Source organism: Gottfriedia acidiceleris (assembly GCF_050457485.1).
GTDB lineage: Bacteria > Bacillota > Bacilli > Bacillales > Bacillaceae_G > Gottfriedia > Gottfriedia acidiceleris_D.
The window spans coordinates 115,343-158,099 of sequence record NZ_JBCMJM010000006.1 but is presented as its reverse complement, the minus strand read 5'-3'; the positions used below and the strand labels follow the sequence as shown (position 1 = coordinate 158,099).

Annotated in this window: 39 protein-coding genes (1 of these 39 only partly in view); 33 read left to right on the top strand and 6 right to left on the bottom strand. The window is 32.7% G+C overall.

Features of this window, described 5'->3' with window-relative positions; translation table 11 throughout:
* Positions 1 to 294: 294 nt before the first annotated feature.
* Positions 295 to 1,545 (bottom strand): MFS transporter, encoded by a 1,251-nt coding sequence (locus ABEY15_RS06150; RefSeq protein ID WP_429889125.1) that lies wholly within the window; start codon positions 1,543 to 1,545, stop codon positions 295 to 297.
* Positions 1,546 to 2,075: 530 nt separating this feature from the next.
* Between ABEY15_RS06150 and ABEY15_RS06145 the strand changes: the two genes are divergently transcribed.
* The 17 genes from ABEY15_RS06145 to ABEY15_RS06065 all read left to right on the top strand — a co-directional run bounded on the left by ABEY15_RS06145 (position 2,076) and on the right by ABEY15_RS06065 (position 18,748).
* Entirely contained in the window at positions 2,076 to 2,450 is a 375-nt protein-coding gene (locus ABEY15_RS06145) for a hypothetical protein (RefSeq protein ID WP_331221297.1), read from the top strand.
* Between the two features lie 502 nt (positions 2,451 to 2,952).
* Positions 2,953 to 3,831 (top strand): LysR family transcriptional regulator, encoded by an 879-nt coding sequence (locus ABEY15_RS06140; protein ID WP_429889262.1) that lies wholly within the window; start codon positions 2,953 to 2,955, stop codon positions 3,829 to 3,831.
* Positions 3,832 to 4,088: 257 nt separating this feature from the next.
* The gene (gene ssuE / locus ABEY15_RS06135) at positions 4,089 to 4,634 is read left to right on the top strand and encodes an NADPH-dependent FMN reductase (protein ID WP_429889124.1); all 546 of its coding nucleotides are present in this window, start codon (positions 4,089 to 4,091) and stop codon (positions 4,632 to 4,634) included.
* Positions 4,635 to 4,663: 29 nt separating this feature from the next.
* Entirely contained in the window at positions 4,664 to 5,479 is an 816-nt protein-coding gene (locus ABEY15_RS06130; protein WP_429889122.1) for a transporter substrate-binding domain-containing protein, read from the top strand.
* Between the two features lie 25 nt (positions 5,480 to 5,504).
* Positions 5,505 to 6,287, top strand: a complete 783-nt coding sequence (locus ABEY15_RS06125) for an amino acid ABC transporter permease (RefSeq protein ID WP_429889121.1) — start codon at positions 5,505 to 5,507, stop codon at positions 6,285 to 6,287.
* Positions 6,284 to 6,994, top strand: coding sequence for an amino acid ABC transporter permease (locus tag ABEY15_RS06120; RefSeq protein WP_429889120.1), 711 nt, complete (start codon positions 6,284 to 6,286; stop codon positions 6,992 to 6,994). Before ABEY15_RS06125 ends, ABEY15_RS06120 begins: the two co-directional genes overlap by 4 nt.
* Complete coding sequence (locus ABEY15_RS06115; RefSeq protein WP_429889118.1) at positions 6,991 to 7,743, top strand: amino acid ABC transporter ATP-binding protein; 753 nt, start codon at positions 6,991 to 6,993, stop codon at positions 7,741 to 7,743. The genes ABEY15_RS06120 and ABEY15_RS06115 overlap by 4 nt, the downstream gene beginning before the upstream one ends.
* A gap of 18 nt (positions 7,744 to 7,761) precedes the next feature.
* A complete protein-coding gene (locus tag ABEY15_RS06110) occupies positions 7,762 to 8,772 on the top strand; it encodes an LLM class flavin-dependent oxidoreductase (protein ID WP_429889116.1) in 1,011 nt (336 codons plus the stop codon).
* Between the two features lie 25 nt (positions 8,773 to 8,797).
* Complete coding sequence (locus ABEY15_RS06105; protein WP_429889114.1) at positions 8,798 to 9,964, top strand: amidohydrolase; 1,167 nt, start codon at positions 8,798 to 8,800, stop codon at positions 9,962 to 9,964.
* 10 nt (positions 9,965 to 9,974) lie between these two features.
* Positions 9,975 to 10,448: a DinB family protein gene (locus ABEY15_RS06100; RefSeq protein ID WP_429889113.1), complete on the top strand. Its 474-nt coding sequence runs from the start codon at positions 9,975 to 9,977 to the stop codon at positions 10,446 to 10,448.
* Positions 10,449 to 10,463: 15 nt separating this feature from the next.
* Positions 10,464 to 10,997: a GNAT family N-acetyltransferase gene (locus tag ABEY15_RS06095; RefSeq protein ID WP_429889111.1), complete on the top strand. Its 534-nt coding sequence runs from the start codon at positions 10,464 to 10,466 to the stop codon at positions 10,995 to 10,997.
* Between the two features lie 14 nt (positions 10,998 to 11,011).
* Complete coding sequence (locus ABEY15_RS06090) at positions 11,012 to 12,340, top strand: LLM class flavin-dependent oxidoreductase (RefSeq protein WP_429889109.1); 1,329 nt, start codon at positions 11,012 to 11,014, stop codon at positions 12,338 to 12,340.
* A 170-nt stretch (positions 12,341 to 12,510) separates the two neighbouring features.
* The gene (locus ABEY15_RS06085; protein WP_429889107.1) at positions 12,511 to 12,792 is read left to right on the top strand and encodes a hypothetical protein; all 282 of its coding nucleotides are present in this window, start codon (positions 12,511 to 12,513) and stop codon (positions 12,790 to 12,792) included.
* A 326-nt stretch (positions 12,793 to 13,118) separates the two neighbouring features.
* Complete coding sequence (locus tag ABEY15_RS06080) at positions 13,119 to 13,790, top strand: response regulator transcription factor (protein WP_429889105.1); 672 nt, start codon at positions 13,119 to 13,121, stop codon at positions 13,788 to 13,790.
* Between the two features lie 8 nt (positions 13,791 to 13,798).
* Complete coding sequence (locus ABEY15_RS06075; RefSeq protein ID WP_429889104.1) at positions 13,799 to 15,034, top strand: sensor histidine kinase; 1,236 nt, start codon at positions 13,799 to 13,801, stop codon at positions 15,032 to 15,034.
* A 427-nt stretch (positions 15,035 to 15,461) separates the two neighbouring features.
* Positions 15,462 to 16,952, top strand: coding sequence for a glycerol kinase GlpK (gene glpK / locus ABEY15_RS06070; protein WP_429889102.1), 1,491 nt, complete (start codon positions 15,462 to 15,464; stop codon positions 16,950 to 16,952).
* 149 nt (positions 16,953 to 17,101) lie between these two features.
* Complete coding sequence (locus ABEY15_RS06065) at positions 17,102 to 18,748, top strand: glycerol-3-phosphate dehydrogenase/oxidase (protein ID WP_429889101.1); 1,647 nt, start codon at positions 17,102 to 17,104, stop codon at positions 18,746 to 18,748.
* 78 nt (positions 18,749 to 18,826) lie between these two features.
* Here ABEY15_RS06065 and ABEY15_RS06060 read toward each other — a convergent pair whose 3' ends face one another.
* Complete coding sequence (locus ABEY15_RS06060) at positions 18,827 to 19,408, bottom strand: DNA-3-methyladenine glycosylase (RefSeq protein WP_429889099.1); 582 nt, start codon at positions 19,406 to 19,408, stop codon at positions 18,827 to 18,829.
* A gap of 220 nt (positions 19,409 to 19,628) precedes the next feature.
* On the opposite strand from ABEY15_RS06060, the gene ABEY15_RS06055 reads away from it, so the two are divergent.
* The 7 genes from ABEY15_RS06055 to ABEY15_RS06025 all read left to right on the top strand — a co-directional run bounded on the left by ABEY15_RS06055 (position 19,629) and on the right by ABEY15_RS06025 (position 29,100).
* Positions 19,629 to 22,016 (top strand): immune inhibitor A domain-containing protein, encoded by a 2,388-nt coding sequence (locus ABEY15_RS06055; protein WP_429889098.1) that lies wholly within the window; start codon positions 19,629 to 19,631, stop codon positions 22,014 to 22,016.
* Between the two features lie 852 nt (positions 22,017 to 22,868).
* Entirely contained in the window at positions 22,869 to 23,888 is a 1,020-nt protein-coding gene (locus ABEY15_RS06050) for a Bug family tripartite tricarboxylate transporter substrate binding protein (protein WP_429889097.1), read from the top strand.
* Positions 23,889 to 23,952: 64 nt separating this feature from the next.
* A complete protein-coding gene (locus tag ABEY15_RS06045) occupies positions 23,953 to 24,405 on the top strand; it encodes a tripartite tricarboxylate transporter TctB family protein (RefSeq protein WP_429889096.1) in 453 nt (150 codons plus the stop codon).
* Between the two features lie 45 nt (positions 24,406 to 24,450).
* Complete coding sequence (locus ABEY15_RS06040) at positions 24,451 to 25,956, top strand: tripartite tricarboxylate transporter permease (protein ID WP_429889260.1); 1,506 nt, start codon at positions 24,451 to 24,453, stop codon at positions 25,954 to 25,956.
* A gap of 67 nt (positions 25,957 to 26,023) precedes the next feature.
* Positions 26,024 to 27,658: an ATP-binding protein gene (locus tag ABEY15_RS06035; protein ID WP_429889095.1), complete on the top strand. Its 1,635-nt coding sequence runs from the start codon at positions 26,024 to 26,026 to the stop codon at positions 27,656 to 27,658.
* Positions 27,624 to 28,325 (top strand): response regulator, encoded by a 702-nt coding sequence (locus tag ABEY15_RS06030; RefSeq protein ID WP_429889094.1) that lies wholly within the window; start codon positions 27,624 to 27,626, stop codon positions 28,323 to 28,325. Before ABEY15_RS06035 ends, ABEY15_RS06030 begins: the two co-directional genes overlap by 35 nt.
* A 235-nt stretch (positions 28,326 to 28,560) precedes the next feature.
* Entirely contained in the window at positions 28,561 to 29,100 is a 540-nt protein-coding gene (locus tag ABEY15_RS06025; protein WP_429889092.1) for an N-acetyltransferase family protein, read from the top strand.
* A gap of 105 nt (positions 29,101 to 29,205) precedes the next feature.
* Here the strand turns inward: ABEY15_RS06025 and ABEY15_RS06020 are convergent, their stop codons facing one another.
* Positions 29,206 to 30,165, bottom strand: coding sequence for an ABC transporter substrate-binding protein (locus ABEY15_RS06020; protein ID WP_429889091.1), 960 nt, complete (start codon positions 30,163 to 30,165; stop codon positions 29,206 to 29,208).
* Between the two features lie 169 nt (positions 30,166 to 30,334).
* Between ABEY15_RS06020 and ABEY15_RS06015 the strand changes: the two genes are divergently transcribed.
* The 5 genes from ABEY15_RS06015 to ABEY15_RS05995 all read left to right on the top strand — a co-directional run bounded on the left by ABEY15_RS06015 (position 30,335) and on the right by ABEY15_RS05995 (position 34,767).
* A complete protein-coding gene (locus tag ABEY15_RS06015; protein WP_429889090.1) occupies positions 30,335 to 31,336 on the top strand; it encodes a FecCD family ABC transporter permease in 1,002 nt (333 codons plus the stop codon).
* Positions 31,333 to 32,385 (top strand): FecCD family ABC transporter permease, encoded by a 1,053-nt coding sequence (locus tag ABEY15_RS06010; protein WP_429889089.1) that lies wholly within the window; start codon positions 31,333 to 31,335, stop codon positions 32,383 to 32,385. The genes ABEY15_RS06015 and ABEY15_RS06010 overlap by 4 nt, the downstream gene beginning before the upstream one ends.
* A 4-nt stretch (positions 32,386 to 32,389) precedes the next feature.
* Complete coding sequence (locus tag ABEY15_RS06005; RefSeq protein ID WP_429889088.1) at positions 32,390 to 33,190, top strand: ABC transporter ATP-binding protein; 801 nt, start codon at positions 32,390 to 32,392, stop codon at positions 33,188 to 33,190.
* Between the two features lie 62 nt (positions 33,191 to 33,252).
* Positions 33,253 to 33,975, top strand: a complete 723-nt coding sequence (locus ABEY15_RS06000; protein WP_429889087.1) for a phosphate ABC transporter ATP-binding protein — start codon at positions 33,253 to 33,255, stop codon at positions 33,973 to 33,975.
* A gap of 12 nt (positions 33,976 to 33,987) precedes the next feature.
* The gene (locus ABEY15_RS05995; RefSeq protein WP_429889086.1) at positions 33,988 to 34,767 is read left to right on the top strand and encodes an ABC transporter permease; all 780 of its coding nucleotides are present in this window, start codon (positions 33,988 to 33,990) and stop codon (positions 34,765 to 34,767) included.
* A gap of 55 nt (positions 34,768 to 34,822) precedes the next feature.
* On the opposite strand, the gene ABEY15_RS05990 is transcribed toward ABEY15_RS05995, so the two are convergent.
* The 3 genes from ABEY15_RS05990 to mprF all read right to left on the bottom strand — a co-directional run bounded on the left by ABEY15_RS05990 (position 34,823) and on the right by mprF (position 38,449).
* Positions 34,823 to 35,242, bottom strand: coding sequence for an organic hydroperoxide resistance protein (locus ABEY15_RS05990; protein ID WP_429889084.1), 420 nt, complete (start codon positions 35,240 to 35,242; stop codon positions 34,823 to 34,825).
* Positions 35,243 to 35,268: 26 nt separating this feature from the next.
* Entirely contained in the window at positions 35,269 to 35,721 is a 453-nt protein-coding gene (locus ABEY15_RS05985; protein ID WP_429889082.1) for a MarR family winged helix-turn-helix transcriptional regulator, read from the bottom strand.
* 205 nt (positions 35,722 to 35,926) lie between these two features.
* Positions 35,927 to 38,449 carry a bifunctional lysylphosphatidylglycerol flippase/synthetase MprF gene (mprF, locus tag ABEY15_RS05980; RefSeq protein WP_429889081.1) on the bottom strand — a complete coding sequence of 841 codons (2,523 nt, stop codon included), beginning with the start codon at positions 38,447 to 38,449 and terminating at the stop codon, positions 35,927 to 35,929.
* 637 nt (positions 38,450 to 39,086) lie between these two features.
* Between mprF and ABEY15_RS05975 the strand changes: the two genes are divergently transcribed.
* The 4 genes from ABEY15_RS05975 to ABEY15_RS05960 all read left to right on the top strand — a co-directional run.
* On the top strand, positions 39,087 to 40,682 hold the full coding sequence (locus ABEY15_RS05975; protein ID WP_429889080.1) for an FMN-binding glutamate synthase family protein: 1,596 nt from the start codon (positions 39,087 to 39,089) through the stop codon (positions 40,680 to 40,682).
* Positions 40,683 to 40,998: 316 nt separating this feature from the next.
* The gene (locus tag ABEY15_RS05970; protein WP_429889079.1) at positions 40,999 to 41,268 is read left to right on the top strand and encodes a hypothetical protein; all 270 of its coding nucleotides are present in this window, start codon (positions 40,999 to 41,001) and stop codon (positions 41,266 to 41,268) included.
* A 779-nt stretch (positions 41,269 to 42,047) separates the two neighbouring features.
* Positions 42,048 to 42,572 (top strand): DinB family protein, encoded by a 525-nt coding sequence (locus ABEY15_RS05965; protein ID WP_429889077.1) that lies wholly within the window; start codon positions 42,048 to 42,050, stop codon positions 42,570 to 42,572.
* A 137-nt stretch (positions 42,573 to 42,709) separates the two neighbouring features.
* Positions 42,710 to 42,757: the 5' portion of a TMEM175 family protein gene (locus ABEY15_RS05960; RefSeq protein ID WP_429889075.1), read on the top strand. It continues 531 nt past the right edge of the window; 48 of the gene's 579 nt are visible here — the first part of the coding sequence; it begins with the start codon at positions 42,710 to 42,712; the stop codon falls past the right edge of the window.

Sequence of the window (42,757 nt, the reverse complement as noted above, 5' to 3'; positions counted from 1 at the left end):
AACTTATTCATCAAAAAAAGTATGCCATAAATTCTAATCAAATAGCCTTTACTTAGAGTAACCTAATAGTTAATCAGTTTAAGGTCAATTAAGATCGAACATCAACTTTTTTAAATAATCGTTTGAACTTGTTATTCTAAAAATTAGCGCTTATATATTTTTAACTTCTTAAGAATAAACAATTACTAAGATTTGTTAATAATATGAAAGCGTTCAAACATATTAACATTAAAATCATTATTATCATCTAAAATTCTAAAAGGAGTTCAATATTTAGAACTCCTTTAAACTTATCTAGAGAGATATTTTATTTTGCTTATAATCTAATTGATTTGAGTGAGACATTTTATATGCCATTATTCCAAATAATACTCCCGCCAATCCTCTGAATATCGTTGAAATAATCATCGCAATATTCATACTGAATGATTCAAGTAAAAAAACACCAAATTGAGGAGCGATGAAGGCAACAATTGAAAGTAAGAAATTATAATTAGCAATATAAGAAGTGCGGTGTTCTTCCTCAGTAGCTTCAAGTAAGCTATTAAATAATATTAAAACAGTACCAGATACAAAAAATCCGGATGTAAAGTTTACGATAAATAAGTATACATAATTTGTTGATAATATATTTAAAATAGGTGCAGAAGCCATTCCAATTGAAATCCAAATTAATAATTGAGTATTACTATAACGATTCGCCATTTTTGCCCACCAACGAAAGCTAACGATTTGTGAAAGTTGGTTGCTTACAGTAAATAAACTGATCCAGAAAGCAGTTGCATGAGCAAATCTTATTTGATAAATCGAAAATAAAGACCATGCCATTTGCCACGCGAAGTTAAAAAATAGTGCACAAACTAAAAATGTGATATAGGGTTTATACTGAAAAAGATGTTTTGAAAAAGGAGAATAATGATTTGAAATTTCAATTTTTTGCTTCTCCTCTTTATGTTTCAATATATATAAAAACTCGATCATTCCAAATATAAATGCAAATAAAAAAAGTAATTGATATGGAAGAGCACTTTTTGGGCTAATGGATTTCATACAGATGCCTGCTACAAGCGTTACAATCATTCCCGTAAAGGTTAGTATTCTATTTCGATTGCCAAAAAATGTGTTTCGACGGTCTGCAGGAATTAAATCACCAATAAATGCTTGCCAGCTTAAATTTAGAAATGTGCCTGGGAAATTCATTAATGCAATTAGAATAACAAAAAACCATGCGATATGGTCAGATTTAATAAATGGAAGAAAAACCATTATTAATAGAAAAAAACGCGTAAAAAAAATGGAATAAGCAGTGAATTTTCTTTTTTCTTCTAACTTATTAACCATAAAAGCAGCTGGGAGCATCGCGGCCATTCCGACGATTGAAGGTAAGGAAGAAATTAAACCAACTTGATAATTGGTAGCACCTAAAATTGCAATAGCAAACAATATAAAATAGTTATTTGATAAACTGATTGCAATTGTAGATGCAGCTCCATTTTTAATGCTCTGAGATTCATTGTGTAGCACATCTTGTTTACTGTAAATCAACTGACGTTCCTTCTTCCTTTTTTTTAATTTCATAATTTCGATAAAATATTTGATTTAAAATTTTTAAATAATTCATTAGAACAATAGCATATTTATTCATTAAATTCTATGTTTTAGAACCAAGTTTTAATGTAAAATAATGGCTTTAATTTGAGTGGAAATTTCCAAAAATTAGCTATTAATTTCAGGGTTTAAAAATTGCATTTTATAATAATTTTTAATAAAATAGAATAATCTGTCTGATGTAATAAGAATCATATTTTAAACATATTAAATATTGGAAAGAACATTTTTTAATAGTTAAGCCATACTAATATTAGAATTGACGTAAAAATAATTTATTTATTTCATCGTCAATTTTTTATTGCACTTTAAGAAAGTATAAGTTGGCAGCCATGATGAGTAGTCGATGTAGTAGCCAATTCTAGGAATAAAGTGCACCTACGTTTCTGACTTCGCTTTAAAGGCTGGCCAATCGACAAGTTTTCTTTATTTACATATGAACAATATACGGCAAGGAGAAGAGACATATGTTTTCACCAGTTTACAAAGTAAATGATGATGGAGAAATTTACTTAAGTACAAAAGGCTTTTCAGTAACCTACGATCAATTTAAAGAGGATGAACAAGGAAACGCATATGTAATCGTAAAAAGCGATGAAGAACCTCTAATTAGAGTAAAGCTACTTCTACATAATATTGGTAATGCAAAAACACCAGAATTAGAAGTGAAAAACAAATCTGGATTAGGTCAGGTGGAAATAAGATTACTTCGAGTAAAAATTAAAAAATTCAAAAACGGATGGGGAGCAAAAATTGCTCTATCGAATGGAGAAGTAACGATTAAAGGTGATATACCTAAACACGTCAAGATCCAAGTAGTCCGAAAAGTTAAGTTAACGTAACCTTTTTATTTAATAATAACTAATGAATTAGAGCTCCACTATTTTTGTGTTTATTATGTTTATACGTTTATTATTTTAAAAACTAATTTATCGGCTAGTAGCGGGTTATTTAAATTAAAGTATAATCTTCCTTCTATCAGTCCAAAATTGAAATTGAAATTATATTAATAAAACAATGATTCTATGCTAAAAGCCTGAGTTCTATATAAGAACTTGGGTTTTCTTTTAATCATCTTGAATAGTTATATATAATTTTGTAAAATAAACTTTCATTTTAGAAAAATGTATAATCAACTTAAAATATTCAGAATGTAGTATATAAAAAAGGATTTTATGAAGCTTCAAAGAATATGTAAAGGTTAAAATATAAAAATAATATTTTCTAATAGACTTCTTTAATGATAATTTTTTTAAAAAATAAGTAGTAAGATAAAATCCCAAATTGAATAAAGATGAATAGTTAATGTATATAACAAAAATGTTATTTAAGGATGTGAAAGAAATTAATATTGAAAATATAGAAGCGTTCATCCATGTAATTCACTATGGTAGCTTTAACAAAGCTGCAGAATCACTTTTTCTATCACAACCAACTGTTACAGCTAGAATTCAATCCTTAGAAAGAGAATTAAATTGCCAGCTTTTTCACCGTTCCGGTAAACAAGTTAATATAACAGAAGAGGGTAAGCGCTTTTTACCGTATGCTCAACAATTAGTTCATATTTACGAAAAAGGGAAGATGCACGTTAATCAAAAAAAATCACACAATAATGAATTGAAAATTGGCTGCACTGTTTCGGTTTCAAACTATGTTATTTCAGAAATTTTGCCAAAACTTTCGGTAAGTAATGAAGATTTACATTATAAAGTTATTACGGGTAAGAGTGATGAATTAATTAATAAAGTGTTAAATAGTGAAATTGATATAGGTTTTGTTCGGAAAACTAGTCACCCTAGCTTACAATCAATTAAATTATTTGAAGATCCAATTACGCTTTATGTTTATAAAGACCATCCGTTTATTTCAAAAAAATCGATCACAATTCAAGAGATCGCTCAGGAAAATCTTATTTTCTTTGAATGCGGTTCATTAGATTGGCTTAGAATTCATCGTTTATTTGAAAATCTAGAGGCTCCTCCAAATATTAGGATTCATACTGATAGTTCGGAGATGGCAAAAAAACTTATTATAGAACAATTTGGAATTGCTTTCTTGCCTAGTATCAGTGTGAAAAAAGAAGCTAAAGAAGGAATACTATTTCCAATACATATTGAAGAAACAAAGGGAATTTTTCTTCAAACAAATATTTTCTGTAATCGTGGAGAGTATACAGATTTAATGAATGAAATAGTTGAATTAAGCAAAGAGTTGGTGAAATAGCCAACTCTTTTTTCTTTTTTAACAAGCTAAAAATATAACCAAATATAAGAATTTGGGGTCATCCTCAATTGACAATCAACTAGATCGTGCTTAAGGGAGCAATAAAATTAATGAGCTAATTCAAATATTTAATAAAACGATAGAAAAGTTCTATTGGAAATTACGTTGACTAAATATTCTGTCAGTGATAAAGTTTATAACAATTAATTCCTAGTTAACCTATAAGGAATGTTGGTTTTTAAAAAGGAGGGAACACGTTGAAGGAAATTGTCATTATCTCTGCTAGCTCATCACCAAACTCAAGATTGAATGGCATACTCCAATTTGTAAATGAAAAGTGGACTAATGAAGGTATTAAAGTATGCCAAGTAAATATTGGGGATTTGCCAACGGAAGCTTTAATTAAGAGCGATTTTAGTAATGAAGAAATTAAAGAAGCCCTTAATAAAATTGAGAATTCGATCGGGGTTGTTATTGCAGGACCAGTCTATAAGGCCTCCTATTCAGGTTTATTAAAAATATTTTTAGACTTAATTCCTCAGAATGGCTTGAAAAATAAAGTTGTCCTTCCTATCTTCATCGGTGGTACAATTGCCCATTTACTCAGTTTAGATTATGCATTAAAACCAGTTCTCTCTGTTCTTGGGGGAAATCATTTTGTTACTGGTGTTTATGCAATTGATGATTGGGTAATAAGAGATTATCAAAATCATTTTTCATTATCTAATGAATTAACAGAGAGATTAAATAAAGCAACTGAAGAATTATCAGAAGAGTTAATTTGGCTAGCAGTAAGACCCTAAAAAAATTATTCAGAAATGAGGAAATGGGAATGAAAAAGTTTGTGATTACACTTGTATCCTTGGCAGTCGTAGTTTTATTCATTACATTTGCTTTAAAAAATAAAGATAAAGAGGCAGCAACAGCTACTGATTCAAAAGTTCAAAGAATTGTTGTAGGTACTGGTACACAATTTCCAAATGTGTGCTTTATCGATAAAGATGGAAATTTAACTGGTTTTGATGTTGAACTTGTAAAAGAAATTGATAAAAGATTGCCAGAATACAAGTTTGATTTAAAAACATATGAATTTTCGAGCTTATTGTTAAGTCTAGAAACTAAGAAAATAGATTTTGTTGCTCATGAAATTGAAAAAAATCCAGAGAGGGAAGAGAAGTATTTATTTAACAAAGAAGCTTATGCGCATTGGAAAAATAAAATCGTTGTTGCAAAAGGGAATAATTCAATTCAATCAATTGATGACTTAAAAGGTAAAAAGGTATTAACATCCGCTACAAGTGCTGAAGCACAAATTCTTGAAAACTATAATAAAGAGCATAATAACGCAATTAAAATTGTTTATCAGAATGGTGGAGCAAATGATACTGTACAGCAAATTACTTCAGGGCGTGTAGATGCTACAGTCGCTGCAGATTTTACCTTATCTTTGATTGATCCAAAAGGTGAATTGAAAACAGTAGGGTCAGCTTTGACTGAGGCTGATGTATTATTTGCCTTTAGAAAAAATGATACAAAAGATCAAAAATTAGCAGATGCAATTGACGAAGCACTATTAAAAATAAAAACAGATGGAACACTTGCTAACTTAAGCAAAAAGTGGTTAGGTGCTGATTTTACAGAAAATTAAAGCTAAAACCAAAGGATGAGAAGGAATGGGTGCTGATTTTAAAGCTGAATTGATCTTTGAATATTTTATTAAATTACTACCTTTTATAAAGATTTCGTTAATCATTGTAGGGAGTTCTATTTTAGTAGGGTTAGGTTTTGGCTTACTTGTAGCCTTACCTAGAATGTATAAGGTACCAATTTTTCAAAGAATCTCGCAAATATATGTTTCATTTTTTAGGGGAACTCCAATTTTAATTCAATTATTTTTAATTTATTATGGCGTACCTGAGCTATTAAAACTAGTAGAAGTAGATGTTAGTAGAATTGATGTTTTATATTTTGTCATTTTAACATACGGATTACACAGTGCAGCTTTTATTTCAGAAGGTATTCGTGCATCAGTTAGTGCTGTAGATAGAGGGCAAATTGAAGCAGCTTATTCTGTTGGAATGGACGGATATCAGGCTTTTAAGAGAATCATAGCACCACAAGCATTCGCTATATGGATCCCTATTTTAGGAAACTTATTAATAGGAACACTAAAAGATACATCATTGGCATTTACTCTCGGGGTAATGGAGTTAACTGGGCAATCACAAACATTAGGTTTACTAAATCGTCATTTTATTGAATCCTATCTTGCACTTGCTCTCGTTTATTTTATTTTAAGTGTCTTTCTTGAAAAAGGATTTATCTTATTAGAAAACCGGTTTGGAAAATATGAAAGAACAAGTGTTGAAAAGAAAGAAAAAACTTTTAAAATCCGTAACTTATTTGGAAAAATGAATCGGGATGTCGTTGTTGTGAAAGAAGGTACGAGATTATGAAACTAGATTTCTCATTTATTTGGGAGGCATTTATACAAATACTACCTGCAATTCCAACTACACTGTTCATAACTTTTTTGTCAGTCCTTATTGGATTTGTAATAGGAACTTTTACGGCTATTGTTCGTATTTTTAAGGTTCCAATATTAAGTCAGGTAGCATCTAGTTACGTTACGATTATTCGAGGAACGCCGATGATTACACACTTGTTAATTATTTATTATTCAATCTCAATGCTATTAGATTCACTTGCTAAACATTATCATTTTGCTTTTAATTCATCATCAATTCCTATGACAGCTTTTGCAATTATTTCCTTTTCTATTACAGCAGGTGCGTATTTATCTGAAGTGGTTAGAGCTGGAATTACAAATATCGATCGAGGACAAATTGAAGCTGCTTATTCGGTTGGTATGACAACAACACAAGCACTAAGAAGAATTGTATTTCCACAAGCCTTCGCTGTAAGTTTACCAAATTTATCAAACACATTTATTGGAATGCTGCATGGATCAACTTTGGCATTTATTGTTTCTGTTGTAGATATAAACGCAAAGGCACAAATTGTAGCTTCTACAAATTGGAAGTTTTTTGAGGCATATATTGCAGCAGCACTAATATTCTGGGGAATTACATTAGTCATTGAAAGAATGACGAGTTTATTAGAGAAGAGATTTAGCGTCTTTAGTCGAGGGGGAGTGAAATGATTACTTTAACGAATGTAACAAAGTCCTTTGGAAAAAATCATGTCTTAAAAGGTATAGATTTAACTGTTAATAAAGGCGAAGTCGTCGCAATTCTAGGTCCTAGTGGATCAGGAAAAACAACTTTACTTCGTTGTATAAATTATTTAGAGAAACCAAATAAAGGAAAAATTACAATAGACGATTTTAAAGTAGATTTTAGTCAAGCTTCAAAAACCGAAATTCTTTCATTGCGCCAGAAAACAGCTATGGTATTCCAACAATTTAATTTATTTAAAAATAAAACAGTAGTTGAAAATGTAATGGAAGGATTAATAGTAGCTAAAAAATGGTCTAAGGAAGCAGCATACAAAAAAAGCGCTGAATTACTTGAGAAAGTAGGCTTAGGAAACAAGTTAGATTCTTACCCTCTACAGTTATCCGGCGGACAGCAACAAAGAGTAGGAATTGCTCGGGCGCTTGCTTTAAATCCAGAGGTCATTTTATTCGACGAACCAACCTCTGCTTTAGACCCTGAATTAGTAGGTGAAGTACTAGCGATTATACGAAAAATAGCAAAAGAAGGAATTACAATGATTATCGTCACACATGAAATGGCATTTGCTAGGGATGTTGCTAATCATGTTGTGTTTATGGACGGCGGCATAATTGTTGAAGAAGGGAATCCCAAGACTATCTTTCAATCACCTAAAGAAGAAAGAACAATTCAGTTTCTAAAACGATTTTCAGAGGAAGACATGTACTATATTTAAAAAAATGGAGGAAAGAATATGGGACTTAAATATGGATTCTTAGATCAAAGTATTATTTTTCCTGGTCAAACTGCAAATGAAGTACTTATAAACACTATAAATCTAGCAAAAGAAGCTGAAAGATTAGGATTTAATCGATTTTGGGTATCAGAGCACCACAATTCACAAGGAATTGCTGGATCATCTCCAGAAGTGCTTGTTTCACATATTCTTGCTAAAACTGAACGAATTTCTGTTGGTTCAGGTGGGGTAATGTTACAGCATTATAGTCCGTATAAAGTAGCAGAAAACTTTAATGTATTAGCTAATTTGTCACCAAGTAGAGTAGAACTTGGCATAGGAAGAGCACCAGGCGGATTTCCAAAATCTAGCCAAGAACTCCAAAAAAACTTGAAAGAACCTCAATCTCTTGAAGAGAAAATTGATGAACTAGAAAATTTTTTATATCAGGATGCATCAGAAGTAAGTTCGTTTGATTCTTTACAAGCTTCTCCATTACCACAGATTAGAGTTCCGCTATTTTTATTAGGAACAAGTATATCAAGTGCTAAATTTGCGGCTAAAAAGGGCTATCCATATGCATTTGCATTATTCATAAATAATGACCCAGTGGCAGCAAAGGAAGCAATCAAGGCATATAATAATTCCTTTAATCATGAAAGTGGTAGAAAACCAAAGTTTATTATAGCCTTGTCTACGATTGTAACTGAAACGAAAGAGGAAGCACTAAAATTATCAGATCAATTACAAACTGTGCGAGTTACATTAGGGAATGGGCAAATTGTAAATGTCGGTACGCTTGAGCAAGCAGAGATTTACGCTAAACAAGCTGGCCAAACCTATACTACAGAAGTTCGAGAGGCAGACGTTCTTAAGGGAACAAAAGAAACTTTTCAAAAAAGGGTTTTTGAATATCAAAATGAATTCGGTATTGATGAATTTATTTTTACATCATTAATTCCAGATTTTGAAAGAAGAGTTCGCTCACTTCAATTAATTAAAGAGGCTTTTACAGAAATAACAGTTTGACTTAACAGTTTAGGAGTTGAAAACTATGCAATTTGAAATATCTGATGCGCTACTTGAAAAGCTAATTCAAATAAGAAGGAGTTTACATGCAATTCCAGAGTTAGCGTTTGAAGAATATGAAACAACAGCGACACTTGTTCAACTTTTAACAGAGTATAACATACAGATCCTATCTTTACCGTTAAAAACTGGTCTTGTTGCAGAAATCGGTGATGATCGCAAAGGTCCTACAATCGCAATTAGGGCAGACATTGATGCACTTCCAATTCAGGAGGAAACAGGATTACCTTTTTCATCAAAAAATCCAAATAAGATGCACGCTTGTGGACATGATTTTCATACAGTTGCAATCTTGGGTACAGCCATTTTATTGAAGGAAATTGAGAGTGAGCTGCCGGGAAAAGTACAGATTCTATTTCAACCTGCAGAAGAAATTGGAAAAGGTGCATTAGAAATTATTAAAACAAATGTATTAAAGGATACAAAAGTGATTATTGGTATGCATAATAAACCTGATTTAACAGTTGGAACCATTGGGATAAAATCAGGTCCTTTAATGGCAGCTGCTGACGGATTTACTGTTGAAATAAATGGGAAATCGAGCCATGCAGCGGTACCGGAAGCTGGGCTAGATTCAATTCTTACTGCATCACATATTGTTACGTCGCTTCAATCGATTGTGAGCCGTAATATTAGTCCACTTGAAAATGGAGTTGTAAGTGTAACAAAATTCTATAGTGGGAAAGCATCGAATGTGATTGCTGACAAAGCGGTTTTTAGTGGGACGGTTCGTACTTTTAAGAATGAAGTCAGACAGACCATTCAAAATCGATTAAATGAAATTAGTAAGTCTGTTGGTGATGCTTTTAGAACAAATGTTCATACAATTTGGAATCCTGGTCCACCCCCTGTTGTTAATGATGAAAAATTAGCTCGAATTGCAAAAGATGTAGCAACTAAACAAGACTTACGTGTAATTGAACCGTCTGTATCTGCAGCAAGTGAAGATTTTTCCTATTATCTAGAAGAGATTCCAGGTTTATTCGTATTTTTTGGAACTTCAGGAAAATATGAGTGGCATCATCCTAAATTTGATCTTGATGAGAAAGCAATCCCGTTAAGTATTAGATTTTTTACAGATTTTTCTATCACAATATTGAATGAACTTTCAAAAAGTGTAGTCAAAATATAGGAGGAAATAGATGAGTACTTTATCAATTGAAATAAGTGAATTTAATCAACTTTATGATTTACTATCGCAAAAAACTTTCAATCTTCCAAAAGAGAAACTGCATTGGAAGAAAAATGATAGATCGTGGAGTATTTTAGAAGTGCTAACTCATTTATTAGATCATGCATTTGTAGTGAACTTTCGACTAAGGGAAGTTTTAGCTGGATCAAGTGTTCAATTACCTGCTTTTAATCAAGATAAATGGATTATGGGACAATATGCAAACGATGGAAATATTGTAGAAGTACTAGAAACATATCGTGTTATTTTATATTACAATAGTCAATTGCTTAAAAGACTAACAAGTGATGATTGGAAGAAGAGCGGAATAAACCCTCAAAATGCAATCGTTACAGTTGAAGACATAATTAAATCTTTTATTTCACATGTTTATCTTCATTTAAAACAAATACAACGTATTTTGTATGAATACAGCTTAGTTTAATTGAGGAGGTAGGCTATGTCTTCAAATCGCTTAATTATTAGAGAGTCCCAACCAAATGAAATAGATAATATAAAAAAAGTGTTAATCGATGCGTATGAACAATATGCTGCTATTCTTTCAAAAGAACAATGGGAAAACTATAAAAATAGTATTATTGATGCAACTGATAACAGCCACACTAGAACAAAGCTTGTTGCGACTGTCGATAATGTTCTATTAGGAGCATGTTTTATCTATGACTCTGCCGAAAAAGCATATGGATTACCTGAGTTAGAGATTAATTATCCTATTATTCGATTAATAGGTGTTTCCCCTAAAGCAAGAGGATTAGGGATTGCAACAGAATTAATAAAAGCAAGCTGCAATCTTTCATTAGAGTGGGGATCGGATCGAATTGTTCTTCACACATCAGATATGATGAAATCTGCTATTAGTTTATATGAAAAAATAGGGTTTCAACGAGCTAAACAATATGAGTTTATGAATGGAGATATACTTGTTAAGAGCTATGAACTAAATATTAAAGATACTGCAATATTATTGAATTAATGGAGGGGAAAAAAATGACAGAAAGAAAAAAACTAAAGCTTGGGGCACTAGTGCATGGAGTAGGAGGCAGTATGTCTGGCTGGCGCCATCCAGAGGTTCAAACGGACGCAAGTGTAAATTTTTCCTATTACCAAGAGCAAGTGAAACTTGCCGAGAATGGAAAATTTGATTTAGTTTTTATTGCAGATGGATTATATATAACAGAAAAGTCGATTCCACATTTTTTAAATCGCTTTGAACCAATTACCATTTTATCTGCATTAGCAGGAGTAACAAAGAATATTGGTTTAGTTGGCACGCTCTCAACTACCTATAGTGAACCATTTACTGTAGCGAGACAATTCATGTCAATTGATCATATAAGTAATGGGCGTGCAGGATGGAATTTAGTTACTTCTCCACTTGAAGGCTCTGCTAAAAACTATAGTCGAAATGGTCACCCTTCACATGATGATCGATATAAAATTGCAGAAGAGCACTTAGAAATAACTAGAGGTCTATGGGATTCTTGGGAAGATGACGCGTTTGTTCGAGATAAAGAATCAGGTGTATTTTTTGATCCGAAAAAGCTACACAGATTAAATTATGAAGGGAAGTATTTTCAAGTAGAAGGTCCTCTTAATATCGGACGCTCTAAACAAGGTCAACCAGTTGTTTTTCAAGCTGGATCTTCAGAAAGTGGTAAGGAATTAGCAGCTAAAGCAGCTGACGCAGTGTTTACTGGTCATGATAATATAGAAGAAGCTAAGCAATTTTATAAAGATGTAAAGGATCGTGCAGTAGCATACGGCAGATCAAAAGATGATATCGTTATTTTTCCTGGCATTGCTCCAATAGTTGGCCAAACCGAAGAGGAAGCAGAGCAAAAATATTTAGATCTTGTTAATTTAACAAGTATTGAAAATGCACTGGATTATTTAGGTCGTTTCTTTGAGCATCATGACTTTTCACAATATCCTTTAGATGAACCTTTCCCAGACATTGGTGATTTAGGGAAAAATAGTTTTAGAAGTAATACAGATAAAATAAAGAAAGAAGCGAAAGAAAAAGGTTTAACACTTAGACGGGTAGCATTACAAGCAGCTACTCCTAGAAGTGCATTTATTGGCACGCCAGAAAAAATTGCTAACCTTATTCAAGAGTGGTATGAACAGGAAGCAGCTGACGGTTTAATGATTTATTCTGCGATTCCAAGTGCATTAAAGGATTTTACAGAGCAAGTCATTCCATTATTACAAGAAAGAGGAATCTATCGTACAGAATATGAATCGTCTACTTTGAGAGGAAACTTAGGATTACAAATTCCTGAAAATCGTTATATTACTAATCTAGTTAAAAACTAAACTTAAAATTTATCGAAAACCATCTTATACAGATGGTTTTTTTATGATTTTTTTTTTTACATTATGCTAACAGATTATTACTCTAAAAATATCAGTAATTAATTTTAAGAAAAAATTAAGGATTCTATTACATAATTCAATTAATTGAATTATAAGGAGTGGGAATAAGTATGGAAGATTTAGAATCAAATTTAGTAGAAAAAAACCAAAAAACGAATTTGAAGAATCGTTCAACTACGGGTGCGTTTTCGCCTAAAGTCATTTCTATTTTATTAGTTATCAATTTAGTAATTGGCATTTTTACGTTAATTGGAGTTGGCTATTTAAGTTATAAAAATAATAATCGAACGGAAATGATGAGAGACTTCCGAAACGGAGGAGGCTTCCCACAAAATGGTGGCGGAGGTTATTTCAATCAACAACCAGGAGGTTCATCAGGTAGCAGCAATTAAGGAAAAGCCACATTTGTTGCACATATTGAGGATGATAAAAACTTTCAAACTACAATCGTTAAAGATGAACAAGAAACAGATATACAATTACAATTTTTAATCGGAAATTCGTACTTAGCTAATTTGGTGGTATGATAAGTGTAAATATAACAAAACTGTATTCAATTATTATCATTACATTTTCTCTATTAGTTGGGGTGATTTTTTAGGGGAGTTCCCTGTAGAACTTCAATATGAGACCAATTCAAGCAGTACGATTTGAATAAATAAAGGGTAGCGTTGTTATATGATGAACGCTTCTTTTTAGTCTAATGGAGGCAAAAAAAGTGAGAATTTTAGTTGTAGAAGATCATATAGAAGTTTTAAATTCAATCGTTGAATTATTATCAAATGATTTTAAAGTAGATAAGGCGTTAGAAGGGGAAGAAGGCTTTTTCTTGGCGATGCAAAACATATATGATGTGATTGTGTTAGATGTAATGCTGCCTGAGAAAAATGGTTTTGAAATTGTTAAGGACTTGAGAAAAGTAGGGGTACAAACACCAGTTCTTTTTCTAACTGCCAAAGATTCACTAGAAGATCGTGTTGAAGGATTAAACTTAGGAGCGGACGATTATTTAGTAAAACCATTTCAAGGGCCGGAGTTACTAGCAAGAATCTATGCATTACTTAGAAGAAGTGGTAAATTAACAATTGATAGTTCATTGAAGTATCAAGGAATCATTTTAAAAGGAAAAGAGCACCCTGTTGAAATAAATAATGAATCGATTCATTTAACAATCAAACAATATGAGCTACTAGAATACTTCATTCAAAACCAAGGCAAGATTTTAATGAAAGAACAAATTTTTGATAGAATTTGGGGATTTGATTCTGATACTACTGTTGCGATTGTTGAAGTATATGTACATCAACTCCGAAAAAAACTAGAGCCATTTAATTATGGTAGTATGATTAAGACTGTAAGAGGAATCGGATATATTATGAAAGATGACTAGGTGAAGAAATGTTTAAGAAAACAAAAATTCGATTAACGATTATAAATTCAGTAGTATTTATTTTAATAATTGGAATCCTTTCTTTAATTATCTATTCATATACAAATAATCGTTTATATAAAGAAGTTGATCAATCACTTTTATGGAATATTAATCGTATACAAAATAGTGATAATCCAAATCGTTTACCAATTTCCAATCGAGATCCACGTGTTTTAATGATTATGTGGGATGAAAATAAAAAATTAGTAAATCCCATGCCAGGTATGAATGCGATTATTCTACAAGATGAACTTAAATATCCTACAAAAATAAACGAAATATATAATGATAAAATCGGTGATATGAATTATCGAACGATCTCAATTCAAGGTGAGACGAATCGAGGGAAAATTACACTACAAATATTACGAAATATCGACTCAGAAAAGGATTTAGTTGATACATTATTAATCATATTAATCGTTGGTTGGGTTTTGGGAAGTGCATTATCAGTAGTAGCTGGTTATATTTTGGCGGGACGTGCACTCGTACCAATAACAAATGCGTGGCAAAAACAACAAGAGTTCGTATCAGATGCTTCACATGAAATTCGAACTCCTTTAACCGTAATTCAATCACGATTGGAGTTATTACTTAGAGAGCCAGGCGCAACAATCGAAGAAAAGGCACAAGACTTTTCAATTATGTTAAAAGAGAATAGGCGCCTTTCTAAACTAGTAGCAAGCTTATTAACTTTAGCTAGATCAGATTCTGGGCAAATACAATTAAATAAAAAAATATTCTCCTTAAATGAATTGTTAGAAGAAGTTGTTTCACACTTCACTGAAATCATTTCATTTCAAAATAAGGAAATATTTTTGTCTATTAAAGATACGTATTTTTATTTTGGTGATCAAGAAAGAATACACCAATTACTTGTGATTTTAATCGATAATGCAATGAAATTTACAAACGAAAATGATACGATTCAAATTAGCTGTAAACAAGTGAAAAATAATTTTTTAATTAAGGTTATAGATAGTGGAGTGGGCATAAAAGAAGAAAACCTTCCTCGAATATTTGACCGTTTCTTCCAAGAAGATGTCTCACGTACATCCAAAAATGGAATTGGACTTGGATTATCAATTGCAAAATGGATTGTTGAAGAACATGGTGGGAAAATCAAAGTTCAAAGTAAAAAAGGAGAAGGCACTAGTTTTGAAGTATCTTTACCGATTATGTCCTCTCAAAAAAACAGCTAAATTCCAAGAAAACATGGCTAATCAAGAAAGTAATTTGGTGATTTTCCCAAAAAAATATTGTACATTTCCGACATTATTTCCTAAGAAATAACGATAAACTACAATAAATTAATTAAAACAAAAGAATTTAATGAAGAATTTAATATACATGAGAAAATCTACTGAACTAAGTAGGTTTTTTTATTGGGAGAAAAAGTGAGGGCTTTACAATATAGTACTATTGGTAAGAAAGGAATCATTAATTGTTAAATAGAATATGTATTTAAGTGAATATGTGTATAATTTTAATGTTTTTTATATAATCAAGTGAGGACTATACTTGGTAAATCTTGAATTTACAAATAGATCAACCTTCCTCTATAAATAGATACTAAGTCGCATTTTTAAATCACACCTACATAAAATAATAGTAAGGAGGTCATTTGAGATGGAAAAATATATTTTATCACTTGACCAAGGGACAACTAGCTCAAGAGCAATTTTGTTTGATAAAAAAGGTAAGATTGTACATACAGCTCAAAAAGAGTTTAAACAATATTTTCCACATCCAGGTTGGGTAGAGCATAATGCAAATGAGATTTGGGGTTCAGTACTTGCGGTTATTGCAACGTGCCTTGCAGAATCAAATATTCGTCATGATCAAATTAGCGGAATTGGGATTACTAACCAACGTGAAACGACTGTAGTTTGGGATAAACATACAGGAGCTCCAATCTATAATGCCATCGTTTGGCAATCAAGACAAACAGCCGAAATTTGTGAGGAACTGAAATCGAACGGTTATGATTCAATAGTTCGTGAAAAAACAGGTCTATTAATTGATGCTTACTTTTCTGGTACGAAAGTAAAATGGATTCTTGATCAGATTGATGGTGCTAGAGAAAAGGCTGAGGCAGGAGATTTATTATTTGGAACAATTGATACTTGGTTAGTTTGGAAGCTTTCTGGAGGCAGGGCACATGTTACAGAGTATTCAAATGCTTCTAGAACGATGATGTATAATATTCATGAATTAAAATGGGATAAAGATCTATTGAAAATATTGGATGTTCCGGAGTGTATGCTTCCAAGTGTCCGCCCTTCTTCAGAAGTATATGCTAATACTGTAAGTTATCATTTTTTTGGAAGTGAGATTCCAATTGCTGGCATAGCTGGTGATCAGCAAGCAGCTTTATTTGGTCAAGCTTGTTTTGAAAAGGGAATGGCTAAAAACACATATGGAACCGGATGCTTCATGCTTATGAATACGGGAAATCATGCTGTTAAATCAAATCATGGATTATTAACTACAATTGCATGGGGAATTGACGGAAAAGTTGAATATGCACTTGAAGGAAGTATATTTGTTGCAGGTTCGGCTATTCAATGGTTACGTGATGGTTTAAGAATGATTAAAAATGCTGTAGATAGTGAGAAATATGCTACTAGGGTAACCTCATCAGATGGAGTTTATGTTGTACCTGCTTTTGTAGGTCTAGGAACACCATACTGGGATAGTGATGTCCGTGGAGCAGTCTTTGGTTTAACAAGAGGGACATCTAAAGAACATTTTATCCGCGCTACATTAGAAGCTCTTGCATATCAAACAAAAGATGTGCTTACAGCGATGGAGGCGGATTCAACTATTTCTTTAAAAACGTTACGAGTAGACGGAGGAGCTGTTAAGAATAATTTCTTAATGCAATTTCAAAGTGATATTTTAAATGTACCTGTCGAGCGTCCTTTAATAAATGAAACAACAGCCTTAGGTGCAGCTTATTTAGCTGGCTTAGCAGTTGGATTTTGGAAAAATCGAGAAGAAATAGCCGGACAATGGCAAATGGATCGATGTTTTGAACAACAAATGACAACTGAATTAAGTAATGAGCTATATTCAGGCTGGAAAAAAGCAGTTCATGCCACTTTAGCATTTAAATAAGTAACCGATTTTAATATTTTTTAATTCGAAACTCTAGGACCTTTCTACATGCAGATGTAATTGTAGCGGTCCTTTTTCATTTTAGGTTGATTTCTTTTTGTGTCGCTTTTTTAAGACAATTAGAAAATTTGTTGAAGTGAGGTTTTACAATGGAGGAACAATTTTCAAGTTTAAATAGGAAAAGGATTAAGCAAACATTAGCTGAAAAAGAGTTCGATTTATTAGTGATTGGTGGAGGAATAACAGGTTGTGGTATTGCACTTGATGCTATTACTAGAGGGATGAGTACGGCCCTAGTTGAGATGCAGGATTTTGCATCGGGTACATCTAGTCGTTCTACTAAGCTAGTTCATGGTGGTTTACGATATTTAAAACAGTATGAAATTAAAATGGTAGCAGAGGTTGGTAAAGAACGTGCAATTGTTTATGAAAATGGTCCACATGTGACTACACCTGAAAGGATGTTACTTCCCATATATAAGGGTGGAACTTTTGGTAAGTTTACTACTTCTATTGGCCTTAGATTATATGACTACTTAGCTGGTGTAAAAAAAGATGAGCGAAAGAAAATGTTAAATCGAAAAGAAACGATAGAAAAGGAGCCATTAATTAAAAGAGAGGGGCTTAAAGCTGGAGGATATTACGTTGAATATCGAACCGATGATGCTCGCCTTACAATCGAAGTTATAAAAAAAGCAGTTGAACACGGAGCACAGGCAATCAATTATGTAGAAGTGACAGATTTCATCTATGAAAATAATAGAATAGTAGGAGTCAAAGCAATCGATTTAATAACGAAAGTACCTTTTACAATTCGGGCAAAGAGGATTGTTAACGCAACCGGACCGTGGGTTGACCAGCTTAGGGAAATGGAACGATTAGAAAGTGATAAAAATCTTAGACTAACAAAAGGGGTTCATTTAGTAATTGATCATAAAAAGTTTCCTTTAAATCAGTCTGTCTATTTTGATACGGTGGACGGTCGGATGGTCTTTGCAATTCCAAGAGATGGAAAGACTTATGTTGGTACAACGGATACATTTTTTGATCGAGATACCGCTAATCCAAAAGTAAGCAATGAAGATAGGGAATATATATTAAATTGTGTTCAGTATATGTTTCCAACAATAAAGCTGGAAGATACTGACGTTGAATCAAGTTGGGCTGGCATTCGTCCTTTAATTTTTGAAGAAGGTAAGGATCCTTCTGAAATCTCAAGAAAGGATGAGATTTGGGAATCATCCTCTGGGTTAATTTCAATAGCCGGAGGAAAGTTAACAGGCTACCGGAAAATGGCGGAGACAATTGTAGACCTTATTACAAAAGATATAGTAAATAGATTTAAAAAATGTCAGACTAAAAATTTACCAATATCCGGTGGTGATGTTGGGGGATCAAAAGGTTTTAATTATTTTAAAAAACGATTTTCATCTGCTGGTATTGCAATTGGATTAAGTGAATCGGAATATAAAAGATTAAGTAAAATATACGGATCGAATATAGAACATTTAATGAATATATCATTTAGTGAATTGAAAAATGATTTTAATCTACCACTATCATTATTTTTACAACTAGAATATGGAATTCAAAACGAAATGATTGTAAAGCCGGTCGACTTTTTTATTAGGAGAACAGGATTTTTATATTTTCAAATTGATCTAGTTAATAAGTATAAAGACAATGTGATTCGTTATATGGCGAATAGATTAAGTTGGAATAAGTACCAAATTTTAGAATATCGTTTGGAATTGGAAGAGCAAATAAAAAATGCAGTTTTTTCATCTGATGAATGATGTTTAAAATAGGTTCCGAAATTAATAATACCCAGACTGTTTGAAAGTGAGAGTTCATCAACAGCCTGGGTATTATTTTTATCTTGAAACAAATTTATTTTCCGTAATCCAAAATCTCCATGGATAGTCCCTCGCTTCACCGGAATTTTCAATACCGATTCTAGGTCCACTACTAATATGTTCGGGTTTTATTCCTTCCTTGATGTAAACGGGTGGTAGCCAAATTGGTTTTCCATAAGACTCCATCGTAATATTCAATGCTTTTGTAAGCTTACCTGGTCCATTCGTTAAATTAGAAATGGGCTGATTTTTTCGAAATTCGATCATTTTTTCAATCCCATCCACAGGTTCTAGTGCTCTAATTAATACTACTTGTGGTTTGCCAATTTCTTCACAAACTATATTAATTAAAGTATGGGTATGCATTTGATAAGTGTAGATGTATCCTGCCTCATGAAACATGATTTCCGTGCGTTTCGTACGTCGGTTTTGAAAACTATGTGCAGCGCGATCTTCTGGACCCATATATGCTTCGGTCTCTACAATTATTCCGGAAAGTTCCATTTCATCAGTATTATGAACTAGTATTTTTCCTAAAAGCTCCTTTGCTACTTGTATAGATGGTTTTAAAAAGAAATCTTGTTTTATTGTCGAATTCATAAAAAACTCCTCGAAAATTGTTTGATAAAAAGAAAAAATGTATTTTCTTGGCATGTTAATAGGAATATTTGCCTATTCATATTATTAAAAACCTATTAAAATTAGATTAAATATATTAACTGAATTATTAGAAATTATTCATATTTACTCATTGTACAATCCCCTTCAAGCTTGTACTATTTACTTATTGTTAGAATATTCGAAAAAGGGGTGTAGAATTATGGCAAGACCATCATACTGGAAGGTATTATCGAGTGTCTCACTTGCTACAGCATTAAGTATGTCCATTTTTTCAACGGGAGTAACTTCAAAAGCAGCAATTCCTACTGAAAGTGAAAGTAAACAATTAGTAGAAAGTCCTTATTTAGATTTAAACGTAGTGGATGAGGAAAGATTAGAAAAAGCTTTAAGAGACAGAGGCGTGATCAAAGAATCAGATAGCTCTGAAGCAGCTAATGCAAAAGTACAAGCTTACATAAAGGAAAAACAAGGTGAATATAAGGAAAAAGTACATACACAGTCACAATCAGAAATTGCTGATAAACAAAGAGCAACATTAGAAAAACGTAAGGCTCAACTATTATCACAATTAAATAAAGGACACGAAAACTATAAAAAAGGCAAACCAACTGGCGTTGTAAAAGTTGATTCTGCTAAACAAGCTGGCTATAACGGCGGAGTACGTGAAGATAAAGTATTAGTCATCTTAACAGAATTTGCTGATTTTAAACATAACAATATTGATAAACAAGCTGGGTACATGTACACTGACGATTTCAGTAAAAAACATTACCAAGATATGCTTTTTGGAGATAAAGATTTTACTTTAAACGATGGCTCTAAAATTAAAACGTTTAAACAATTTTATGAAGAACAATCTGGTGGAAGTTATACTGTAAAAGGCACAGTAACAGACTGGTTAACAGTTTCTGGGAATGCAGCTGATTATGGTGATGATAGCCCAACTGGTGGACATGATAATCTTGCACCAAAAGGTCCACGTGATCTTGTTAAGGAATCACTACGAGCTGCAATCAATTCAGGTATTAATTTAGCTGATTTTGATGATTTAGATATTTATGATCTTGATGGTGATGGAAATATTAATGAGCCTGATGGATTAGTCGATCACTTAATGGTTCTTCATGCTGGAACTGGTCAAGAAGCTGGTGGAGGTAAATTAGGAGATAAAGCGATCTGGTCACATCGTTGGACTTTAAATGGAGTAACTACTTTCTCAGGAACACAATCAAAAGTTCCATATTGGAACGGAATGATGGCTGCATATGATTACACAATTGAGCCAGAAGATGGAGCAGTTGGTGTATTCGCTCACGAATTTGGTCATGATTTAGGATTACCAGATGAGTACGATACTCAATATTCAGGTAATGGTGAGCCAATTGCTTCTTGGTCAGTTATGAGTGGTGGTAGTTGGAACGGCGCAATCGCTGGAACAACACCTACAAGTTTCTCACCACAAAACAAAGAGTTCTTCCAAAAAACAATTGGTGGAAACTGGGCAAATATGACTGAAGTAGATTATAAAGATCTTGATGAAAAAGGTATTGCTGCTATTATCGATCAAAGTGTAACTAAATCAAACAATCCAGCAATCGTAAAAGTTAACTTACCTAAAAAAGAAGTAAAAAGTAAAATCCAACCTCAATTTGGTGCAAAGTATTACTATAGTACAAAAGGCGATAACCTTCACACTACTATGACTTCACCAGTATTTAATTTAACAGCAGCTACAAATGCAAGCTTCGCTGTAAAAGCAAACTATGAAGTTGAATATAGTTACGATTATGTATATGTAAATGTATTAGATGCAACAACTGGTGCTAAACTTGCAACAATTGATACAATTGGTGATGAAAATACTGCAGGTGGACTTGAAACATCTAAAGGACTTTGGGTAGATAAAGTTTATGACTTATCTGCATTCAAAGGAAAAAACGTAAAAGTTCAGTTTGAATATGTTACTGATGGTGGATTAGCCCCTGAAGGATTTGCTTTCGACGAAGCAAAATTAACTGTTGACGGTGCAGTTAAATTTACTGATGGTGCTGAAGGAACTCCAGGATTTACATTAGACAAAGCAACTGTATCGAATGGTACTGATTTTAAAGATCACTTCTACTACTTAGAGTGGAGAAACTATGCTGGCTCTGATAAAGCATTAGAATATGCTCGTGGAGTTAAGTATAATACTGGATTAGTAGTTTGGTATGGTGATGATAGCTACACAGATAACTGGACAGGAGTTCACCCTGGTGAAGGTTTCTTAGGTGTTGTAGATGCTCATCCAGAGGCTATTGTTGGTACATTAAATGGTAAACCATCTGTATCACAAAGTACTCGTTACCAAGTAGCTGACGCTGCTTTCAGTTACGATAAATCACCAGAATTCTACTTTAATTCACCATCTCGTGGAATCTTTGACTATGCTGGATTACCTGGTGTAACAGAATTCGATGATTCGCATAGTTACCAAAATACTTTAATTCCTGATGCAGGAAGAAAAGTACCTAACTACGGATTAAAATTCCAAGTAATTGGAGAAGCAAAAGACAATTCAGCTGGTGCTGTTTGGATTCATAAATAAGTAAGAAAAAGAATACGAGTCTGATATTATATCAGACTTGTATTCTTTTTTTGTTTTTATAGACTGGTCGAGAAATGAGTTTTTCAATTAGCCTCTTGGTCAATTTCCATTATAGCTTGTTATGAGGAAGTAATTTTCAAAAATCAGCGTTCATAGTTCCGCATGAGCCCGTTATGAGGAAGTAATATTCAAAACCCAGCGTTCATAGTTCCGCATGAGCCCGTTATGAGGAAGTAATTTTCAAAAACTAGCGTTCATAGTTCCGCATGCCCTCGTTATGAGGATGTAATTTTCAAAACCCAGCGTTCATAGTTCCTCATGAACCGGTTATGAGGAAGTAATATTCAAAACCCAGCGTTCATAGTTCCGCATGATCCCGTTATGAGGAAGTAATTTTCAAAACCCAGCGTTCATAGTTCCGCATGATCCCGTTATGAGGATGTAATATTCAAAACCCAGCGTTCATAGTTCCCCATGAACCAGTTATGAGGAAGTAATTTTCAAAATCCGGCATTCATAGTTCCTCATGACCAGGTTATGAGGAAGTAATATTCAAAACCCAGCGTTCATAGTTCCGCATGAGCCCGTTATGAGGAAGTAATTTTCAAAACTCAGCTTTTTATGTAGTGGAATCGATCTATTTGCAAATTTTAGGAACGAAGTATAAGTGCAACTACGCTTCTTTTTCCTCCTAAAGGTTCGCCAATCGGAAAGTTTTCTTTACCGTGGTTTTTATGAACAAAATGGTTTTAATGGACTTTACGTATTTAACGTTCATAAAAACTTTTTTCAGAATTATTAAACTATAATACTTGTATTAGAAAGCGTTTCCAAAAAAGGGAGGAACTATAGGTGAAATTTAAAAAGACTAGTTTGTTTGTAATGACTTCTTTAATCGCTGTAAGTCTTGCAGCATGTAAAAGTAGTAGTGTAACAACAGGGAGCAATAACTCATCTTATCCTAATAAGGCAATTTCGGTTGTAGCACCATCTGGAGCAGGCGGCGGATGGGATTTGACAGCTAGATCGTTCACTAAAATTTTAAGTGAAACAAAACTTGTTAAAGAACCTATGACGGTAGAGAATAAGCCAGGCGGTGGCGGTACGGTCTTCATGGCTGAGTATGCTACACAAGATAAAGCCAATAATGAAAAATTATTTGTAAACTCACCACCTATTATTATTAACAACTTGAAAAAAGAGGGAAATAGTCCTTATGGCTATAAAAATAGTACACCTTTAGCTCAGTTAACAAAGGATTATGGTGCAATCGTTGTAAAGGCTGATTCTAAGTATAAAGATTTAAAGTCACTTTTAGATGATATTAAAAAGAATCCGAAGAATATTACTTTAGCTGGGGGATCTGCTCCAGGGTCAATGGATCATTTAATCGGAATTTTACCAGCTTATAAATATGGTATTGATCCTACGAAAATTAAGTATGTTTCCTATGATGGTGGTTCTGAAGCAATAACAGCATTATTAGGTAATAATGCGGATGTCATTTCGACCGATGTCTCTAGTACGCTTGAGTTTGTTAAATCAGGTAAAGTTAAAGTTTTGGCAGTAACATCACCTGAACGTTTACAAGGAGATGTATTGTCTGAGTTTCCAACAGCTAAAGAACAAGGTATTGATGCAGAGTTTATCATTTGGCGTGGGGTTTTTGGACCAGAGAAAATGTCTAAAGATGCATACTCATATTGGGAAAAAACAATTTCAAAATTAGTTGAGACAAAAGAATGGAAAGAGGAAGTAGAAAAGCAAGGCTGGCAGCCGGAATATAAAGATGGTAAAGAATTTAATTCGTTCTTATCAGAACAAGAAACACAAGTTCAAGATTTATTAAAAGCATTAGGTATGAGTAAATAAATGAAATAAAGAAGGGGGATAACACTCCTTCTTTTCCATTACTGAACATAAAGAGGTGAGATATATGAATAAAAAATTTGATCGATTAGCAGCAATCATTTTTCTTATTACAGGAATTACTTTTATTTTAGAAAGTCGGAGTATAGCAGGCACTGCTTATGGAAGTGTAGTTGGTCCGAACGTTTTTCCATTTATACTTGGCTGTGCACTTTCTTTACTAAGCTGTAGGTTATTTTACGAAACATTTTCTTATAAAGGAAAAGAAAAGGAAACAATTCAATATAATTATAAGCAATTTTTTATCATCCTAGCTTCAGCTATTCTTTATGCACTTTTACTTGAGAAAATCGGTTTTATTATTAGTTCATTTTTATTCCTAATTGTAGCAATTCAAACAATGGAGCGTGGAAACTGGATAAAATCACTTTCGATTTCATTAGGTTATTCACTCATTATTTATTTTATTTTTGTTGATGTTTTAAAAGGTACTTTACCTGTTTGGTCAATTTGGTTTTAAGAAGTAAGAAGGGAGAGTTTTAACTTGAGTACTTTTCAATATTTAATGCAGGGATTTGAAACTGCATTTACATGGTACAACTTATTGTTTGCTTTTGCCGGAGTATTAATTGGTACAGCAGTAGGGGTATTACCTGGTATTGGGCCAATGAGTGGGGTCGCTTTATTAATACCTGTTACTGCTTCTGTAACTGGGTTTTTAGGACCTGAGCAAGCAGCGGGAAGTGCAATAATTTTATTAGCTGGTGTATATTATGGTGCTATGTATGGTGGTTCTACTACTTCAATTCTATTAAACACTCCTGGTGAATCTTCATCGGTAGTGACAACTTTAGATGGCTATCAAATGGCTAAAAAAGGTAGAGCGGGAAGTGCTTTGTCAATCTCAGCAATTGGTTCATTTGTGGCAGGTATTTTTACTCTTATTGCACTGATCGTATTAGCAAAACCATTATCGGCATTAGCAATTAAGTTCGGTCCAGCTGAATATTTTTCATTAATGCTTCTTGGTTTATGTGCAGTAAGTGGACTAGCAGGAAAGTCGGTAACAAAAGCATTAATTATGACGATCTTCGGACTACTACTGGCTACAATTGGAATTGATTCCGTATCAGGAGTTTCTCGTTTTACATATGACATTCCATGGCTATATCAAGGGTTAGAATTTTTAACAGTAGCGGTAGGATTATTTGCTCTAGGGGAAGTATTTAAAACAATTATTGAAAATGAAGTTGAAGATGGCGAGATGGCGAAGATTAATAATTTATTACCATCTAAAGAAGAATTAAAAGAAAGTGTAGCACCGATTGCAAGGGGCTCTATTTTAGGATTTTTCGTCGGCTTATTACCGGGAGCGGGTGCTATTTTAGCTTCATTTTTCGCTTATATTTTAGAAAAGAAGGTTAGTAAAACGCCAGAAAAGTTTGGTACTGGTACAATCGCTGGTGTTGCATCTCCTGAGTCAGCAAACAATGCCGCGTCTGGGGGAGCGATGATTCCTTTATTAACTTTAGGGATTCCAAGTTCAGGAACAACTGCAATCCTAATGGGTGCCTTAATGATGTATAACATACAACCGGGACCACTGCTTTTCGATGAACATCCTGATGTTGCGTGGGGGTTAATTGCGAGTATGTTTATTGGTAACGTAATGCTGATCATCTTAAACATGCCTTTAGTAAAAATATTTGCAAAGATTATTCAAACGCCGAAGAAATACTTATTACCACTAATTGTAGCCATTTCAATATTTGGTGTTTATGCCGTACAAGTATCTGTAAATGATTTACTTCTATTAATAGCATGTGGAATTTTTGGATATTTCCTTTCTAAAAATGATTTTCCAATCGCACCACTAGTATTAGGAATCGTTTTAGGTCCAATGATTGAGAATAATTTAAGAAGAGCTTTAACTGTATCAAATGGTGACTATAGTATTTTCTTTACTCATCCTATTTCATTAGTATTTTTAATAATTGGAGTACTTTGGATCCTCATTCCAATTATTATTAAATTGAAGGGTAAAGAAGTAGTTATTAATGTAGAAGCTTAAATTTCTAACAAAACTCCTTTAATAAAAGGAGTTTTTTGATTATTATAAAAATATAAGGAGAAATTTTATGCGTTTACATTATAAGTTAATCATCTTTATTTCTGTTCTCATTTTAGTTATCAGTAGTGTTTTTGAAATAGTATCTCAAGAAATGTTTTTAAAAAACCTAAAACATGAAAAGGGATTAAAGGCTTTAGCCATTTCTCAAACAGTGGCAAATATGCCAGAAGTTCGTGAAGCATTTTTAAGTGAAAATCCATCAGGAATCATTCAGCCGATCGTTGAACAAATCCGAAAGAAAGTTGGAGCGGAGTTTATCGTTGTTGGAAATAAAAATGAAGTACGTTATTCACACCCAAACCCATTCCTAATTGGGAAGAAAATGGTTGGAGGAGATAATAATAAAGTATTTAAGGGAGAGGAAATCGTATCGGAATCGACTGGTACACTTGGTCCTTCTTTAAGAGGAAAAACTCCTATTTTTGATGATAATGGCAATGTAATTGGAGTTGTTTCTGTAGGCTACTTAATAAAAGATATTGATCATGAGGCACAAGCGTTTAGTAAAAAACTAATAAAAAATAGTATTGTCATATTACTTCTTGGAATAGGAGCAGCTTTTTTAATTTCATTTAATATTAAAAAATCGATCTTCGGATTGGAGCCAAAAGAAATTGGTAGGATGTACAAAGAAAAACACGCAATTTTGGAATCAATTCATGAAGGGATCATTGCGATTGATGAATACGGAGAGATTACGGTAGTAAATGAAAATGCTCATAAAGTACTATCTATTCCTAATAATATAAAGCTTAGAGGATTAAAAATAGAAGACATATTGCATAATTCGCATCTGAAGAAAGTAGTTGAAACTGGTAAGCCAATTTATGATTTAGAGTTTTTAATAAATGAAAAAGTAATGATTATTAATTGTATACCGATTATTGGAGTGAATTCTAAAATTGTTGGAGCAGTCACAACCTTTAGGGAAAAATCAGAGTTGAATAAATTGCTAAATGAACTATCGCAAATAAAAGCATATTCAGAAGGCCTTAGAGCTCAGGCACATGAATATTCGAATAAGTTGCATACAATTTTAGGCTTAATACAGCTTGAATCCTATCAAGAAGCGATTGAATTAATTTCAAAGGAATCAAATATAACTCAAAATATTATCCATTTTATTATGGAAGAAATTTCAGACCCAGTGGTTGCAGGACTTCTTTTAGGCAAAATAAGTTTAGCTAATGAGTTAAAAGTAGACTTTAACATCGATTATAATAGTAGTTTTGCAGATGTCCCGAAAGAAATAAATAGGGAAGACTTAATAACGATAATCGGAAATCTATTAAATAACGCATTCGATGCAGTATTAGAAACAAATAAATCAGAAAAGCTTGTTTCACTATTTCTTACTGATTTAGGTGAAGATTTAGTGATTGAAATTGAGGATAATGCAAATGGTATCCCTGAGGAATTAATCGATGAGATTTTTGAATATGGTATTTCTACTAAGGAGCAATCTAAAAACTCAGGGATCGGACTTCACCTAGTCCAGAGATTGCTCCATAAATTAAACGGACAAATTACTTTTCATTCAAACGAACATGGGGGAACTACATTTATTGTTGCCATTCCGAAACGCCAAAAGGAGAGTAACAGATACGATGAAAAAGAATTTAATAGAAGTGTTAATAGTTGAAGATGATAGTAGAATTGCAGAAATTCATCAGCGATTTATTGAAAGAATAGACGGGTTTAGTGTAATTGGTATTGCGACAAATTACCAAGAAGCAGTTGATTTAATTGAGATACTAAAACCGCAGCTAGTATTACTAGATGTTTATTTTCCGGATATGAATGGCTTAGATTTTTTACAATGGATGAAGAAAAATTCAATTTTGGCAGATGTTATTATGATTACAGCATCCAAAGAAATCGACTCAGTTAACAAGGCCTTACATTATGGTGTATTTGATTTTATTATTAAGCCAGTCATTTTTGATCGTTTTAAAAAGTCTTTAATTCGTTATGTAAATTATTCAAATAAAGTGCAAAGCCTACAATCAAAAAGTGCTTATCTAACTCAGGAAGAAATAGACGGTTTAATCGGAAAAAATAATTCGGTGATTGAAGAACAAAGTTTATACCCTAAAGGAATTGATAAGCTTACTTTAGATAAGGTGTTATTTGTGATAAATGAAGTTCAAAACGGTATGACTGCTGAGAATATAGGGTTGGAAATTGGCGTTAGTCGTACTACTGCCCGGAGATATTTAGAATATCTAGTATCTGAAGGAAAAGTATTAGCGGATTTAGCGTATGGAACGATCGGTAGGCCAGAAAGAGTTTATTTAATAAAAAACTAGATTTCGTAATTTAGTAAAGTTTACTTAAGAACTATGACAAACCTAACATTTCTGTAACAGGAATTGTGAAAAATCAAGAAAAGAGAATCGTCTAAACGCTTGGTATACAAGCGTTTTTATATGTTTTTTACAAGTTCATGACAATAAGAGTTTACTAGAGTCTAGTTTTTGAAAGCGTTGAAAACCTTACATTTGTTATATAAAATATACTTTGCAAGAAATACGGAGGGATATTATGAAAATACGTTTATTAACTAAAGAAGATGCCGAAATCTATCTTAATATTCGTTTAGAAGGTTTAAAAGAGAATCCTGAAGTTTTTATTACAACTATGGATGAAATACTTGATCAAGATGACCCTATTGAATACAAAGCAGAAATATTGGATCAAGATAAAAATTATACGATTGGTGCCTTTACTGACAAAGGTCAATTAATTGGAGTAGCAACTTTAAAAACATTTGAAAAAGTTAAAGCAGAGCATAAAGGAAAAATTGAGTCTGTCTATGTTTCTCCTAGCGCTCGAAAAATGGGGGCAGGCTATCTTCTAATTGAAGAAGCGATCCACTTAGCAAAAAGCTTTGGACTTGAACAACTTACATTAAATATCGTAGAAGGTAATGAAACAGCAAAAAAACTATATGAAAAACTAGGATTCAAAACATTTGCGAAAACCCCTAATAGTTTAAAATTTAACAATGAATATTGGGACCAAGAGCATATGATGCTTACGTTAATTGCAGGAAATGCTGAAGATACAGGGAAAGCAGGATAAGCAAGTATTGCAGGAATGGAAATTAGTAGATCCCTACTTTAACAAAAAAAGTTTACCTAAATTGTCATTCAACTTGACAATAAAGGTAAACCTTTTTAAATTCTGTTATTTAGTAAAAGTTTTTTCAATGTCATCTAACATTAAGTAAGCAGCCTTGATTCCACCTGCAGTGTTCCAAGTTACATCATTTACTTTAATGACATGCCCATTTTTTGAAGCATTTAGCTTTTTGAATAAAGGATCTTCTGTAAATTCTTTTTCAAGCTTAGAGCCAGACTCTTTACCGTCATCAAATGTAAAGTAGAATAGGTAATCTCCATCCATGGCTGGAATACGTTCTTTTGTTACGCCTCTTTCAGCAAAATCAGGAGCATTTTGTTCCTCTGGACGTTGGAAACCTAATTGTTTAAGAATTACACCAGAGAATGTATCTTGGTGATAGATTCGTACATCAGCACCCATAAAACGAACCATTGAAATTTTTTGATTTACTTTATCGCCTAATTCAGCTTTTAGATCATCAACACGTTTTGTATAATCAGCTAATACTTTATTACCTTGTTCTTCTTTGTTTAAAACTTTTGCATAGAATTTGAAATTTTCTTGCCAATCTCCACGTAATGTTTCAGCGAAAACTGTTGGTGCAATTGCACTTAATTGCTCATACACTTTTTCTTGACGCATTTTATTACCGATGATTAAATCTGGTTTTAAACCAGCGATTTTCTCAAGGTTAACTTCACTTTCCACACCTACAACTTCTACGCCATCCATATCTTTAGAAATATGATCGTACCAAGGGTTTCCTGTCCATGATTTAACAGCACCGACTGGTTTCACACCTAATGCTAGTAAAGCTTCAGTTCCTTCGTTTGTTAAAATAACAACTCTTTTTGGATTAGCAGGAACTTTTGTCGTACCCATTGCATGCTCAATCGAAATTGTATTTGCTTTTTTACTTTCTTTACTAGAAGCTTCATCTGATTTTTTTGTGCCACAAGCACCTAATACCATAATTGCTGCAATGAATAGAGCAATTAGTGAAGAAAATTTTAGTTTTTTCATAGAATGGTCTCCCTTTTTAGTTGATAATGATTATCATTTCTCTCGACAAGTAGTATTATAGATTAAGATTTGATTAGAAGTCAACAAGAAAATGAAAATCATTCTCATTGACTTGATAATTCATATCATTTAGACTAATAGTAGAGAATAGAATAGTAGGAGATATAAAATGCTTATTCACCCAAGATCAAGAGTTATCGTATTAGTAGCTTGTATTTCATTATTAGTTATTTGTTTTTTTTCTAGTATTTTACTAGGATATACGGATACTAGTTTTACAAGTTTAATCCATTCATTTACACAATTTGATGGGTCTAATGAACAGTTAATTATTCAAAATGTTCGGGTTCCAAGAGCAATCATTGCTTCAATAGTAGGAGCGAGTTTAGCAATCGCTGGATTATTTATGCAGGTTTTAACTAAAAATCCTCTAGCATCGCCAAGCGTTCTAGGAATTAACGCTGGTGCCTCGATGTTAATTGTACTAAGTATCACTTTTTTTCATTTACAATCAACTAATGCGACTATATGGCTTTCATTTATAGGAGCTACATTGTCAGCGGTATTTGTATTTGGATTAAGTTCAATAGGAAGAGACGGAGCGACACCATTAAAAATTACTTTAGCTGGTGTTTCAATTGCAGCTATGTTTAGCTCAATAACCCAAGGCTTACTAGTAACAAATGAAGTAGCATTAGAGCAAGTACTATTTTGGCTAGCGGGTTCAGTTCAAGGGCGTTCACTTGATTCATTACATATGGTACTACCATATATCGTCATAGCTTGGGTGGTCGCACTTGCACTTGGTGGAAAGATTAATACATTCATGCTAGGAGAAGATGTATCTAGAGCTTTAGGGCAAAATACAGCTTTATTAAAAACGACATTAGTCGTGTTAGTCATCATTCTAGCCGGTGGTGCTGTAAGTATAGCAGGACCAATAGGATTAGTTGGTATAATTGTCCCTCAAATAGTTAGAATGTTCGTTAAAAATGATTATCGCTGGATGATTCCATTTTGTGGGATCTTAGGGGCAATTTTACTTCTTTTAGCTGATGTAGGATCTCGTTACATTTTAATGCCAGAAGAAACGCCAGTTGGTATTATGACAGCAGTTATTGGTGCACCATTTTTTATTTACTTAGCAAGAAAAGGCGGTACAGTAAAATGAATATGATCAAATTAAGAAACAAGTACTTTTCACTACTATTTAATAAACGATCATTTTCCGTTTTAATAATTGCCCTTCTTTTATTGATCAGTTCATTTTTAGTGAGCTTAACGCTAGGTGACCGTTATATCTCAATTCCAAAAGTATTATCTGTTATTTTTGGTGAAGGTGAAAAAATAGATGAATTATTTATTCAAGCATTTCGAATGCCACGAATCATCATTGGAATTTTTGCTGGGATTTCTTTAGCGATCGCTGGAGCAATTCTACAAGGGTTAGTTAGAAATCCACTAGCCTCTCCAGATATACTTGGGATAACAGGTGGAGCAGGAGCTGCCGTTGTATTATTTTTAGCTATTTTTAGTGATGATCGGACGAATCAATTAACAGTAAGTATAAAATGGCTACCATTAGCGGCATTTATCGGTGCCATTATAAGTTTAGTATTTGTCTATGCTTTTGCTTATAAAGATGGGGAATTAAAGCCATTAAGATTAGTTTTAGTAGGAGTTGGATTTTCAGCTTTAGCTCAAAGCACAACTTCATTCTTTATGATTATTGGACCTATTTTTAGAGCAACTGAAGCGAATATGTGGTTAACCGGGAGCGTCTATGGAGCGAACTGGGAACAAGTTAAAATCATTACAGTTTGGACTTTAGTTTTTATTGTTCTAGCTTTATCGTTTATTAGACATATCAATACGCAGCAACTTGGAGATGAAGTTTCAACAAGCTTAGGAGTTCAAGTAGAAAAAAATCGACTAACCTTGTTATTTATAAGTACAGCATTGGTAGCTGGTGCAGTTGCATTTGCAGGAGCAATCGCATTTGTTGGACTAATTGCACCTCATATTGCTCGGAAAATAGTTGGTGCTTCTTACGGTGCATTGATTCCTTTATCTGGAATAATCGGTGCCATCATGGTATTAGTGGCTGATACAATTGGAAGAACGGTGTTTAGTCCAATTCAAATACCAGCTGGTGTATTTACTGCCGTAATTGGTGCACCATATTTTATCTATTTATTATTTAAGACTGGAAAAAGGTGATAAGATGTCAACGAGCGCAATCGAAACAGAAAAATTAACGTTATCGTATGATGATCGTACAATTATAAACGAATTAAATTTTCAAGTCCCAAAAGGAAAAATCACGGTATTAATTGGAGCTAATGGCTGCGGAAAATCAACACTACTTCGTTCACTTGCAAGATTACTTCAACCAAAAAGTGGAACCATCTTACTTGATGGAAAAGAAATTAGTAAGCGACCTACAAAGGAAATTGCACGTAATCTTTCAATCCTGCCTCAAAGTCCTGTTGCACCAGAAGGTTTAACAGTTTTTCAATTGGTAAAACAAGGAAGATACCCATATCAAACTTGGTTAAAGCAATGGTCAAAAGAAGACGAAGAAAAAGTAAATCATGCCTTAAAAATAACAAATATGTACGAATTAAAGGATCAATTAGTCGATTCTTTATCTGGTGGACAACGTCAACGTGCTTGGATTGCGATGACATTGGCTCAGGACACAGATACAATTTTATTAGATGAACCAACAACATATCTGGATTTAACACATCAAATCGAGATTTTAGACTTACTTTACGAATTAAATGAAAAAGAGCAGCGTACAATTGTTATGGTACTACATGATATAAACTTAGCATGTCGATATGCACACAACATAGTCGCGATTTCAAATGGTGAAGTATACGCAGAAGGAGACCCAGAAAACATCATTAATCAGAACTTAATCTGTGATGTCTTTTGTATGAACTGCGATATCGTGAAGGATCCATTATTCGGAACGCCACTTTGCATACCTCATGGGCGAGGAAGAAAAATAATTTAATCAATTTTGTAAAAGGTGTCCTTAAAGTAGGGCACCTTTCATTTAGTAAGAGGTGAGAAAAAATGACCTTATCAATTAACAATATAAGTGTAGATATTCTAGGAAGTTCGATCCTTAAAAACATTAATTTTCAAATTAATAAGGGTGAAATTTTTTGCCTAATTGGAACTTCAGGAGCGGGGAAATCGACATTGCTTCGGACATTAAATCGATTACAGTCGATTAGCAAAGGTGAAATTCATTTAAATGGACAATCAATATACAAAATGACTCCTCAAAGTTTAAGAAAAAGTGCAGTAATGATCCTACAAACTCCTTCATTATTTGAAGGGACCGTTGAGGATAATATTTTGTTTGGAGTCAAATTAAATGGTAGCTATGATAAGACAGATTCCAAAACAGTAGCGAAATCTTTATTAGAAAAAGTAGGATTAGAGACGAAATTACTTGATCGGAATGCTTCAACACTTTCGATTGGTCAACAGCAAAGAGTATCGATTGCAAGAGCAATAGCAATGAAACCAACTACATTACTATGTGATGAAATTACTTCAGCATTAGATCCACAATCGACTCTACATATTCAGGAGCTTTTAGTAACTTTAAAAAGAGAAGAAAATTTAACGATTATTCTTGTTACACATAATATGGATCTAGTTCAACAAATAGCTGATCGAGTAGGGTTACTGATTGACGGTAAATTAGTAGAAGTGAGTCCAGTTAATGAATTTTTTAATAATCCGCGCACAGAATTAGGGAAAAATTTTCTTTCTACAATTGCTTAAAGAGGTGAAATGATGGAAGGTAATTTGCATATTACAGGGGTATCTCTGACATTTTTATTAATTATTATTGCTATCGCATTATCCTATTATCAAAAACTTGGTGTTGAAAAAGACATTGGCATTTCTTCAGTAAGGACTGTCATTCAATTAATGATCATGGGTTATGTACTTGAATTCATACTGCAAATTGAGCACTTTTTAATTGTCATCATTATTTTATTTTGTATGATTTTATTCGGTGCTTATACTTCGAGTAAAAGGTCACAACAAATTGAAGGAGCATTTTTTATTTCATTTATTAGTATTTTGCTAGGCGTCATGATTTCTTTAGGAGTTGTTTTGGTAGCAAACAAAATTGCGTTGAAGGCTCAATATGTTGTTCCAATATCAAGTATGATTATTAGCACATCAATGAATGCAAATAGCTTAGCGTTAACGAGACTTAGAGCTGAAATTCAGGCAAGTAAAAATCAAATTGAAGCTGCATTATGCCTAGGGGCAACAACTAAACAAGCTTCAAATAATGTCATAAAAAATTCAATTAAAGCTGCCTTAATTCCATCAATTGATCGAGCTAAAACTGTAGGAATTGTTACTTTACCAGGCTCGATGACGGGAATGATTTTTGCGGGCATAAGTCCTTTATATGCGATTAAATATCAATTGTTAATAGAATGTATTCTAATTGGCGCAATTGCAATTAGTGTATTCTCCTCAACACTACTATCCTATAGAAAATTCTTCACAAAAGACGATTCATTGAAATATGAAACGATATTAGAACAAGGATAAGGATAGAGGGAGAAGGAATAAGTAAAAACTTTTCCTTCTCCCATTTTGCTAAACATTATCCGATTACTCTTAATTGTACATCCATGTTTCCTTTAGTTGCCTTTGAATATGGGCAAACTCCGTGGGCTGCTTTTACTAGTTCCACAGCTACTTCTGTTGGAACACCTTGTACTTTTACATCAAGTTGAGCAGCTAATTTAAATCCTCCATCAGCAGGGTCTTTACCGATTGTTATGTTTGCAGTTACTGATGTAGATTCTAGTTTAATTTTTTGCTTACGAGCTACTAAATTTAATGCACTGTCAAAGCAAGCCGAATAGCCAGCGGCAAAAAGTTGTTCAGGATTTGTTGCTCCACCAGGTCCGCCTAATTCCACTGGGGGTTTAAGTGATAAATTAATAAAATCATCTGATGAAATAACTCTTCCGTCACGTCCACCTGTTGCAGTTGCTGTAGCAGTATATAATTTTTCCATTACGATCTCTCCTTAATATAAATTATCTATTTTTTATTTTCATTAGCAGTTTGAACTTTCTTTAATAATGCTTTTGTTTGATTTAGTATTGTTAAAAATTCCTCTTGAGTAGTATTACTTTCCATGAAAAACTTCTCAGGTATACAGAAAGCTTTTTCTTTTAATTTAGTACCTTCTTCAGTTAATGTAATAAATACTTTTCTCTCATCACTTGAATCACGTTTACGAAAAATTAGTCCCGCAGATTCCATCCGTTTTAGCATTGGTGTAAGAGTTCCTGAGTCTAAAAAAAGAGTTTCCCCAAGTTCTTTCACAGTTTGTTGATCTTTTTCCCATAGTGAAAGCAATGCAAGATATTGCGGATACGTTATACCAATCTCATCTAAGATTGGACGATATAATTTAGTAATTTCTCGAGAACAAGCATAAATTGAAAAGCATAATTGATTTTCAAGCAAAAGCTGATTATCTTTATTCATTCGGTCAACATCCTTTTATATTAGTTGTGCACAATTTAATATGACACAATCATAATTGATGAGAAATAGTTTTGCAAGTAATAATAACTATTATTTTTTACCAATTTTTTAATTTTGATTATTAATTGAATAGGTTTGAAGTGGAAATCAGCTTATTCACAATAAAAAAGCCAGTCAATGTTCAATACATTAACTGGCTGTAAATTTAATTTTTTCTAGACCTAGAAATTAATGAAGTTATTTGTAGCATTGTGATTGGTAAGGATGTTTTTTTATGATATGCCAAAAACTTAGGTGTCCAAGAATTCACATATTTTTCTTTAAAACTTCTTAAACCTTGAAAGTGATATAAAAATTGTCCATATTGATAAATTTGCGCTGCAATTTTCTCACTTGTAAAAGAATATTTTGATAGACCTACGTTTGCTAAAGGTGTCATTCCGACATTAAAATAATGAAAATTTCTAGACCTAAACCATTCAATTAAGTTTACAAACATAAAGTCCATAATTCCTTTTGGAGCGTCAACTTTATGACGCATTAAATCAATTGAAATCGTATGTTCATTATAGTTCGGCATAATAGATGCAAAAGCAATCATTTTATTTTCATTATTTTTAATAATAGCTACAGGTGCAAGTTTGATGTAATCCTCATCAAAATAGCCAAGTGAAAACCCTTTTTCTTTTCGCCCTTTCAACCACTCTTGTGATAATTCCTTTAATTCCGTAAAAAATTCATTTGAATAAGGTGGTTCAATAATTTCAAAACTATATTCTTCGCGTTCAAATTTATTATAGAGTGCACGAATACCTTTATTACGTTTTCCTGATAAAGAGAACGTTGAGATATCTGTGAATCCTTCTTCACCGAGTTTAAAGAAATCAAATCCGTTTTCATGTAGATAGGATAGTGAATTTGAGTTTACTTGGTAGAAGACAAGTGTATACCCAAATTGATCAGCATAATTTAATAATTCCTCAATAGCAGGATATAAACGAGATTTTTCACCAACTGGATCACCTAAAATAACTAATTTATCTGCATATGGCTGAAAAATAAATAATACAGTCTCATCTTGAGCCCAGAATAAATATTTATCATGTAAAAAAACCAAATGTGAAAGTTCAGTACCACCATACTTATTAAAATGTTCTTTGATTTTTTCTTCTTCAGCTTTCGTATTTATAAATTCAAATTGTTTTCTTTTAACTTTAAAAAATGCGATATAAAAAAATAGTAAAGCAGCTGCAAAACCAAGAACTGCACTAATCACGATATCTCTCGAATTAACAAGTATATAAGGTAAATATTTAGCAGGTATTTTGACATTTGTTTGAGGTAGATTGATATACGCAATAAGTAAATAGCTACCTAAAAAGAAGAATAAAATAAAATTATCAACAATAAGCTTACCCCAAGTTAAAACGAAACTTTCTCTATAAAATTGTTTCTTTGAAATAAATAATATAAAAGCAACTGCTAATACAAAAAGAGCTTCTTCATAGTCTAAACCTTTTGAATAGGTTGTAACTGCCCCGACAATTAGCATGAATAGTGTAATATACCATGCTCTTTTATCTTTATAATCAATTCCACGAGAGAGTCCTAACAATGTAAAGCCTGCTGTGACCGAAATTAAATGTGAAATATTAATGATTGTCGAAGGTAAAATTAAATTTAAAAGACTAATTCTTAAAAGCATGCTTGGCACAGCAGCAGAAACTAATAGAATAACGCCAGATAAAAATACCAAAATCGTTAAAAGTTTATGTCCCAAATAAGTTGAAATTTGATTTGGAATATTATTAAATGATTGATTTATTTTATTCCATAATAATTTAAGAGCTAAAATAATACCGCAAGCAAACGGGAAAAAGAAATAACTGAAACGATAAATCAATAAAACAAGAAGTGTCGTTTCCTTATCGATCCCAAAGTATGTGAAACCTAGTAGGAAAATAAAATCAAAAGATCCAAGACCGCCTGGAATCATACTTAAAAGTGCTGCAACAGACGCTACTAAAAAAACAGGCAATACTTCTATGATTGAAATGTCGATATGTAAAAATAAACAAATGAAGTAAATGAACAATAAAATAAAAGACCATTCACATAAGGAAATCACAACCAGTGAAAGCATATATTTTGCGGAAAAATTCTCCGAGAAAAAATTACGCTTTAAATAAACGACTAAAAACATTACCGGGAAATAACAAATTGCAATGATAATAGCGATATATAAATACTTATATTCATTTAAAAATGATAAATCAAATATTCCGGTAAATAAAACTAAGCTCAATATCGATAATCCAGAAAGTAAGAATATCGTTACACTACTCACAGCTTTAACAATTTCGGGTCCGGTGCGATCTTTTCGATAAAATAGAGTTCGAATGGTGGTACCTGCAACCCCACCAAGACCAATTAGGTTTGAGGAAGTATTCGCTAGCCAAGCTACCATTAATATTTTTCGAAAACTAAAATCTAATTTTAATAGTCTTACAAGTACGAAGTCATATAAAAACATTGGAGATACGGCTAAAATTCCTAATGCAAAAATCAAAAAGTACTGTATTAATGTAAGAGACTCCATATAGTTAAAGAACATTTTAAAGTCGAAGTTTAAAAGTACGTTTTTTCCAACAAATATAAATGTAACTAGTAATATTGAAATGAAAAATAGTTTAAATAAACCTACTTTACTAATCCGAATCTTATTCATAAGACACTCCTGAAGTTATTATTCAACAAATAAAATAATAGTTATTAGCTTTAGTATTCCATATTATTCCACTATTTAACAAGAAGATTATTATCACGTCCTAGAAAATTTAATAACTTATTATTTTGGAGATAAAAAGTTAATTAGATTTTAATTTTCAGGACTATTTTGCGATTAGTATTAAAGAAAAAAGACTTAGGTTTTCACTCGTTTTTCTATGGAATAAGACCTAAGACACTTCAAATTTCCATTGGAGTCGGGGCATTAAAGTACAATTATGAGAGGACTATTTTATGATTTTTTGAATATTTATAAATGAAAATATTAAATGGGTTCTATATAAAATGGGAGACCTCTTATTTGGAAGAGAAAAGAAATTCAAACCTCTCTTGAAGAATATTCAAATGATTAGATAAAAGAAATTCTTAAATAATAACGAATGGAGCTCTAATACTAAGTTTTTACTAGATGACTTTATAGCAGAATAAGAGTGTATTCGATGATGCAAGCATTGTATAAATTCGAAGGAAATATGTAAAGAATAAAATGTAAACTCGATTAAGGAGAGTAAGAATGAAGTATTTTTAAAATAAACTTGATCGCTATGTTACGGAACTTTTTCAAGGGGGAATCATAATTGAATATAACAAATGTTTTAATTATCCTTGGATTCATTTTTTTTGCCTTTATACTTTTAGTTTTAATAATAGGTACACTATATTTGTTTTTTATAGATCGAAGACAGAAGCAGCATCCAATACTCCGTAATTATCCAGTCATAGGACGAGTTAGGTACTTTTTAGAAACTATTGGACCTGAGTTACGTCAGTATTTATTTAACAATGACCTAGAAGGTAAACCTTTTTCTAGAGAAGAATATGCGCATATTGTCAAAAAAGCAAAATATAAACGAGATGTCCTTGGGTTTGGGTCTAAAAGAGATTTTGAAGAAAAAGGATATTATATTAGAAATTCGATGTTTCCAAAACTGTCTGAAGAATTAAAAATGGACCAGCAAATAAACGTAACAACAAACCGATATTTATTGATTAAAGAGCCTTTATTTACACAGAAGGAGGAAATATTAGAGAAGAATGATTCACTTGCATTTTTATTGGATGATAGTGATGCAATTGTGATAGGTAAAAACACGAAGTATCCTTTTATTGTAAAAGGCCAGATTGGTATGTCTGCTATGAGCTATGGATCCTTAGGTGAAAAGGCTATTACTGCACTCTCAGAGGGATTAGCAATTGCGAAGGGGACATGGATGAATACAGGTGAGGGTGGTTTGTCTGAATATCATCTAAAGGGTGGCGTTGATATTATCATGCAAATTGGCCCAGGCTTATTCGGGGTTAGAGATAAAGAGGGGAATTTTAATTGGGATGCCTTGAAAGAAAAAAGTAAAATTCCTGAAATAAAAGCTTTTGAACTTAAATTAGCTCAAGGTGCCAAAACACGAGGTGGGCATATTGATGGGGAAAAGGTAACAGAGGAAATTGCAAGAATAAGAATGGTAGAACCGTTTAAATCTATTGATAGTCCTAATCGTTTTCGAGAGTTTCAGGACTTTCCTTCTTTGTTTGACTTTATAGAACAAATTCGAGAACATACTGGAAAACCAGTAGGAATGAAAGTGGTTATTGGAAGTGGTCATGAAGCTGATGAATTAGCAAAATATATAAAAAGTACTGGGAAGGGCCCTGACTTTATTACTGTAGACGGTGGTGAAGGGGGAACAGGTGCCACATACCAGGAACTGGCGGATAGTGTAGGATTGCCAATTAAATCTGCATTACCTTTAATGGATCATGCTTTAAGAAAATATGGCGTACGTGACCAAGTTAAAATAATAGCTTCAGGAAAATTATTTTCGCCAGATCGAGTAGCAATTGCACTAGCAATGGGGGCTGACCTTGTTAATATCGCAAGAGGATTTATGATTACGATTGGTTGTATTCAAGCATTAAAATGCCACTCCAATGCATGTCCAGTCGGTGTGGCCACAACAGATCCTGATTTACAAAAGGCCCTTGTCATTGATGAAAAAAAATATCGAACAGCAAATTATCTAATTTCAATGCGTGAAGGTTTATTTCGGTTAGCTGCTGCTGCAGGTTTGGATTCCCCTGCCCACTTTCAAAGTGAACATGTTGTTTATAAAGATGAAAAAGGGAAAGTGTGGTCACTGAAGGAAATATATCAATCATTGGTAGAAAAAGTAGATTAAAAATAGTACCTTTACAACGTATTTTTCGGTGCTAGTCCGGACTTTATCATTATAGTTGAACAATGAGAGACTACTTAGGTAGTCTTTTTGTGTGACAGGTAGTCGCATAGGGTGCTGACCTAGTCAGTGCCCTTCAATTATTTTATTAGACAGAGAAGACACTTCGGTGTAACGACTGGATGAAAGATAATTTTCACCTGAAAATTTTTAAGCCGTGCTTATAGCCTATTCCGCAAACTCCCAAGTCTACATATATTATAAAGATTCGAAAGCCCAAGATTTCAAAATACATTATTCAAAAGGGAGGAAAGTTAATATGAATTTCTATAACCATGTACCTTATAATCTCAATGATTATTATAGAAATCCACAGCAAGCTGTAAATCCACAACAAATTCTAACATTAATAAATCCAGCTGTTAGCCATGGATTAAAAGAAGCACAACATCTTGGCTATCAACATGCATTAACAGAAGCAGTTGCTATAGGTTACTTGATGGGAAAAGGTTACGATTATAATACTGCTTGGAAAACTGTTGAATCTTGGTGGAGACCACCGGGAACGCCTATACCTACTCCATATTAAAATTTAAAAAGTTATTTGAATAGTATCATAGCTAAAGAGAATTTTTGAGGAATCATTAATTTAGGAGATTCCTTTTTTTGTGTTTGTTGAGCTATATAAATAATACTTCATTTAGTAATTAGGACTCTATTATAGTACTTATGTAAAGTATAAGTTAGTTTTACAGAGTGTTGAAATATAAAACGGTCTATAGTGAAACAAAGTTAAGTGGAAGATTAATGATGTTAAAATTCATTTATTATATTTATAACGATTAACGATTTTAAATGTTATAGTGTTTCAACAATTTTAATATACCAATAAACTATAGTAATTGTTTTTTCGGAACTTAAAAATAGTAAGAGCAAATTTTAGATTTAAAGTTTTAAATGAATAGTTTAGATGTTGATGTTCAAACTCAATTAACTTACAAACTGATTAATATTCTGTTTTGTCACACTAAGTAAAGGCTATTTGATTAGGTTTTTATCGTAAACTTTTTTTGATGAATTAGTTGATTGGAATGGAGGGATGCTCGACTCCTATGGGATAAGCGAGAAGGCTAAAGAATCTCGCCCCATGGAAAGCGAGCATCCTGTAATGGAAATCAACATCACTCTACTACTTTTACGAAAATTTGATAATTAATTGACAAGATTGTTTTTCAACAGCGTGAAAAAAATCGACTGCAAAGTCGATTTTTTAATTGAGATAAATGGTAGGTATTTTGAAGAAGGTATTTGTAAACGAATATTGAATGATTAGTTACATATGCAAAAAATGTAAAATTTTAGATTTAAGTGAATACAAAGGAGGAATCTAGCCTGAGCGAACTTGAACTGATTAATACATACAAAAACGAGCTTCAAAATTACTCTTTGGAACAGTTAAGGTATAAATCTGAAGAGGCGGTTTGGTCTATTGGTCAAATGTATGACCATTTAATCATTTGTGCCCATGAATATCTAGATAGCATGGAAATTTGCGCTACCTTAAATGATGAACAATCGCTTGGAAAAACGGAATTTGGTGAGCAGTTATATAAGATTGGGGGATTTCCACCAATTAAAATCAGATTACCAGATGAACTAAATGATCCACCTAATAATTCAGATAGCAAGGACGAGCTTATCAGTAGAATTAATCAAGTCATTCTAAGGTTGAGCCAATGGAAATCGAAAGTGGATCATATTAACCCAAATTATAAAGTCCAGCATGGAGGGTTCGGATGGCTAAATGCAAGAGAATGGTATGATTTGGTTTTTATGCATTTTCGTCATCACTTGCGACAAAAAAGTGAATTAGAACAAAGGCTTGTTAAGTGACGGGCCTTATATGCTTCTTTAGAATGCATTCTTTAAACTAACCAATAAGATAATTTTAATTTTACGAGGTAATAAGGAATTTAAATAGATAGACAAATAAATAAAACAAAAAGACAAATCGTAATAGGGAGCGAACAATGAATAAAAATCGGTTGGAAGCTTTTAGTGACGGTGTACTTGCTATC

Coding starts and splice junctions, on each gene's coding strand:
- ABEY15_RS06145 (WP_331221297.1), top strand. CDS start 2,076: ATGTTTTCACCAGTTTACAAAGTAAATGATGATGGAGAAATTTACTTA.
- ABEY15_RS06005 (WP_429889088.1), top strand. CDS start 32,390: ATGTCAACGAGCGCAATCGAAACAGAAAAATTAACGTTATCGTATGAT.
- ABEY15_RS06085 (WP_429889107.1), top strand. CDS start 12,511: ATGGAAGATTTAGAATCAAATTTAGTAGAAAAAAACCAAAAAACGAAT.
- ABEY15_RS06020 (WP_429889091.1), bottom strand. CDS start 30,165: ATGAAAAAACTAAAATTTTCTTCACTAATTGCTCTATTCATTGCAGCA.
- ABEY15_RS06110 (WP_429889116.1), top strand. CDS start 7,762: ATGGGACTTAAATATGGATTCTTAGATCAAAGTATTATTTTTCCTGGT.
- ABEY15_RS06010 (WP_429889089.1), top strand. CDS start 31,333: ATGAATATGATCAAATTAAGAAACAAGTACTTTTCACTACTATTTAAT.
- ABEY15_RS05985 (WP_429889082.1), bottom strand. CDS start 35,721: ATGAATAAAGATAATCAGCTTTTGCTTGAAAATCAATTATGCTTTTCA.
- ABEY15_RS06060 (WP_429889099.1), bottom strand. CDS start 19,408: ATGAATTCGACAATAAAACAAGATTTCTTTTTAAAACCATCTATACAA.
- ABEY15_RS06040 (WP_429889260.1), top strand. CDS start 24,451: ATGCAGGGATTTGAAACTGCATTTACATGGTACAACTTATTGTTTGCT.
- ABEY15_RS06035 (WP_429889095.1), top strand. CDS start 26,024: ATGCGTTTACATTATAAGTTAATCATCTTTATTTCTGTTCTCATTTTA.
- ABEY15_RS06100 (WP_429889113.1), top strand. CDS start 9,975: ATGAGTACTTTATCAATTGAAATAAGTGAATTTAATCAACTTTATGAT.
- ABEY15_RS06000 (WP_429889087.1), top strand. CDS start 33,253: ATGACCTTATCAATTAACAATATAAGTGTAGATATTCTAGGAAGTTCG.
- ABEY15_RS06075 (WP_429889104.1), top strand. CDS start 13,799: ATGTTTAAGAAAACAAAAATTCGATTAACGATTATAAATTCAGTAGTA.
- ABEY15_RS05995 (WP_429889086.1), top strand. CDS start 33,988: ATGGAAGGTAATTTGCATATTACAGGGGTATCTCTGACATTTTTATTA.
- ABEY15_RS06115 (WP_429889118.1), top strand. CDS start 6,991: ATGATTACTTTAACGAATGTAACAAAGTCCTTTGGAAAAAATCATGTC.
- ABEY15_RS05990 (WP_429889084.1), bottom strand. CDS start 35,242: ATGGAAAAATTATATACTGCTACAGCAACTGCAACAGGTGGACGTGAC.
- ABEY15_RS06030 (WP_429889094.1), top strand. CDS start 27,624: ATGAAAAAGAATTTAATAGAAGTGTTAATAGTTGAAGATGATAGTAGA.
- mprF (WP_429889081.1), bottom strand. CDS start 38,449: ATGAATAAGATTCGGATTAGTAAAGTAGGTTTATTTAAACTATTTTTC.
- ABEY15_RS06015 (WP_429889090.1), top strand. CDS start 30,335: ATGCTTATTCACCCAAGATCAAGAGTTATCGTATTAGTAGCTTGTATT.
- ABEY15_RS06055 (WP_429889098.1), top strand. CDS start 19,629: ATGGCAAGACCATCATACTGGAAGGTATTATCGAGTGTCTCACTTGCT.
- ABEY15_RS06065 (WP_429889101.1), top strand. CDS start 17,102: ATGGAGGAACAATTTTCAAGTTTAAATAGGAAAAGGATTAAGCAAACA.
- ABEY15_RS06090 (WP_429889109.1), top strand. CDS start 11,012: ATGACAGAAAGAAAAAAACTAAAGCTTGGGGCACTAGTGCATGGAGTA.
- ABEY15_RS06130 (WP_429889122.1), top strand. CDS start 4,664: ATGAAAAAGTTTGTGATTACACTTGTATCCTTGGCAGTCGTAGTTTTA.
- ABEY15_RS06025 (WP_429889092.1), top strand. CDS start 28,561: ATGAAAATACGTTTATTAACTAAAGAAGATGCCGAAATCTATCTTAAT.
- ABEY15_RS06125 (WP_429889121.1), top strand. CDS start 5,505: ATGGGTGCTGATTTTAAAGCTGAATTGATCTTTGAATATTTTATTAAA.
- ABEY15_RS06105 (WP_429889114.1), top strand. CDS start 8,798: ATGCAATTTGAAATATCTGATGCGCTACTTGAAAAGCTAATTCAAATA.
- ABEY15_RS06045 (WP_429889096.1), top strand. CDS start 23,953: ATGAATAAAAAATTTGATCGATTAGCAGCAATCATTTTTCTTATTACA.
- ABEY15_RS06120 (WP_429889120.1), top strand. CDS start 6,284: ATGAAACTAGATTTCTCATTTATTTGGGAGGCATTTATACAAATACTA.
- ABEY15_RS05970 (WP_429889079.1), top strand. CDS start 40,999: ATGAATTTCTATAACCATGTACCTTATAATCTCAATGATTATTATAGA.
- ABEY15_RS06095 (WP_429889111.1), top strand. CDS start 10,464: ATGTCTTCAAATCGCTTAATTATTAGAGAGTCCCAACCAAATGAAATA.
- glpK (WP_429889102.1), top strand. CDS start 15,462: ATGGAAAAATATATTTTATCACTTGACCAAGGGACAACTAGCTCAAGA.